Genomic DNA, 56,424 nt, shown 5'->3' with positions numbered 1-56,424 from the left:
CGGGTGCACGCCGGGCTGCTGGCCGACCGGCGCAAGGACAGCCACCTCGCACAGCTGGCCGAACTGGACATCACCCCGTTCGACCTGGTCGTGGTGAACCTGTACCCGTTTCGCGCCACGGTCGCCTCGGGCGCCTCCATCGAGGAGTGCGTCGAGAAGATCGACATCGGCGGCCCGGCGATGATCCGGGCGGCCGCCAAGAACCACGCCAGTGTGGCCGTGGTGGTGGAGCCCTCCGCCTACCACGAGGTGGTCGACGCGGTGCGCGGCGGCGGCTTCGACCTCGACCAGCGCAAGGGTCTGGCCGCGCGTGCCTTCGCGCACACCGCCGCCTATGACGCCGATGTCGCCTCCTGGTTCGCCGGGGTCTACGCGCCCGACGCCACCGCGGCCACCAGCGGCTGGCCGCGCACCCGCGTGTCGGTGGCCCACCGCGCCGCCGTGCTGCGCTACGGCGAGAACCCGCACCAGCGGGCGGCGCTGTACGTGGCCGACACCGACGACGCCGAGGGCGGCGGGCTGGCCGGCGCCGAGCAGCTGCACGGCAAGGAGATGTCCTTCAACAACTACGTCGACGCCGACGCCGCGCGCCGCGCCGCCTACGACTTCGGGGCGCCGTCCGTCGCCGTGGTCAAGCACGCCAATCCGTGCGGGATCGCCAGCGGCGCCGACGTCGCCGAGGCGCACCGCAAGGCGCACGCCTGCGACCCGGTGTCGGCCTACGGCGGGGTGATCGCGGCCAACCGCGCCGTCACGGCCGAGCTGGCCGCGCAGATCGCCGAGGTGTTCACCGAGGTGGTGGTGGCGCCGGGCTTCGACGAGGCGGCGCTGGAGATCCTGACCCAGAAGAAGAACATCCGGCTGCTGCGCGCCGCGCCGCTGGTCGGCGTCGGGCGGGCGGAGGTCAAGGAGGTCAGCGGCGGCGTGCTGGTCCAGGCGGCCGACCTGGTCGACGCGCCCGGCGACCGCCCCTCGGCCTGGCGGCTGGCGGCCGGTCCGGCGGCCGGCGACGCCGTGCTGGCCGACCTGGAGTTCGCCTGGCGGGCGGTGCGCTCGGTGAAGTCCAACGCCATCCTGCTGGCCGCCGACCGCGCCACCGTGGGCGTGGGCATGGGCCAGGTGAACCGGGTCGACTCCGCGCGGCTCGCGGTGAGCCGCGCGGGCGAGCGCGCCCGCGGCTCGGTCGCGGCCAGCGACGCGTTCTTCCCCTTCGCCGACGGCCTGGAGGTGCTGACCGCGGCCGGCGTGCGCGCGGTGGTGCAGCCGGGGGGCTCGGTGCGCGACGAGGAGGTGGTGGCGGCCGCCGAGAAGGCGGGCGTCAGCCTCTACCTGACCGGCACCCGCCACTTCTTCCACTAGCAGTGTTTCCACCGGCGGCGAGCGCGCGGCGTCCGGCCGGACTCCGTACGCTCGCCGCCGGCGAGCCGTCTGGAGCCGTCCCGCCGTGCCCCTCGTCCCCGCCGACCCCACCGTGCTGCACCCGATGCCGGAGCAGCCGCGGGTGGTGCTGCTGAAGCCGCTGGTCACCTCGCCGCTGATCGAGGTCGGCGAGTACTCCTACTACGACGACCCCGACGACCCCACCGCCTTCGAGACCCGCAACGTGCTGTACCACTACGGGCCGGAGAAGCTGGTCATCGGGAAGTTCTGCGCGCTGGGCGAGGGGGTGCGGTTCATCATGAACGGCGCCAACCACCGGATGGACGGGCCCTCGACCTTCCCGTTCCCGATCATGGGCGGTTCCTGGGCCGAGCATGCCGACCTCATCACCGGCCTGCCCGGGCGGGGTGACACCGTGGTCGGGCATGACGTGTGGCTGGGCTACCGGGCCATGGTGATGCCGGGGGTGCGGATCGGCCACGGCGCGGTGGTGGCCTCCGGCTCGGTCGTCGTCGGCGATGTGCCCGACTACGGCATCGTCGGCGGCAATCCGGCCCGGCTCGTCCGCAGCCGCTACGGCGAGGACGACATCGCCCGGCTGCTCGCCGTCGCCTGGTGGGACTGGCCGGTCGAGCACCTGACCCGGCACCTGCGCACCGTCATGGCGGGCAGCGTGGACGAGCTGGCGGCGGCCGCCCCGCGCTGAGGCGGTCCGGCGGAGGACGGGCGGCCGGGTGCCGTCCGGCCGGAATCGGTGGCCGAATTCGCGCGGTGAACTCCTGGTGAACTCTGCCGCGCCGCCCCGGTGGCGAAGATCGCCAATTCCGGTGCGGCGCATTGATCGCCGGAACGGCGGAACGGCCGCGCAATTCACGATCTCCACCCGCCGGAATGGCGGTGCAATTCCGGTCCGCGCGCAGGCGGCGGGGGCGGCCCCGGCGAGCGGGCCCGGCCCGGCCCGGTGCGGTCCGGCCGCGCCGCCGGGTACGTCCCGGTCCGGGGTGGCTTGGGGGGAATCGTCGCCGGGCGTTCCACCGCTGGTCGATCTTGGGCGCTAGCGTCGCCGGCATGACTCCTACCAGCACCGATTCCGAAACCGGCCCGGTCGCGCCGGGTCCCTCGCGCCGCGCGGCGCTGCGGGCCGGACTCGGCGGGGCGCTGGCCGCCGGGCTGGCCGCCCTGGCCGCCGCCCCGGCCGCCGCGTCCGCCGGCCGCCCGCCGGCCCGTCCCGAGATCCTGGTCGCGACCAACGAGCCGTGGGGCACCTACCACGTCCGGCCGCTGCTGGCGGAGGCGGAGCGGCGCGGCTGGCGGCTGCGCCAGCTGGTCCCCGACCTGTCGGAGATCGAGCCGGGCGACCCGGTGCCGGTGCGCACCCTCGATGACGACCTGAGCGGCGCCGACCTGCTGGTGGTGACCGGCGCCGAGGAGTGGCCCGCCGAGTGCGCGGCCGCGCTGCGGCGGCTGCCGCTGGCCGCGAGCTCACTGGCCTACCTGCGGCCCGAGCCCGCGCCGCTGGCGCGGCGACTGCGGCCCAGGCTGCGGCTGGTCACCTCCTCCTCGCCCGCCGAGGGGCGCGCCTTCCGCAGCTACCTGGGCACCGCCAGGCCGGTGCTCGCGGTCGGCTCGCCGCAGACCGACGGCCTGCCGCCGTGGCGGCCCGAGCCGGGCACCGTGCTGGTGCTGACCAGCGTGACGCGGCCCGACCCGACGGGCGGGGCGGCGCCGGGCACCGAGCTGCTGCTGGCCGCGGCCGCGCGGCTGGCCGCCGAGGGGCGCCGGATCGTGGTGGGCATGCACCCGCGCGAGGACCCGTCCCTGTGGGACGACTACGAGATCAGCCCGGTGCCCTCCGTGCGGGCAGCGGCGGCCGCCGAGGTGGCCATCGGCATCCCGGGCACGGTCTTCCCGCTGGTCGCGGCGGTCGGCGCGCCCGTGGTGGGCTGCACAGACCCGGCGCTGGAGGTGCCCGGGTACCTGCTGGACGTCTGCTCGGCCACCATCGCCGACGCCGGCGAGGCCGTGGCCGCCGTCGCGGGCGCCCGCCCGGTGGACCCCGAGGTGCTGCACGACGCCGTCGGCCCCGTGGGCGGCTCCGCCGCCCGGCTGCTCGACGCCTGGCGGGGCGTCGCGCGCTAGGCCCTGTCCGCCCCGCCCCGCCCCGACCGGCAGGTCAGGACGCGGGCGGGGCGATGAGGCGGACCGTCGGGAAGTACTCGCGGTAGCGGCGGACCTCGCGGCTGAGCAGGCGCAGGCCGCTGACGGCCGCGTGCGCGCCGACCAGGAACTCCGACGCCGCCGCCTGGCCGCCGCCCTCGCGGCGGTGCCGTTCGAGGCACTTGCCGGCCAGGAAGGAGGCGGCCCAGGGGATCGGGGAGCGGATGAAGTCGTCCTCCGGCAGCACCTGGTCCAGGTCCTCGATGCGGGTGTAGCGCATCGACACCTCGGCGAAGATCACCGGATTGATCACCAGGGGGCCCTGGTCGGCGGCGTCGCCGAGCGCCTGCGCGGACCAGTCGCCCCACTCGGGGTCGTCGGTGATCAGATCGAGCAGGACGCTGGAGTCGACCAGGGTCGCGCCGGTCGAGCCGCCGTCAGCCATTCCGGGTCAGCGCCATGATCTCGTCGGTGCTGAGGTCGACATCGCCGGTGCCGCGCAGCCGCTTCACGATCCGGCGGCCCCGGGGCGGAGTGGAGGCGGCGCGCACGATCCGGGCGCGATTCCCCTCGATGATGAATTCCACCTCGTCGCCCGGTTGCAATCCCAGGCGCCTGCGGACTTCGACCGGAATGGTGACCTGACCCTTTTCGGTGATTCTCATGTCTGCAAGCGTAATACCCGCCATTTCTTACCGCTGAGGCCGGGTCCGCCTCCGCCCCCGGCGCTGCGGGCGGTGCGGCACCGGTGCCACAATGGGCGCGTGACTGCTCAGATACTGGACGGTAAGACGACCGCGGCGTCCATTCGCGGAGATCTCAAGGTGCGATTGGCCGCCCTCCGCGATCGCGGGGCGATGCCGGGCCTGGGCACGGTCCTGGTCGGCGACGACCCCGGCAGCCACGCCTACGTGCGCGGCAAGCATCGCGACTGCGCGGAGGTCGGGATCGCCAGCATCCGGCGCGACCTCCCGGCCGACATCAACCAGGCGCGGCTCGACAGCGTCATCGACGAGCTGAACGCCGACCCCCGGTGCACCGGCTACATCGTGCAGCTGCCGCTGCCCGGCCACCTGGACGAGTCGCGGGTGCTGGAGCGGATGGACCCGGAGAAGGACGCCGACGGCCTGCACCCCGCCAATCTCGGCCGGCTGGTGCTGATGCGGCCCGGCCCGCTGCCGTGCACCCCGCGCGGCATCGTGGAGCTGCTCGGCCGCTACGGCGTGATGCTCAACGGCGCCGACGTGGTGGTGATCGGCCGCGGCATCACGGTCGGCCGCCCGCTGGGGCTGCTGCTGTCGCGCCGCAGCGAGAACGCCACCGTGACGCTGTGCCACACCGGCACCCGCGACCTCGCCGCCCACGTGCGGCGGGCCGACGTGGTCGTCGCCGCGGCGGGCGTGCCCGGGCTGATCACCCCCGACCTGGTCAAGCCGGGCGCGGCCGTGCTCGATGTCGGCATCACCCGCACCGAGGCGGGGCTGGTCGGCGACGTCTCGCCCGGCGTGGCCGAGGTGGCCGGCTTCCTCGCCCCGATGCCCGGCGGCGTCGGCCCGATGACCCGCGCGATGCTGCTGGCCAACGTGGTGGAGGCCGCCGAGCGCCGCGCTGGGCTGGTCAGCGGCTGAGCCGCCGCCGGGCGCGGCTCAGCTGGCCTGGCGGTCCCGGTGCTGCATCGGCGGCACCGGGCGGACCAGGCCGAGGGCGACGATCTCATTGGCCAGCCGGGTGCGCCGGTTGGTGCCCTCGGGCACCCGGAACTTCTGGTACAGCCGCAGCAGGTGCTGCTTGACGGCGGCCTCGGTGACGACCAGGTCCTCGGCGATGTCGCGGGCGGTGGCGGGCGAGACGAAGGCCTCGTCCGACAGCGCCGGGCGGCACAGCGAGGTGAGCACGTCCAGCTCGCGGCGGGTCAGCTCGGGCGCGGTGGCCCGGCGCATCTCCGTCTCGGGGCTCAGCTCCTCGCGCGGCAGCCCGCCCATGCGGCAGCGGGCCGCGCCGAAGCTGACGACGTCGTCGTCCTCCAGCACCCGGCGCGCCACCGGGCGGCCGTTCACCCGGGTGCCGTTCTTGGACAGGCCGAGGTCGACCACGTACAGGTACGGGCCGCGCCGGACCAGCTCGGCGTGTAAGAGCGAGACGCTGGGGTCGGTGAGCCGGATGTCGACGCCGCGGCCGCGGCCCACCGTGGTGACCTCGGCGGTCACCGGCACCATCTCGCCGGTCTCCTCGATCCGGACGAAGGGCCCGTCGAGGGAGCCGCCCCAGCCCGGACGGGGCCGCGGGGGGCGCTCGGTGCGGCGCGCGCCGGAGGTGGCAGCTGTGCGGGTCGAGTCCTGGCCACCGGTCGGCGTCGCTTGCATCGGCCCCTCGCCCTCGCCACTGAAGCATTTGTCTCCGACAACCGGGTTACCCGTACCGCAAGGGTTCTACGCCCTTACTCGGGGGTAAGACCTGTCGATCATGGCCTGCGGAAATCGATCAAGGCACTGCCGGCTGATCGAATTCGTGATAACGCGGTTTCGTGATCATGAGGCGGCCGCTTCCGCCGCCGTGACCCGGCCACGGCGTCCGCCGAGACCTGCGGTGCGTCCGGGCGCTGTTCCCTTAGACTCGTCCAGCGGAGGCCCGGCCGCATGAGCCGGGCGCCGCCGACCCGCCGGCGGGCGCGGGCGGAGCCGGGCCGGCGAGCCCTCATCCGAGCGAACGAGAGCGGCACTGTGAGCCAGAACACGGTAGGTGTGATGCACACGGCGCGCCGGTCCGACACCGGTGCGCCCGACACGGGCGCGGGCGCGCGGGGCCAGGACCCCGGCGACGGCGGTCCCGCCGGACCCAGGGTGCCGGACTGGATCACCCAGATCCCCTACCTGCTGGTGCTGCTCGGCGTCGGCACCGGCCTGATCATCGTCGCCATGGCGCACTTCCGCCGCGGCCCCGCGCTGGTCGCCGCCGCCCTCTTCCTCGGCGCCGGCCTGCGCGCGCTGCTGCCGGAGCGGATGGTCGGCATGCTGGCCGTGCGCAAGCGCTGGGTCGACGTCGCCACCCTGGTCGCGCTCGCGGTCGGCCTGGTCGTCTTCGCGCTCGTCGCCCCGCAGATGTACGGCGCCTCCGTGCCGCTGTGGGAGTTCCTGAACGAGTAGCCGCGCAGGTCGGCGCGGTGCGCGCGCCGGACGCGGCCCCCTTCCGCGGGGCGGGCCCCGGACCGGCGGCCGCTCGGCTTCGGTAATCTCGACATCGAGACAGTCACGACCGGCGCCGCCGCACGTCCTTTCCACGGCGCCGCGAGAAGGGACAGCCACGCACCCATGCCAAAGATCAAGGTAGCCGGGCCCGTCGTCGAGCTCGACGGCGACGAGATGACGCGCATCATCTGGGCCTTCATCAAGGACAAGCTGATCCTGCCGTACCTCGACGTCGACCTGAGGTACTTCGACCTCGGCATCGAGCACCGCGACGCCACCGACGACCAGGTGACGGTCGACGCGGCCAACGCGATCAAGGAGCACGGCGTCGGCGTCAAGTGCGCCACCATCACCCCCGACGAGGCGCGGGTCGAGGAGTTCGGCCTCAAGAAGATGTGGCGCTCGCCCAACGGCACCATCCGCAACATCCTGGGCGGCGTGGTCTTCCGCGAGCCGATCATCGTCTCCAACATCCCCCGGCTGGTGCCCGGCTGGACCAAGCCGATCATCATCGGCCGCCACGCCCACGGCGACCAGTACCGCGCCAGCGACTTCAAGGTGCCCGGCCCCGGCACGGTCACCATCAGCTACACTCCCGACGAGGGCGGCGAGCCGATCGAGATCGAGGTGGCGCGCTTCCCCGAGGGCGGCGGCGTCGCGCTGGGCATGTACAACTACCGCAAGTCCATCGAGGACTTCGCCCGCGCCAGCCTCAGCTACGGCCTGGACCGCGGCTACCCGGTGTACATGTCCACCAAGAACACGATCCTCAAGGCCTACGACGGCATGTTCAAGGACGTGTTCGCCGAGATCTACGAGGCGGAGTACAAGGCCGACTTCGAGGCCAAGGGCCTCAGCTACGAGCACCGCCTGATCGACGACATGGTCGCCGCCGCGATGAAGTGGGAGGGCGGCTACGTCTGGGCCTGCAAGAACTACGACGGCGACGTGCAGTCCGACACCGTGGCGCAGGGCTTCGGCTCGCTGGGCCTGATGACCTCGGTGCTGCGCACCCCCGACGGCCGCACCGTGGAGGCCGAGGCGGCGCATGGCACCGTCACCCGCCACTACCGGCAGCACCAGCAGGGCAAGCCCACCTCCACCAACCCGATCGCGTCCATCTTCGCGTGGACCCGGGGCCTGGAGCACCGCGGCAAGCTCGACAGCAGCCCCGAGGTCATCGGCTTCGCCCGCCAGCTGGAGGACGTCGTCGTCAAGACCGTCGAGAGCGGCAAGATGACCAAGGACCTCGCACTGCTGGTGGAGGGCGAGCAGAGCTGGCTCACCACCGAGGAGTTCCTGGCCGCCCTGGACGAGAACCTGCGCAAGGCCCGGGCCTGAGCCCCGCTTGACAGGGGCGTAACGTAGCGGCAACCAAACCGCGCATTTCCAGTTCACACGTGAGGGGACCCGCCGACCATGGCTCGTCAGGGCAAGGTGACCGTTGTAGGAGCCGGATTCTACGGTTCGACGACCGCGCAGCGGCTGGCCGAGTACGACATCTTCGAAGAGGTCGTGCTGACCGACATCATCGAGGGCAAGCCCGAGGGCCTGGCGCTGGACATGAACCAGTCCCGGCCCATCGAGGGCTTCGAGACCAAGGTCACCGGCGTCACCACCACCCCGGCGGGTGAGGGCTACGAGGCGATCGCCGGATCCGAGATCGTCATCATCACCGCCGGCCTGCCCCGCAAGCCGGGGATGAGCCGGATGGACCTGCTGGAGGTGAACGCCAAGATCGTGCGCGGCGTGGCGGAGAACGTCGCCAAGCACGCCCCCTCGGCGGTCATCCTGGTGGTGTCCAACCCGCTGGACGAGATGACGGCGCTGGCCCAGCTCGCCTCGGGCTTCCCCCGGGAGCGGGTGATCGGCCAGGCCGGTGTGCTGGACTCCGCCCGCTTCACCGACAACCTCGCCCAGGCGGCCGGGGTGGAGGTGGCGCAGGTCAGCGCGCTCACCCTCGGCTCGCACGGCGACACCATGGTGCCGGTCCCCTCGCAGTCGACGATCGGCGGCCGCCCGATCGCCGAGGTGCTGCCCGCGGAGAAGGTCGACGAGCTGGTCACCCGCACCCGCAACGGCGGCGCCGAGGTCGTGGCGCTGCTGAAGACCGGCTCGGCGTACTACGCCCCGTCGGCGGCGGTGGCCCGGATGGCCAAGGCCGTGCACGAGGACTCCGGCGCGGTCTTCCCGGTCTGCGCCTGGGTCGACGGCCAGTTCGGCATCTCCGGCGTGTACCTGGGCGTGCAGGCCAGCCTCGGCGCGGGCGGGATCAAGGAGGTCGTGGAGACCCCGCTCACCGACACCGAGCTGGCGGGCCTGCGCGAGGCCGCCGAGGCGGTCCGCGCCAAGCAGGCCGACGTGCAGAACCTCTGAGTCCGCGAGGACGGTCCGGCGGCGGCGCGCCCTGACGGGTGCGCCGCCGCCGTCGTCGTGCGCGGGGGGCCGGAGCGGACCGCCGCCAGGCTCAGGACTCCTCGTCCCCGGTCAGCCGCCAGATCTGGACCCCACCCTCTTCCACGCCCGCGGCCAGGCCGGTGCCGTCGGGGGAGAAGGACAGCGCCGTGACGCGGCTGCCGGAGCGCAGGCCGAGGAAGCCGCGCTGCTCGGCGTCCAGGACGTGCAGCTGCTCCCAGGTGTCGGTGGACCACAGCCGGACGGTCTCGTCGTCGCTGCCGGTGGCGAGCAGGGTGCCGTCCGGCGAGAAGGCCGACGCCTCCACCATCGCGGTGTGGCCCGACAGCAGGGCGACGCGCTCCCGGGTGGCGGCGTCGTGGACCAGCACGGCGCCGTCGTTGTCGGTGGAGACCAGCAGCGAGCCGTCAGGGGAGAAGGCGACGGTCTCGACGGTGGCCGGATGGTCGTCGATCACGGCCAGCTGCTCGCCGCTGCCGGCGTCCCACAGCCGGACGGTGTCGTCGCTCGAACCGGTGGCGACCGTGCGGCCGTCGGGGGAGAAGGCGACCGACCGGACGGTGTCGGTGTGGCCGTCGAGCCGGGCGGCGCGCTCGCCGGACTCCAGACCCCACACGGCGGCGCCCGCACCCGCTCCGTCGTCGTTCTCGGCGAGGCCGGTGGCGATCCGGTCGCCGTCCGGGGAGAAGGCGAGCGCGTACACGGCGCTGTCGTGGCGCAGCTCGCCGGTCTGCGTCCAGTCCCCGGTGTCCCACAGCCGGACCCGGCCGTCCCGGCCGCCGGTGGCCAGCAGCTCGCCGTTTGGGGAGAAGCGGGCGGTGTGCACCCAGTCGCCGTGCGCGGTCAGCTCCGCCTCCTCCTCCCATGAGCCGGTCCGCCACACCCGCACCACTCCGTCCGTACCGCCGGTGGCGAGCAGGTCCCCATCGGGTGAGGAAGCGATCGTGTAGGTGGTCAGGTGGCCCTCGTGCGCGTCGAAGTGCGCGGCCTCGACCGGATCGGGGGCGCCGTCCGGGGCGCCGGCGCCGAAGGGCGACCACACCACGAGCACCGCCGCGGCCAGCGCCAGCACGGCGGCGCCCGCCGCAACGGTGCGCCACGGCGCGCGGCGCGGCGGCAGCGGCGGCGGCACCCGGCCGTCCGCGCCGCCTGGGCGGTCGGCCGGGCCGGGGCCGGTGTCCGGCGGCGCGGCTCCCGGCCGGACGGGCCGTCCGGATACACCGGCCTCGGGCCCGGTCGGTCGACCGGGCGCACCGCCCTCGGGCCCGGCCGTCCGGCCGGGGGCGGCCGTCTCCGCGCGGGTCGCCGGCGCCGTCCGGGTGGACTCGGCCAGGGTCGGCGCCGCCCGGGTGCCCGGGGCGGTGGGCTCCGCGAGGGTGCGGGCGTCCGCATCGTCCGCCGTGGACGGCACGGTGGCGGACGCGGACTGCGCGGGATCCGGCGCGGCCGGGTCCGGCGGCGCCGCCGTCGGCTCCGGGTCCGCCCGCACCGGCGGCCGGGGTGCTCCCGCGCTGCGCTCGCGCAGCTCGCGGCGGGCCGCCTCGGCCAGCTCGCGCACCGGCGCGGGCAGCCAGTCGGCCGTTCCGGCCAGGTCGACGTCACCGATCAGGTCGAGCAACTCGCCGGTGCCCGGCCGACCCTCGGGCTCCTTGGCCAGGCAGGCGGCGACCGGCTCGCGCAGTGCGCCGGGCAGGCCGTCGTAGGACGGCTGCTGCTCCAGGATGCGGTGGAAGACGGCGCGGAAGTCGCCGGTGCCGAAGGGCGGCCGCCCGGTGGCCGCGTAGTACAGCACGCCGCCCAGCGCGAACACGTCGGAGCGCTCGGTCAGCTCGTGGCCGAGGATCTGCTCGGGCGACATGTAGCCGGGGGTGCCGATCAGGCCGCCGGTGGGGGTCAGCGGAGTGGCGGTGGACTCGTGGGCGGCCTTGGCGATGCCGAAGTCGATCACCCGGGGCGCGTCGGCGGCCAGCAGCACGTTCGGCGGCTTGAGGTCGCGGTGGATGATCCCGGCGCGGTGGACCGAGCGCAGTGCCTCGGCCAGCCCGGCCGCCAGCACCCGCAGCGCCGGCTCGGGCAGCGGCCCGGCCTCGGCCACCGCGTCGTGCAGCGACGGACCCGGCACGTACTCGGTGGCCAGCCAGGGCCGCCCGGCGTGCGGGTCGGCATCGATGACGGCGGCGGTGTAGGGGCCGCGCACCCGCTCGGCCAGCGCGATCTCGCGGGCGAAGCGGTCGCGGAAGGAGGGGTCGCGCAGGACCTCGCCGAGGATGACCTTGACGGCGACCGCGCGGGTGGGCGTGCGGGCCAGGTAGACCAGCCCCATGCCGCCCTGCCCCAGCCGGGCCAGCAGGCGGTGCCCGCCGATGTGCTCGGGGTCGTCGGCGGTGAGGGGCTGCACGGGCGGTCCTCCTGCGCGGCGCGGTGTCGCCGTGAGCGTAGCGCCGCCGGTGCCTCCCGTGCGCCGAACGGCCGGACCAGGCCGCCCGGACCCGGCTTTCACGCGGCGGACGGCCGGACGGGCCGCCCGCCGCGCGGGCGGGCTAGTTGAAGTTCTCCAGCGCCTCCTCGGGGACCGGGCGGTCCTCGATGATCGCGTTGAACAGCTCCGAGGACCTGGTCTCGTCCCAGATGACGACGCTGCCCAGTGAGCCGTAGTTCGGGGTGGAGGCGATCGGCACCGTGGTGGTGACCAGCTCGCCCTGGTCGCGCATTGCCATCGCGAGCCACATCAGGTCCCACAGGCCGTCGCCGTCGTCCACCTCGAAGGTGCTGGTGCCGGCGCTCATCAGCGGGATGGCGCGGATCGGGTTGAACAGCACCGCCGGGGAGCTGGCCCGGCTCATCAGCGCGCCGAAGAACTCGCGCTGGCGCTCCACCCGGTCCAGGTCGGCGCGGACGGTGGCGCGGGTGCGCACGTAGCCCAGCGCCTCGGCGCCGGTGAGGGTCTGGCAGCCCGCGTCGATGTCGAGCGCGGCCTTGGGGTCCTCGATGGGCTCCTCGGGGCACAGCTCGACGCCGCCGATGGCGTCCACGATGCCGACGAAGCCGGCGAAGCCGATGTCGGCGTAGTGGTCGATGCGGATGCCGGTGGACTGCTCGACGGTGCGCGCCAGCAGCTGCGGGCCGCCGTCCTCGAAGGCGTAGGCGGCGTTCAGCCGGTTCTCGCCGTAGCCGTCGATGGTGACCAGGGAGTCGCGGGGCAGGCTGATCAGCACCGGCGGGTCCTCGCCCGCGGGGATGTGGAACAGCATCATCGTGTCGGTGCGGCGGCCCTCGGCGGAGCCGGTGCCCAGTTCGGCGCGCTCCGCGCGGTCCAGGCCCTCGCGGCTGTCGGAGCCGACGATGAGCCAGGTGGTGCCGGGCTGGTTGTCGGGGCGGCCCTCGTAGTCGGCGAGCGCGTCGACGCGCTGGAGCTGGGAGTTGCCCCAGACGTAGAGGGCGAGCGGGGCGCCGACCAGCAGGATCAACAGGATGATGAAGGTGTTGCGCACCGGGTGGCCCCGCTTCCTGCGCGGCCGCGGGCTCCGGGCGGTGGAGGGGCGCCGGGGCGGGCCGGGCGGCTCGTCGTCATGGCCGGGATACCCCGACTGGGCCGAGCGGTAATCGTCCTGGCTCGAACGGCGGCCGCCGCGCGGGCGGTAGAGGTCTTCGAAGGCGTCGTCTCCCGCGGCCTGCGGCACCCCGCCCCCGGAGGGGCGGCGGAAGACCTGGGTGCGTTCGTGGCGGGATTCGCCGTCGCCGCCGCGCCGCTCTCGGGGCCATTCAGTCATCGTCTCAACTCGCAGCTTCGATCGCTCGGTCGCTCCGGTGGAGCCTCTGTGGTAGTGGGACTCCCCGGGAGCGCCGGCGGTTGCGTGCCGGTGGGGTGCGCGCGCCCTGGTTCGTCCCCTAGGGGGCCGTCAAGGACCCGGCGCGGGGCGCGCGGAGTCCGCGACCGTGCCGAGGTGGGCCTCACCCTACCCGCAGACGCGGCGTGCGCCCGGCTAAGCGTCCACCCGGCGCGCGCCGGGCGAGGGCAGCGCGGTGATCAGGCCGGGTTCGGTCCAGCCCTGGCGCCGGAAGGCGGCCGTGACGGCCTCGCGCACCTTGTCCAGCCGGTCGGCGGCGACCAGCGCGATGGCGCTGCCGCCGAAGCCGCCGCCGGTCATCCGGGCGCCCCGGGCGCCGGCGGCCACCGCCGTCTCCACCGCCAGGTCCAGCTCGGGGCAGGAGATTCGGAACTGGTCGCGCAGCGACAGATGCGACATGGACAGCAGGGTGCCGATCTCGGCGTAGGCGCCGGCCCGCAGCAGCCCGACGGTGGCGTTCACCCGGTGGATCTCGGTGACGACGTGCTGGACGCGGTCGCGCAGCACCGGGTCGGGCAGCCGGCGCAGCGCGCCCGCCAGGTCCTCGACATCGCGCAGCGCGGGCACACCCAGGATCTTGGCGGCCCGCTCGCACTCGGCCCTGCGGACGCGGTAGCCGCCGTCGGCCTCGGCGTGGCTGTGGTGCACCCGGGTGTCGATCACCAGCAGCCGCAGGCCGGCCGAGGCGAGGTCGAAGGGCACGTTGCGGGCGGCCAGGCTGCGGCAGTCCAGGTACAGGGCGCGGCCCTCGACGCAGCGCAGCGCGGCGCTCTGGTCCAGGATGCCGGTGGGCGCGCCGACGTAGCCGTTCTCGGCGCGCTGCGCCAGCCGGGCCAGCTCGGGCAGGTCGGCGCGCAGCCCGTCGAGCCCGTACAGCTCGGTGACGGCCACCGCCACGGCGGTCTCCAGCGCGGCCGAGGACGACAGGCCGGAGCCGATCGGCAGGTCGGAGGTGAGCGAGATGCGGGCGCCGCCGACCTCGTGCCCGGCCTCGCGCAGCGCCCAGAAAACCCCGGCGACATAGGCGGCCCAGCCGGTGACCGAGCCGGGGGCCAGGTCGGCGAGGCCGAAGCGGGCGGCGGCCGACTCGGTGCGGCCGTGCGAGACGACCTGGACGCTGCGGTCGCCGGTGCGCGACACGGCGGCGGTGATGCCCTGCGGCAGCGCGATCGGCAGCACCAGGCCGTCGTTGTAGTCGGTGTGCTCGCCGATCACGTTGACGCGGCCGGGGCCGTGCCAGACGCCCTCGGGCTCGGCCCCGAAGGCGTCGCGGAAGGCGGCGGCGGGGTCCTGGCCGGGCGCGGGGGCCGGGACGGGGTCGGGGCTCATCGCGCTCACGCCTCCCACCGCCGGCCGGAGCCGTGGACGTGGAAGGTCCAGGCGTCGCCGACGATCGTCGCCAGGTCGGGGTGCTCGGGGCGCCAGCCCAGCTCGGAGCGGATGCGCTCGCTGGAGGCGACCAGGACGGCCGGGTCGCCGGGGCGGCGCTCGGCCCGCTCGGCCGGGATGGCGTGGCCGGTCACCTTCCGGCACACCTCGATCACCTCCAGCACCGAGAAGCCGCTGCCGTTGCCGAGGTTGTAGACGCGGTGGCGGCCCGGCTCGGCCGCCTCCAGGGCGAGCAGGTGCGCGCGGGCCAGGTCGTCGACGTGGATGTAGTCGCGCACGCAGCTGCCGTCGGGGGTGGGGTAGTCGTCGCCGAAGACCTTGACGGAGTCGCGCTCGCCCAGCGCGACGCCCAGCACGATCGGGATCAGGTGGGTCTCGGTGGTGTGCCGCTCGCCGTAGCGGCCGTAGGCGCCGGCCACGTTGAAGTAGCGCAGGCTGGTGGCTGCGAAGCCGTGCATGCGGGCGTACTCGGCTAGGCAGCTGTCCACGGCCGCCTTGGAGGCGCCGTAGGGGTTGGTGGGGCGCACCGGGTCGTCCTCGGTGATGGGGGTGCGCTCGGGCTCGCCGTAGACGGCGGCGGTGGAGGAGAACACGATCCGGCCGACCCCGTTGGCGCGCATCGCCTCCAGCAGGGCGAGTGTGCCGCCGACGTTGTTGTCCCAGTAGCGCTCGGGGTGCGCGACGGACTCGGGCACCACGGAGCGGGCCGCGAAGTGCAGCACCGCCTCCACGCCGCCGGCCAGCAGCCGGGCGGCGTCGTCGCGCAGTGTGCCGCGCACGAAGGCGGCGGCCTTGGGCACGGCGTCGGCGTGGCCGGTGGACAGGTCGTCCAGCACCACCACCTCGTGGCCGGCCGCGGCCAGCCGCGCCGCCACCACGCTGCCGATGTATCCGGCCCCGCCGGTGACCAGAACCTTCACCCCGTACCCGCCTTCCTGTCGCGGCCGCGCGGCCGCGCCGCGATCGGTTCCGGTCTTATTGGATCAGATCCGATCGGGCGCCGGCACCGGGCCCCGGGGACCCGGCGGGCGCCGGCGCCCCGGGGCACTGCGCCTACCATGGCAGTCAGCGGGTCCCGGCGCACCGCGGCCGGGCGCCCCGCCGCGCCGAAGCCGAAAAAGCGGATTCCGCACCGCCGCGATCCTGAGAGAATGCGCCCGTGAACGCTGAACGCCCCCGCGTACTGTCCGGTATGCAGCCCTCCGCCGACTCCCTGCACCTCGGCAACTACATCGGAGCGCTGCGCCAGTGGGTGGCGATGCAGGAGACCCACGAGACCTTCTACTTCGTGGCCGACCGCCACTCCATCACGGTCGACTTCGATCCCGCGCAGCTGCGCCACCGCACCCGGGCCACCGCCGCGCAGTTCATCGCGGCCGGCGTCGACCCCGAGCGCTCCACCCTGTTCGTGCAGAGCCAGGTGCCCGAGCACAGCGAGCTGACCTGGGTGCTGGGCTGCATCACCGGCTTCGGCGAGGCGAGCCGGATGACCCAGTTCAAGGACAAGTCCGCCAAGGGCGGCGCCGAGCGCGCCAGCGTGGGGCTGTTCACCTACCCGGTGCTGATGGCCGCCGACATCCTGATCTACCAGGCCCACCAGGTCCCCGTCGGCGACGACCAGCGCCAGCACCTCGAACTCACCCGCGACCTCGCCGAGCGCTTCAACCAGCGCTTCGGCCGCACCTTCCGGCTGCCGGAGGGCTTCATCCCGCCGCAGGCCGCCCGCATCTACGACCTGCAGGACCCCGCCGCGAAGATGAGCAAGTCCGGCTCCCACCCGCAGGGCATCGTGGAGCTGCTGGACGAGCCGGGCCCGCTGCGCAAGAAGATCATGCGCGCCGTCACCGACACCGGATCCGAGATCCGCGCCGACAAGGAGAACAAGCCGGGCGTCACCAACCTGCTGAACATCCACTCCGCGCTGTCGGGCGAGCCGGTGCCCGAGCTGGAGAAGCGCTTCGACGGCGCCGGGTACGGCACCTTCAAGAAGGAGCTGGCCGAGGTCGTCATCGACACCCTCGCGCCGATCAGGGAGCGCGCCAAGGAACTGCTGGCCGACCCCGCGGAGCTGGACCGGCTGCTGGCCGCGGGCGCGGCCCGCGCCCGCGCGCAGGCGTCGGCCACCCTGGCGCAGGTGCGGGAGCGCATCGGGTTCCTGGCACCCCCCGACGAAGGCTGATGGTCGGTTGCCGGCCCGGGCTGATCCCGGCCGGCCGGCGCCTCCCGAGCCCACGCCGGCCGGCGGCAGCCGCACGATCGGGGTGGCCATCCCCGTCCCCGAGCCGTACGGCAGCGAACTCCAGCTGTGGCGGGCGCTGCTCGGCGACCCGCTCGGCTTGAGGGTGCCGGCCCACATCACCCTGCTGCCGCCCACCCGGGTCAGCCGGCTCGCCCTCGGCGAGTTGGAGGCGCACCTGTACCGGACCGGTGCCGCGCATCCGCCGTTCACGGTCGTGCTGCGCGGCACGGCCAGCTTCCGGCCGGTGTCGGCGGTGGTCTTCGTCGCGGTCCGCCAGGGCGCCGCCGAATGCGAGCGCCTGCAGCGCTACGTGCGCAGCGGCCCGCTGGAGCGCCCGCTCGCCTTCCCGTACCACCCGCACGTCACCGTCGCGCACGGCCTGGACGACGAGCGCCTGGACGCGGCCGGCCGGCGGCTGGCCGACTACGAGGTGAAGTTCACCGCCGACAGCTTCGGCCTCTACGAGCACGGCGCCGACGGCTTCTGGCGGCTCCGCCGCCGCTACGCCCTGGACGGCGGCTGAGCCCGCGCCGCACGCGGCCGCGGCCAGGAGGCGGCGAGCGTGGCGGCGACCGTGCCGAGCAGGCACAGCCCCGAGCCGATCCCCGACACCAGGTCGACGGCGGCCGGCGGGCCGCCCAGCGCGTGCACCGCGAAGCCGGCCAGTCCGAGCAGGGTCATCGCGGTGGCGAGCACGTGGAAGACGGGCAGCCGCCACAGCGCGCCGAGCGCGTAGAAGTGGGTGCCGACGACCAGCGCGATCCAGGCGATGTTCACGCCCGTCAGGCCGAGCACGCTGTTGAGTACGAACAGCCCGCCGAACAGCGCCGCCGCCTCGATCCCGACGACCGCCAGGTAGCCGCGGCCGGTGAACGGGTTGCGCCCGGGCGGGCCGCCGGGCCCGGCCGGGTGGGCGTCGAGGGCGGCGCGGCGGAAGCGCAGTACCGCGGCGGCCAGCGCCGCCGCGGCGAGCAGGCCGGCCGCCTGCACCGGGACCGACGCGGCGCCCAGGCGGCCGGAGTTGGCGAGGAAGAACACCGCGGCGAACACGAGCGAGACCAGCGAGCCGGCCACCTGGCCCTCCGCTCGCTGCCGGGCGGTCGGCACGGGTGAGGTCATGTCCAGATCGTCCCACTTCCGCGGCCCTGACCGGTAAGCGGACGCCGGACGGGGCGCCGTCCGGCCCGCCCGGAGGCCGCAAGGTACCGGCATGTCGCGCGCACAGCGGGTATGGGAGCCGGTGTGACTGGGTGGCTGAGCGGACTGAGGGAACGGGCCGAGGCGGCCAGGCGGGCCGGGAACGACGCGCTGTGGCGGGTCCGGCAGCGCCGCCGCGGCCTGGACCACCTGCTGCGCGCCTACGCCCGCTACCAGGACGTCCACGGCGACCGGCTGGCCGCCGCCGTCACCTACTTCGGCTTCCTGTCCTTCTTCCCGCTGCTCGCGCTGGCCTTCTCCGTCGTCGGCTACCTGGCCGAGTTCGACCCGTCCGTGCGCGCCTACCTGGACGCCGCCGTGCGCGACGCCCTGCCGGGCCTGGCCGACCAGCTGCCCATCCAGGACGTGGCCGACGCGCGGGTCGGGGCCGGGATCATCGGCCTGGTCGGGCTGGTGGTGGCGGGCCTGGGCTGGATCGCGGCGCTGTCGGAGGCGCTGCACACCGTCTGGCTCAGGGAGGCCGACGGCGGCCCGCTGGCCCGGCTGGTGAACGCGCCGGTCGTGGTGGTGCTCGGCGTCGCCATGCTCGGCAGCGTGGCGCTGTCGGGCGTGGTCACCTCGGCGGCGCGCACGGTGGCCGGCGCCGTCGGGCTGTCGGGCAGCCCGGTGACGGTGGCCGCCGTGTGGGTGCTCGGCCTGGCCGCCTCCGTCGCGGTCGACACGGTGATCTTCCTGGTGCTGTTCTGGCGGCTGTCGGGCGCGCCGCCGCGCTGGCCGGCGCTGTGGCGCGGCGCGCTCATCGCCGGGACCGGCTTCGAGGCGCTCAAGCTGCTGGCCACCCTGCTGATCGGCGGCACCCTGTCCAACCCGGTCTACGCGTCCTTCGCGGTGCTGGTGGGACTACTCGTCTGGATCAACATCGTGATGCGGTTCACGTTGTACGCCGCCGCCTGGACCGCCACCGCGCTGGACGTCCCACCGCCCTACCTGGGCACTCTGCCGGTGGCCGGGAACGTACCGGAGCCCCGGCGGGACCGGGAGCAGGGCGGGGCGGTGGCCGGGACCGACTAGCCCGATACGGCCGGAGGAGCCGGGTGAGGTGGTCATTTCGGAGGATGCTGATCCTATTTCCGCGGCCGGTCCGCCAACTCCTCATGATCTCTGGCCTAACCTGGAGGAAGTGACCAGTGTCCAGACATCGGCCACGGGCGCACCGCGGACATGGGGGTGGCGGACCGCGTTGAACGGGGGGCGGTCTACTCCAGTAGGTAATGACGCGCCAGGGAGCCAAGCGGGTTACACCGAGGTCCCGCCGCCGGCCGGGCATACCGGGGAGAGACGGCCGGACGGCGCCGGGCGCGCATTGATCGATTCGCCCCCCATCCGCGATGTCAGCCTGGAAGGATCGAGAGCGGAGGTTGGTCGTGTCCATCGAGTTCAACGCTTCGGGCCACGCGACGCTGGGCGTCGAATGGGAACTGCAGCTCATCGACAGCACCACCCTGCGGCTGCGCCAGGAGGCCCACGAGATCCTGGCCGAACTGCCCGACCTGAGCGAGGCCGGCGCCATGCCGCCGCTGCGCCACGAACTGATGGAGAGCACGCTAGAGGTCGTCACCGGCATCTGCGAGACCGTCTCCGAGGCGAAGGCCGACCTGGCCGGCACCATCGGCAAGCTCACCCCGGTCCTGGAGCGGCGCGGCATCTCCGCGCTGTGCGCCGGCACCCACCCCATCGACGACTGGCGCGAGCAGTCCACCTCGCCGATGGTGCGCTACGGCGAGCTGATCGAGCAGATGCAGTGGCTGGCCCGGCGCATCCTCACCTTCGGCGTGCACGTCCACGTCGGCGTCCGCTCGGCCGACAAGGCCATCCCGATCGTGAACGCGCTCAGCCAGTACCTGCCGCACTTCCTCGCGCTCACCGCCTCCAGCCCGTACTGGAGCGGCAGCGACACCGGGCTGGCCTCCAGCCGCGCCGTGGTCTTCGGCGCGCTGCCCACCGCCGGGGTGCCGCACCGGCTTGAGGACTGGCCCGCCTTCGAGGAGTACATGGAGACCCTGCTGCGGGCCGGCACCATCAAGAGCATCAAAGAGGTGTGGTGGGACATCCGGCCGCACCCCGAGTACGGCACGGTCGAGGTGCGGATGTTCGACGGCATCCCCACCCTGCGCGAGATCGGCATGGCCGCGGCGCTCTCCCAGTGCCTGGTCACCCTCTTCGACCAGCAGCTCGACCGCGGCTACGGCCTGCCGAGCCCGCCGACCTGGGTGGTCAACGACAACAAGTGGCGCGCCACCCGCTACGGACTCGACGCCCGCGTCATCACCGACGAGAAGGGCACCACCGTCCCGCTCAGAGACGACCTGTACGAGCTGGTCAGACAGCTGGCGCCCATCGCGGAGCGGCTGGGCTGCGCGGACGAGCTCGACGTCGTCTCCGACGTCCTGGAGTACGGCGCCTCCTATGAGCGCCAGCGGGCGATCGTGGCGGCGGGCGGAACGCTGAACGACGTGGTCGAGGCACTTGCCACCGAGTTCCGGGAGGACAAGTTCGGCCAGGCCAAGGAGGTCACGCATGCGGCGCCCTGACGGACGGGCGGCGGATCCCGTGGGAGTGGATCTGCGGCGGCAGCTCAGCGCGTTCCTGCGCGAGCACGAGTCCGAGCTGATCGAGTTCCGGCGGGATCTGCACATGCATCCCGAGCTGGGCTTCGCCGAGCACCGCACCACCCAGCGGCTGATGGACCGGCTGTCGGCGGCCCGGCTGCGCCCGGTGCGGCTGCCCAAGGGCACCGGCCTGATCTGCGACGTCGGGGCCGACGACGGCCCCACCGTCGCGCTGCGCGCCGACATCGACGCGCTGCCGCTCACCGACGAGAAGACGGTGCCCTACCGCTCCAAGGTCCCCGGCGTCTGCCACGCCTGCGGCCATGACGTGCACACCACCGTGCTGCTGGCCACCGGGATGTTCCTGGCGCAGCAGGCGCGGGCCGGGGCGCTGCCCGGCCGGGTGCGGCTGATCTTCCAGCCCGCCGAGGAGCTGCCCGGCGGCGCGCTGGAGGTGGTCGCGGCCGACGGCATCGCCGGGGTCGACCGCATCTTCGCGCTGCACTGCGACCCGCGGCTGAACACCGGCCAGGTCGGCCTGCGCACCGGCCCGATCACCGCCGCCTGCGACCGGCTGATCGTGCGGCTGTCGGGCCCCGGCGGCCACACCGCCCGCCCGCACCTCACCGCCGACCTCGTCTACGCGCTGGGCAAGGTCGTCACCGAGCTGCCCGCCCTGCTGTCGCGCCGGGTCGACCCCCGCGCCAGCCTCAGCCTGGTGTGGGGCCGCATCAGCGCCGGCTCGGCCGCCAACGCCATCCCCGACGACGGCGTCGCCGAGGGCACGGTGCGCTGCCTGGACGACGACGCCTGGCACAAGGCGCCCGAGTTGCTCAAGGAGCTGCTGGACGGGGTCGCGGCCAGCTACGGCGCCACGGCCGAGATGGAGTACATCCGCGGCGTGCCGCCCACCGTGAACGAGGCCGCCAGCGTCGAGATGCTGCGCGACGCCGTCGAGCAGGTGCTGGGCGCCGAGGCCATCTCCGCCACTCCGCAGAGCCTCGGCGGCGAGGACTTCGCCTGGTACCTGGAGACCGTGCCCGGCGCGCTGCTGCGGCTGGGCACCCGCAGCCCCGCGCCGGACACACCCCAGCTCGACCTGCACCGGGGCACCTTCGACGTGGACGAGCGGGCGATCGGGGTGGGCGTGCGCACGATGGCCGCCACCGCGCTCACCGCGCTGTGGGAGGGCCAGCGCCCGACCACCGCCGAGCCGCTGCACGGCACCGCACTCGCCTGACCTGGCGCGACGTCACTCTCCGTGAGTCGCGCTCACGCCGGCCGGGTACGCGGTCCCGGCCCGAACGGGGTAGATTACGGGGCCGCGTGCGTTCTGGTAACGACATGGTTCAAACCGGACGCGGCAGATTGGTGTGCTCGCGCGGAACAGCTATCGTCCGCTGCATGACGGCGCGCTCCACGGTGTGCCGGTTTGTCTGGACCGGAAGGGAGACACCTTGCGCCGGGTTCGAATGACCAAGTTGGCCAGCGTCGCCATGGCGGGCGCCCTGGTGATGGCGGCCGCGGCCTGCGGCGGCGGCGAGGGCGGCGGCACCGAGGGCGGCGGCGACGGCGCGGCCCGGGTCGGCCTGGCCTACGACATCGGCGGCCGCGGCGACCGGTCCTTCAACGACGCCGCGTACCGCGGCCTGGAGCAGGTGGCCGAGGAACTCGACCTGGAGGTGCAGGACCTCGCGGCCGAGGCCGATGAAACCGACGCCGACAAGGTGGCCCGGCTGCAGCTGATGGCCGAGGAGGGCTACAACCCGATCATCGCCGTCGGCTTCGCCTACAGCGGCGCGGTGGCGCAGGTGGCCGCCGAGTACCCCGACGTGCAGTTCGCCATCGTCGACGACGAGGCCAACGACCTCCCCAACCTCACCAACCTGGTCTTCGCCGAGGAGCAGGCGTCCTTCCTGGCCGGAGCCGCGGCGGCGCTGGCCACCGAGGAGGACCACATCGGCTTCGTCGGCGGCGTGGAGAACCCGCTGATCCAGAAGTTCGAGGCCGGGTACGTCGCGGGCGCCCAGCACATCAACCCCGACATCCAGATCGACATCGCCTACATCACCCAGCCGCCGGACTTCACCGGCTTCACCGACCCCGCACGCGGCCAGGCCGCCGCGCAGGGCCAGTACGACGCCGGAGCCGACGTCGTCTACCACGCGGCCGGCGCGTCGGGCAACGGCGTGATCGACGCCGCCGTGGCCAATGAGCAGCTGGTCATCGGCGTCGACAGCGACCAGTACCTGACGGCCGACCCCGAGGAGCAGCCCTACATCCTCACCTCCGCCGTCAAGCTCGTCGACACCGCGGTGTTCGAGTTCGTGCAGGGCGCGGTGAACGGCACGGCCGAGGGCGGCACCGTCCGCTTCGACCTGGCCAACGAGGGCGTGGGCTACTCCCGCTCCAACACCGAGCTGATCGGCGAGTACGAGGAGCAGCTGGACGAGTTGCAGCAGCAGATCATCGACGGCGAGATCGAGGTTCCGACCGAGCCGTGACGCCGTCGCCCCCGGTCCGGGCCGAGCCCGGGGCGCGCGCCCGAGCGGGTGGCGCGTCCCGGGCTCGCTGCCGGTCCGGGGCGGCCGGCGACGCCCAGCAGCAGCCACGAGGGAGTAGGTCCGGATGACCACGACCCCCGCGCCGGAGCCCGAGGCGGCCCCCGCCGCGGTCGAACTGCACGGGATCACCAAGCGCTTCCCCGGTGTGGTGGCCAACCACGACATCGACATCACGGTGCGGCGCGGCACGGTGCACGCCATCGTCGGCGAGAACGGCGCGGGCAAGTCCACCCTGATGAAGATCCTCTACGGCATGCAGCGGCCGGACGAGGGCACCATCACGGTCGACGGGACCCCCGTCCAGCTCACCTCGCCGGCCGAGGCCATCAAGCGCGGCATCGGCATGGTGCACCAGCACTTCATGCTGGCCGACAACCTCACCGTGCTGGAGAACGTCGTCCTGGGCGCCGAGCGGCTGCACGGCATCGGCGCGAAGGCACGGGCCCGCATCACCGAGCTGTCCGACCAGTACGGCCTGGGCGTCAAACCCGACCGGCTGATGGAGGAGCTGGGCGTCGGCGACCGGCAGCGGGTGGAGATCCTGAAGGTCCTCTACCGGGGCGCCCACATCCTGATCCTGGACGAGCCCACCACCGTGCTGGTGCCCCAGGAGGTCGACGAGCTCTTCGGCAACCTGCGGCTGCTCAAGCGCGAGGGCCTGACCGTCATCTTCATCTCCCACAAGCTGGACGAGGTGCTTTCGGTCGCCGACACCATCACGGTGATCCGGCGCGGCACCACCGTCGGCACCGTCGAACCGGCCGAGACCACCGCCCGGCAGCTGGCCGCGCTGATGGTCGGCGGCGAGCTGCCGGTGCCGGGGCTGCGCGACACCGTCGCCGGCGAGCGGGTCATGCTCCGGCTGGAGGAGGTGCGCTCGCTCTCGCCCGACGGGCGCCCGGTGGTCGACGGCGTCTCGCTGGACATCCGCGCCGGCGAGATCGTCGGCATCGCCGGGGTGGAGGGCAACGGCCAGGCCGAGCTGATCGAGACCATCATGGGCATGCGGCCGATCGCGTCCGGCGCCGTCCTGCTGGACTCCGTGCCGATCACCTCCTGGCACACCCGCCGCATCCGCGAGGCCGGCGTCGGCTACATCCCCGAGGACCGCCACCGCCACGGCCTGCTGCTGGAGTCCCCGCTGTGGGAGAACCGCATCCTGGGCCACCAGACCGAGCGGCCCAACGCACGCGGCCCCTTCGTGGACATCCGCGGCGCCCGCGCCGACACCCAGCGCATCGTGGACGCCTACGACGTGCGCACCCCCGGTATCGACGTGGAGATCAACGCGCTGTCCGGCGGCAACCAGCAGAAGCTGATCGTGGGCCGCGAGATGAGCGGCGAGCCCAAGGTGCTGATCGCCGCGCACCCCACCCGGGGCGTGGACGTCGGCGCCCAGTCGGCCATCTGGGACCACCTGCGCGCGGCCCGCGCCCGCGGGCTGGCGGTGCTGCTCATCTCCGCCGACCTCGACGAGCTGATCGGCATGTCCGACACCCTGCACGTCATCCTGCGCGGGCGCATCGTCGGCACCGCCGACCCGCACACCGTGACCCCCGAGCAGCTGGGCTCCGCCATGACCGGCGCGGGCCTGGACCCCGACGCCGCGGCCGGCCCGGCCCCGGACGCGCCCGACGAAGGCGAGGACGCGACGTGAACGACCGGCTGTCGCCCCGGGTGCGCGACCGGCTGAGCTCCCTCGGCCTGCTCGCCGCCGCGCTGGCCGCCTCGGCCGTCATCGCCGGCGCGATCACCTCGGCGGTGCTGCTCGCCACCGGTGTCGACCCCGGTTACGCCTTCGCCGAGATGTTCTCCTACGGCTTCCGGCCCAACAGCGTGGTCGCCATCATCAACCAGGGCACCACCTACTACATCGCCGCCATCGCGGTCGCGATCGGCTTCAAGATGAAGCTGTTCAACATCGGCGTCGACGGCCAGTACCGGCTGGCCGCGCTGCTCGGCGCGGCGGTGGGCGGCGCGTGGGTGCTGCCGCCGGTGATCCACCAGGTGGTGATCATCCTGGTGGCGGTGATGGTCGGCGGCTTCTGGGCCGGCATCGCCGGCTACCTGAAGGTGGCCAGGGGCATCTCCGAGGTCATCTCGACCATCATGCTGAACTCGATCGCCACCGGGATCACCGCCTACCTGCTGACCGAGGACCGCCTCGCCGTCCAGGTGCAGGGCAGCAACAACATCGGCACCCGGCCCATCGCGGAGTCCGGGTGGGTGCCCGGCATCCCGGCCGGGTTCCTGGGCGCCAACAACGAGATCTACGGCCTGGTGCTGCTGGCCGCGGCGGTGGGCGTGGGCTACTGGCTGCTGGTGAACCGCACCCGCTACGGCTTCGACCTGCGCGCCACCGGCCAGTCGGCGACCGCGGCCGCCGCCAGCGGCGTCGAGGTCAAGCGCATGGTGGTGTACTCGATGGTCATCTCCGGCATGGTCGCCGGGCTGATCGGCATGCCGCAGCTGCTCGGCGCCTCGCACCACTACGCGCTGGACTTCCCGGTCGGGCTCGGCTTCACCGGGATCGCGATCGCGCTGCTGGGCCGCAACCATCCGGTCGGCATCGTCTTCGCCGCGCTGCTGTGGGCGTTCCTGGAGCAGTCCTCGCTCGCCCTCACCATCCACGACATCCCCCGCGAGATCGTGGTCATCACCCAGGCGGCGATCGTGCTGACCGTGGTGGTGGTCTACGAGGTGGTGCACCGGATCGGGCGGCGGATGCAGCAGCAGCGCGTGGGCGCCCAGCTCGGAACGGCGGAGGTGGCCTGATGGCCGTAGTGAGCACCGACGTCACCACGCCGGACACCGCGCCCCCGGTGCGGCGCGGCCCGTGGCGGGTCCTCAGCCTGGTGCTGGCCGGCTTCGTCGCCCTGTCGGGGGTGCGCTTCTTCACCGGCGAGGCGACCCTCACCGCGAGCGGCACCGTGTCGGCGGCCCTGCTGCTCGCGGTGCCGATCGCGATGGCCGCGCTGGGCGGCCTGTGGGCCGAGCGGGCCGGCGTCATCAACATCGGCCTCGAAGGCATGATGATCTTCGGGACCTGGTTCGGCGCGGCCGGCGCCTACTTCACCGGCAACCCCTGGGTCGGGCTGCTCACCGGCATCCTCGGCGGCGTCTTCGGCGGCGCGCTGCACGCGCTGGCCACGGTCACCTTCGGCGTCGACCACATCGTCTCCGGCGTGGCCATCAACATCCTGGCGCTGGGCTCGATGCGCTACCTGGCGATCAGCTTCTTCGAGACCGAGCCCGGCGGCGGCGCGGCCACCTCCCCGCCGCTGCCCGGCTTCCCGCGCATCACCGTGCCGGGGCTGTCGGAGCTGTTCGTCTCGATCGAGTCGCGGGGCTGGCTGATCGTCTCGGACCTGGCCGGGGTGCTGGCCGGGCTCACCACCCAGGTGTCGGTGGTCACCGTGCTGGCGGTGCTGCTGATTTCGCTCTCCTTCTACATCCTGTGGCGCACCCCGTTCGGGCTGCGGCTGCGCTCGGTGGGGGAGAACCCCTCCGCCGCGGAGTCGCTGGGCGTCAAGGTCTACACCTTCAAGTACGCCGCGCTGCTGGTGTCGGGCGGCCTGGCCGGGCTCGGAGGCGTCTTCCTGGCGATGGTCGCCTCCAGCGCCTACCAGGAGGGGCAGACCGGCGGCCGCGGCTACATTGGCCTGGCCGCGATGATCTTCGGCAACTGGCGGCCCGGCGGGCTGGCCATGGGCGCCGGCCTGTTCGGCTACACCGACGCCCTCCAGCTGCGCGGCACCGGCACCGGCGTGCACGCCCTGCTGCTGCTGGTGACGCTCGGCCTGCTGCTCGCCACCGTCTGGCAGACGGTGCGCGGCCGCTACGCGCTGGCCGGGGTGCTGCTGGTGGCGGCCGTGCTGGTCGCGCTCTGGTACATCAACACCGACTCGCTGCCGCGCCAGTTCGTCACCTACACCCCGCACATCACCACCCTGCTGGTGCTCTCCCTGGCGTCCCAGCGGCTGCGGCCGCCCGCCGCCGTGGGCGTGCAGTGGCGGCGCGGGCAGGCGACATGACCGGCGGCCCCGCCGCCGAGGTCGACTGGCCCGCGCTGCGCGCGGCCGCCACCGAGGCCATGCGGCTCGCCTACGCGCCCTACTCCGGCTTCCCGGTCGGCGCCGCCGCCCTCGTCGACGACGGCCGCACCGTGCGCGGCTGCAATGTCGAGAACGCCTCCTACGGCGTCGGCCTGTGCGCCGAGTGCGGCCTCGTCTCGGCCCTGCACGCCTCCGGCGGCGGCCGCCTGGTCGCCTTCGCCTGCGTCGACTCCCACGGCGCCCCCCTCATGCCCTGCGGCCGCTGCCGCCAACTCCTCTACGAACACGGCGGCCCCGACCTCCTGGTCGACACCCCCCAGGGCGTGCTGCCCATGTCGGCCGTCCTCCCGCAGCCCTTCGGGCCGGCGGACCTGGAGCGGTAGGCGGTTCGCCTTACGGGCGGCACCGGACGCCCGCGCCGGCGCGTCCGTGCCGTCGTCACCTCGTATCGAGGGGGGCACCGCCAAGGGGGCGGAGCGAGACCCGGCCGCGCGGGTTTGCGGCGGTATACCTGCGTGCCACCGATGAGATCGGTGCGGCTCGCGGAGGAACTGAGCACGCTCCAGGCGTACGGCCGTGACCGGCTCGCCGAAGGCTCCATCGCGCTCGGCGACATTCCCGCGATCACCCGGCGTGTGCTGAAGGGCCGGGGCTGAGCACCGTCGCGGCCCATGCGGCGGACGGGTGCGTGCGGATCCCGGCGGGCGATGGGCGGGACGCGGCAGGGCCGCGGAATTCCCGGGCGACCGCCGGGACCGGTGCGCGCTGGTGGCGGCGCTGATCGCCGGGGAGCATCCGGGCGATCCCGGATCGATGATCGCGAATCGGTAGCGGAGAGCGACGGACACTGGTAGCTTCGGTGCGCATCGGGGTGGAAGCACTCCGTAGTCGATAGCGAATGTTGCGTCGAAGGGTTGCCTGCTGTGCGTATCCGTTGGAAGTCGCGCCGAGAGCGCGCTTTCCGGGTGCGCTCGGGCTTCTCCGCGACCGCGGTGCGTACGGCGGTGGTGGCCGGGATCATCGGAGCCGGCTGGCTGCTCGGGGCGGGTGCGGCGCAGGCCGACACCCTGTCCGGGCCGCCGGTCCCGGGTGCCGACGCCCTTGTCGGCGGTGCGTCCGCCTCGGTCGGCGGCGCGGCCGACCGGGCGGACCGGGCCGAGGGCGGTGCTGATTCCGCCGCTGCGGTCTCCGCCTCCGAGGACCCTGCCGTCCAGGTCTCCGTCTCCGCTTCCGCTGCGGCGGACGCGGCCCACGGCACCGGTGCGGAGGGCGCGGCCGAGGCGGGCGCCTACCCGGTGTCCGAGCCCGGCCCCGGCTCCGCCGCGGATGCGGGCGGCGGTGCCGGGGGCGGCCTGCTCGGCGGCGCGGACACCGGTGCCTCGGGCGGTTCCCGGCCGGACGCGGACCCGCGCGCCGGGTCCGGGGACGAGGCGGACTCCGCCGCCCGTCCGGACGTGCTGGGCTCCGCCGCCGACGCGCTGAGCGCGGACGCCTCGCGGGAGCACGGTGCGGCCGCTGAGGGCGGCGCCGTGCCGGACGCCGTCGGCGCGGTCGTACCGGTGCGCACCCCGGATGACGGAGCCGCCGGGCTGGTCGAGCCCGTCGCCGAGGCGGCGGAGGCGGTGCGGACGGTCGCGGAGCAGGCCGGTGACACCGCCGACAGCGTTCAGGACCTGATCACGGAGCCGCCGCTGGTGAGCCCGCCGTCCGGCGGCGCCGGGTCCGCGGTCTCCGGTGAGCGGCCCGGCGCCGCGCGCACCGAGCCCGCGCCCCGGCGCGGCGGCACCGCGGCGGCCGAGCCGCAGGCGGCGCCCGCGGCCGGCGCGGAGTACGGTGCCGCGCCGGCGCACACCGCGCAGCGGCCCGCCGCGCCCGCCGACCCGTCCGGCCCGGCCTCAGACGCCGGACCGCGACCGGAGCGGGTCGCGGCCACGGGCGGCAGTGCCCAGCCGCCGCTGCCGGGCGGCGAACTCGTCGCCGGTGCCTGGCCCGCCGTCGCCCCGCCCGCCGCGGCCGCGACGGCGCCCGCGACCGCCGCGGGGCCGGTCTCCCGGCTGCTCGCCGAGCGGCCGCCCTTCTCCCCGGACTAGCTTCCGCCCGGGCGGTCCGCTGCGCCGCGCCGACGACACCGTCGCGCCGCGCCGCCGCCCGAACCGGTGCTCACGACCACCGTGCCCGGACGCCGCCGACGCGGCGGGCCGAGGGCTGGGGTGGGCCCCGCGAGCGGCACCACCGTGCCGCGAGGCTCTCCCGAGCCATGGTCAAGGACCGGCTCGACCCGTGGGACCAGGGGCGGATCCGCCAGATCCGCCCGGGCCGCCACATCCCCGACCGAAGGCCGCCGCAGCCGGTGGCGGCCGACGGCCAATGACATCCGACCGTCCGGAGGATCCGCGGCCGGGATCGTCCGAGACGCGCTCCATCCACGGCGGTACCCCGCCGCCGAACAGCATCCGACCGAAGCGGACATCCGCTGAAAGGAAGCACCCCCATGCGTACCTGGATCAAGAACTCCGCCAAGCTGGCCGCCGTCACCGCCGGCTTCCTGGCCTTCGGCGCCGGCATCTCCAGCGCCGCGGCCCTCCCGGCCGGCCCCGACCTGGCCGGCACCGTGGGCGGCGCCGTCGCCCCGGCCGCCGTCGCCGTGGCCGGCGCCCAGTCCAGCCTGCCGGTGGACCTGCCCGTCGACCCGATGGTGACCGTCGGCCAGGCGGCAGCGCCGGCCTTCACGCTGATCGGCTCGGTCGACACCTCCGCAGTGCACACCCTGCCGGTGCCGGGCTTCGTGCACACCATGCCGGCCACGGCCGTGCACGACTCCGGTGCCGCGGGCGGCCTGACCGACGTGCTCGGCGGGGCGCTGCCGGCCGAGCTGGGCGGGGCGGCCGACGCCGTCTCCGCGCCGGTCGACACGGCGCGCGGCGCCGCCGGGCAGGCGACCGACGCCGTGGACGTGGACGACGTCGCGGTGCACGTCGAGGACGTGGTCGGGAACGCGCCGGTGGACACCGGTGTGGCCGAGGGCGCGGTGGAGCAGGTCACCGAGACCGCGGGCGGCGCCGCCGGCCTGGACGCGGTCGAGGACCTGGCCGAGGGCGCCGAGGCGCTGCCCGAGGTCGACACCGACCTGGTCGCGGGCGTCACCGAGAGCGCTCCGGCGCTGGGCGGCCTGACCGACTGAGCCGCCGCGTGCTGCTGAGCGGTCGCCGCTGAGCCGCCCGTCTCCGGCCCACTGCCCCCGGGCCGGGGACGGGCGCCGCCGCGTCCGGGGCCGTCCGGTGCGCCGCCGCGCCGCCGGAGTGCGTAACCTACCGGTCGGCAGAGGGACGGACACGGACGCAGGGGGGCCGGCATGGACGCCATCGAGGTCATCGTGGCCAAGCGCGACGGCGGGGAGCTGAGCCGCGAGCAGATCGACTGGGTGATCGACGCCTACACGCGCGGCGAGGTGGCCGACGAGCAGATGGCGGCGCTGAACATGGCGGTGCTGCTGCGCGGGATGACGCGGCGCGAGGTGGTGGCCTGGACCGACGCCATGCTCCGCTCCGGCACCCGGATGGACTTCAGCGAGCTGCCCAGGCCCACCACGGACAAGCACTCCACCGGCGGCGTCGGCGACAAGATCACCCTGCCGCTCTCCCCGGCCGTGGCCGCCTGCGGCGCGGCCGTGCCGCAGCTGTCCGGCCGCGGCCTGGGCCACACCGGCGGCACCCTGGACAAACTGGAGTCGATCCCGGGCTGGCGGGCCGGGCTGAGCCCGGAGCGGATGCGCGCCCAGCTGCTCGACGTGGGCGCGGTGGTGTGCGCGGCAGGCGACGACCTGGCCCCGGCCGACCGCAAGCTCTACGCGCTGCGCGACGTCACCGGCACGGTGGAGTCCATCCCGCTGATCGCCGCCTCGATCATGAGCAAGAAGCTCGCCGAGGGCACCGGGGCGCTGGTGCTGGACGTCAAGGTCGGCTCCGGCGCCTTCATGAAGGACACCGAGCGCGCCCGCGAGCTGGCCGGCACCATGGTGGGCATCGGCACCGACCACGGCGTGCGCACGGTGGCGCTGCTCACCGCGATGGACACCCCGCTCGGTCTGGCGGTGGGCAACGCCCTGGAGGTGGCCGAGTCGGTGGAGGTGCTGGCCGGGGGCGGCCCCGCCGACGTGGTCGAGCTGACGGTCGCGCTGGGCCGGGAGATGCTGCGCGCGGCCGGCCTGGACGGCGGCAAGGACCCCGCGGACGCGCTGCGCGACGGCTCGGCCATGGACGTGTGGCGGCGGATGGTGGCCGCCCAGGGCGGCGACCCCGACGCGCCGCTGCCGACGGCGGCCGAGTCCCACGTGGTGGCGGCCGAGCGCTCCGGCGTACTGGCCCGCCTGGACGCCTACGCCGTCGGCCTGGCCGCCTGGCGGCTGGGCGCGGGCCGGGCCCGCAAGGAGGACGCCGTCGCGCCCGGGGCCGGGATCGTGCTGCACGCCAAGCCGGGCGACCCGATCGAGGCGGGCGCCCCGCTGATGACCCTGCACACCGACGAGCCCGCCCGCTTCGAACGCGCCCTGGCCGCCCTGGCCGGCGGCGTCGAGATCGGCGCGGCCCCGGCCGACCGGCTGCCCCTGCTGATCGACCGGGTCGAGTGAGGCGGGGCTCAGGCCGGTAAGCGGTCGTCGGGGCGGGTGCCGCCGAAGGGGCGCGGCGGGGCGCCGGCGCCCAGGTCGTTCCAGCGCAGCACGGCCGGGACCAGGACGAGCCGGCCTTCGGCGGACGCCGGTGCCATGACGGCCCGCTCCACCGGGGTGCGCGGCAGGTCGCGGTCGAGGGGCCAGGCGGCCGGGTGCTCGTCGGGGTGGGCGTCGACGGCGGCGGCGAGGCGGGGGGCGTGCCGGCGCAGCAGTTCGGCGAAGTCGGCGGCCTGCCAGGCCAGCAGCCGGGTGTGCCAGAAGTAGTTGCGGGCCCGCAGGTAGCGCCGGGCGCTGGTCCGGTCGGGGTGCTCGTCCAGGGAGTGCGCGGTGCGCAGCCCGGCCGAGCCGCGCCCGGGCGGGGCGTAGACGTAGCAGTAGCCGGTCTGCGGCTCCTGCGGGGCGACCCCGGCGCAGACGACGGCGGCCACCCGGGTCGCCTTCACCATCCGGCGCACGGTCAGCTGCCAGTGGCCGTCGGCCGCGACGAGCTGGTCGGCGGGCAGGCACAGCACGGTGGCGGCGGAGTCGTCGGCGGCGGCCGCGGCGGTGCCCAGGGCGAAGGCCGCGGCGCTGCCGGGCGGCCTGGGCACCAGCAGCAGGCCGGCCACCTCGAAGGCGTCGGCCGCGGCGGCGACGCGGACGCTGTCGGCGGCCGTCGCCACGAGGTGGATGCGGTCGGCGCTGGTGACCTGGCGGGCGCGGCGGAGGGCGTCGGAGACCCCGGGCTCGCCGCCCATGGCGCGGAAGGGGTTCTGCCGTCCGGGGCGGCCGCAGACCTCGGTGGCGTCGATGACGACGTGCGGATCGTTGGCGTGTGTCGGTGTCAGGGACATCGGGCGGTCCTCGATTCCTCCGCGGCGGCGCGGCTTGCCCGCCGCAATACGCGTCAATGTGACGATAAGGATCCGCTCCGTTAATCGTCAAGTTGACGATTTCGGGGAAGTGTGCTGTGGCCGAGATCACCTCTCCGCCGTCCCGGGCGGCGCGCCCGCCGCGTACCGGGCGGGCCGGACCGGCCCGACCGGCCGTTACCGTTGGGTCATGACGGACAAGCCCTCCCACGAGCGGATCCGTACCGCGCCCAAGGTGCTCCTGCACGACCACCTGGACGGCGGGCTGCGGCCGCAGACGATCCTCGAACTGGCCGACGAGACCGGCTACCGCGGGCTGCCGGCCGCCGACGCCGCCGCGCTCGGCGCCTGGTTCGCCGAGGCCGCCGACTCCGGGTCGCTGGAGCGCTACCTGGAGACCTTCGGCCACACCGTCGGCGTCATGCAGACGGCCGCCGCGCTGGCGCGGGTGGCCGCCGAGTGCGCCGAGGACCTGGCCGCCGACGGCGTCGTCTACGCCGAGGTGCGCTTCGCGCCGGAGAACCACCTGGAGGCGGGCCTCAGCCTCGAACAGGTGGTGGAGGCGGTGCTCGACGGCTTCCGCGCCGGCGAGCGCCGCGCGGCCGAGGCCGGCCGCCCGATCCGGGTCGGCACCCTGCTCACCGCGATGCGGCACGCCGCCAGGTCCAGCGAGATCGCCGAACTGGCGGTCCGCTACCGCGACGTCGGCGTGGTCGGCTTCGACATCGCCGGGGCGGAGGCCGGGCACCCGCCCACCCGCCACCTCGCCGCCTTCGAGTACCTCCAGCGCGAGAACGCGCACTTCACCATCCACGCGGGCGAGGCCTTCGGGCTGCCGTCCATCTGGCAGGCGCTCCAGTGGTGCGGCGCCGACCGGCTCGGCCACGGCGTGCGCATCGTCGACGACATCGCCGTCCCCGAGGGCGCCGAGGGCGCGGGCGACGGTGCCAAGCTGGGCCGGCTGGCCGCCTACGTGCGCGACAAGCGGGTGCCGCTGGAGATGTGCCCCAGCTCCAATGTGCAGACGGGCGCGGCCCCGTCCATCGCCGAGCACCCCATCGGGCTGCTGCGGCGGCTGCGCTTCCGGGTCACCGTGAACACCGACAACCGGCTGATGAGCGGCACCAGCCTGTCGCGGGAGTTCGCCGAGCTGGTCGACGCCTTCGGCTACGGCTGGGACGACATCGAGTGGTTCACCGTGAACGCGATGAAGTCGGCCTTCATCCCCTTCGACGAGCGGCTGGCGCTGATCAACGGCGTCATCAAGCCCGGCTTCGCCCGGCTGAAGTGGGCCGTGGGCGGGGCGGAGCGGTGACCTCCACCGAGCAGGGCCGCCCCGAGGTGTTCCGCTCGGTCCCGGCGGTGCTGATGAGCTGGATCTGGGTGCTGATCGCCGCGCTGAACCTGGTCGACCTCGCGGTGCGCGGCGACGACCACCTGGCGCTGCTGGCGGCGGCGCTGATCCTGGCCAGCGTGGGCGTGGTCTACGTGCTGTTCCTGCGCCCCCGCGTGCGGGTGGAGCCCGGCGGGCTGCGGGTGGTGAACCCGCTGCGCACCGCGTACGTGCCCTGGGCCGCGCTGGACTCCGTCGACGTCACCGACGTGCTGCGGGTGCGCACCGACGACGGGCGGACCATCCGCGCCTGGGCGCTGCGCGAGCGGATGCGCTCCCGGCGGCCGCGCCCCGGCGCGCGGCCGACCGTGCCGGCCGCGGCCGAGCGGCGCATCGCCGAGGCGGCGGCCCAGGGCCGCGCGGCCGGTGCCGGCGACGCCGCCACCGCTGTCAGCTGGTCGGTCCCGGCGCTGGCCGCGCTGGGCGGACCGGTGCTGGCCCTGCTGGTGGTGCTCGCGCTCGGCTGACGAGCCCTTGACCCGGCGCGGCGGGCGTGATTAGGTATGCCTTGCCTAAGTTGACGGTGGAGCCGTCAGCCGGCCGGCCTCCGGGGATCATGCGGGAGACCCGGCGGCCGCACGGGACGCCTCGGCCCCGGCACGCCACCGCCCGCTCGCGGGCGCTGCTCGCCACGGCGGTGCCGGCGCCGGAACGCGCCCCGCTCCGGGGCGGCCCCGGTCCTGCTGCGCGGAGGGACCGGGCCCGCCCCGGAATCGTTTTGTGCCCGGCGCCGTCCTCGGTGAGGATGGCCGGTATGACACTTCAGGACCGGCCCGCGTTCGCGGCCGAGCGGCGCAAGCGCATCGTGGAGCTGGTGCGCGCCACCGGCGCCGTCTCCGTGCGCGAGCTGGCCGCCCAGGTGCAGGCGTCGGAGGTCACCGTCCGCCGCGACGTGCGGGCCTTGGAGGCCGAGGGCCTGCTCGACCGCAGGCGCGGCGGCGCGGCGCTGCCCGGCCGGCTCGCCCACGAGCCCAGCTACTCGCAGAAGACCCGCCAGGCCGCCGAGGAGAAGGCCGCCATCGCGCAGGCCGCCGCCGCCATGGTCGCCGAGGACGACGCCGTCGTGCTGGGCGCCGGCACCACCACCGAGGCGCTGGCCCGGCGGCTGGTCGCGGTGCGCGGCCTCACCGTGGTCACCAACTCGCTGCTGGTCGCCCAGGTGCTGGCCGCCGCCCCCGCCGCCGAGGTGGTGCTCACCGGCGGCACCCTGCGCGGCTCCATCCTCGCCCTGGTCGGCAGCGCCGCCGAGCAGTCCCTGGCCGGGCTGCGGGTCCGGCTGGCCTTCGTCTCCGGCAACGGCCTCACCGCCGAGCGCGGCCTGAGCACCCCCAACCCCCTGGTGGCCAGCGTCGACCGCGCCCTCGCCTCGGCCGCCCAGGAGGTGGTGGTCCTCGCCGACCACACCAAGGTCGGCGTCGACACCATGGTCCAGACGGTGCCGCCCGAGCGGCTGCACCACCTGGTCACCGACTCCCGCGCCGACGAAGGCGTGCTCGCCGACCTCACTGCGCAGGGCACCCGCGTCCACGTCGCGCCCGGCCCGGCATGACGCCGCCCTCCGGGCCGCCCGGGCTCACCATCGCCCCCGCCACCCCGGCCGACGCCGCCGCCGTCGGCACCGTGCACGCCGACGCCTGGGCCGCCGCCTTCGGTCGGTTGTTTCCCGCCGACCGGCTGGCCGCCCTGGCCGCCGAGCGCCGCGGCAGGTGGGGCGCGGTGCTGGCCCAGCCAGGGCCGGCCACCGTGCTGCTGGCCCGGCTGCACGGCCGGCCCGCCGCCTTCGTCATGACGGCCCCCTCGCCCGACCGGCCCGGCGCCGCCGAGATCAAGGGCTGTTACGCCCACCCCGACGCCTGGGGCACCGGCGCGGCCGCCGCGCTGCTGCGCCACTCGCTGGCCCGGCTGACCGCCGCCGGCCACCCCCTCGCGCAGCTGTGGACCATGCGCGACACCCCGCAGTCGCACCGCTTCTACACCAAGCACGGCTTTACCGCCTCCGGCCGCGCCCGCGAGCGCGACTTCGGCGGCGGCGCGGTGCAGACGGAGGTGGAGTTCCTGCTCGCCCTGCCGGCGGCCGACCGGTCGGCCGGGGGCTGACCGGGGACGGCCCGGTCCGGCCCGCCGCCGTCCGGCTCAGCCCGGCGCGGCCGCCCGCGCCAGTTCGAGCGCCTCGTCGGCGTCCAGCGAACGGCCCCGCTCGTACTCGGCGGCGTACGCCTCGGCGCCCAGCGCGGTGCGCACCCCGGCCGCGATGCGGTCCACGTCGGCCTGCTCGGCGGGGGAGCACGGTGTGGCGGCCGCGGCGCGGCCGGCGGCGGCCGCGCCCAGCAGCCGTGCCGCCGGACCAGGCCGCCCGGCCAGGGCCAGCGCCCCGGCCAGCCCTTCCAGCGCCAGCGAGCCGTCGCGGCGCGGCGCCACCTCCCGGGCGATCATGAGGGCCTCCAGGTGCAGCGCGTACGCGGCGGCCGCGTCACCGCGCAGCTCGGCGACGAAGCCCAGCTCGGTCAGGATCAGCGTCAGGTGCAGCGGCAGCCCCTCGCCGGTGTCCTGCCTGGGGGAGTTCGCCAGGATGGGCTCCAGGTGCCGCGCCGCGGTGTCGAGCTCGCCGGTCTTGCGGGCGGTGTGGCCGAGCACGAGGTCGGCGAAGATCGTGCCGAAGGTCGAGCCCTGCTCGGCGTACAGCCGCCGCGCCCGCTCACCGTAGGCGCGGGCCGTGCCGAAGTCGCGGGTCTGCAGCGCGGTCCAGCTCAGCCAGGCCAGCTGGCCCGCCACGACGGGCCACAGCTCCAGCAGCTCGGCGGTGCGCAGGCCGTCCCGGTGCAGCCGGGCCGCCTCGCCGTAGTCGCCGGCCAGCTCGGCCCGCGCGGCCAGCCACTCCGTCGACTGGAGCAGGCCCCAGCCGTCGCCCAGCCGCTCGAACAGGCGGGCGCTCGCCTCCGCCGCGGCGGTCAGGGCGGCGGTGTCGCCCCTGGCGTGGGCGTGCTTGGCGCGCACCGTCAGCGCGGCGGCGGTGCCCCAGTCGTCGCCGTGGGCGGCGAAGACCGCCTCGGCCCGGTCGAGCAGCGCGTCGCCCGCCGCGAGGTCGCTGGAGTCGCTGCCGCTGAGGGCCAGCCACCACTCGGCCATGGCGCGGCCGAGCGGGTCGTCGACCCCCTCGAAGCGGGCCAGCGCGGCGTCGCGGCGCCGCCCCCAGTCGGCGCCGTCGCCCAGCTGGACGGCGAAGCCCGCGCTCCACGCCGCCGCCCTGGCGGCCAGCTCGGGGCGGCTGCCGTCGTCGGCGGCCAGCACCGCCTGCACGGTGCGGCGGGCCTCGCCCAGCCGCCCGCGCAGGAACCAGAACCACAGCAGCGCGCAGGTGATCCGCAAGGCCGTCTCCGGCCGCCCGTCGGCGAGCGCGCCGTCGACGGCGGCGCGCAGGTTCGCCGCCTCCGCGGTGAGCCGCCGCAGCCGCGCCCGCTGGCCCGAGCCGTGCAGCAGCGGCGCCGAGACCTCGGCCAGCCGGGCGTAGTGGTGCTGGTGGCGGGCGCGGACCTCGGCGGTCTCCCCGGCCTCGGCCAGCCGGTCCAGGCCGTAGGCCGAGACGGACTCCAGCAGCCGGTAGCGGGTGCCGTCGGCGCTGTGCACCGCCACCACCAGCGAGCGGTCCACCAGCCGGGACAGCACGTCGAGCACCTCGCCGGCCGGGAGTTCGGCGTCGGCGCAGACCGCTTCGGCCGCCTCGATCGTGCAGCCGTCGGCGTGCACGGCCAGCCGGCGCAGCACCGCCCGCTCCGGGCCGGTCAGCAGCTCCCAGCTCCAGTCGATCATCGCCGTCAGGGTGCGCTGCCGCGGCGGACGGCCCCGGTGGCCGGTGGCCAGCAGTCGGAAGCGGTCGTCCAGCCGCTCCACCAGGCCGTGCACCCCCAGCGCCCGCACCCGGTTGGCGGCCAGCTCCAGCGCGAGTGGGATGCCGTCGAGGCGGCGGCAGAGCACCGCCACCGCCGGGGCGGTACCGGCGTCCAGAGTGAAGCCGCGGTCGGCCGAGCGGGCGAGGGAGACGAACAGCCGCACCGCGCCGCACCGCTCCAGCAGCTCGGGCTCGGCCGCCGCGGCCCGGTCGGGCACGTCCAGCGGCGGCACATTCCACACCGACTCGCCGTGCACCGCCAGCGGCTCCCGGCTGGTGGCCAGCACCCGCAGCCCCGGGGCGGCCCGCAGCAGCCGCTCGGCCAGCTCCGCGACCTCCTCCACCACGTGCTCGCAGTTGTCCAGCACCAGCAGCAGCTCGCGGGCGCCGATCGCGGTGGCCAGCCGGTCGACGGCGGTGAGCGGGCCGGCGGCATCGCTGACGTCCAGCGCCGCCAGCACCACATCGGTCAGCGCCTCCCCCGAGCCGCCCGGCAGCGCGGCCAGCTCGACCAGCCGGACCCCGTCGGGGAAGCCGCCGGCCCGGCGCGCCGCGACCTCCAGGGCCAGCCGGGTCTTGCCCACCCCGCCCGGGCCGGTGAGGGTGACCAGCCGCTCCACGGCCAGCCGCTCCCCGATCTCGGCGACGGCCTCCTCGCGGCCGACCAGCTCGGTCAGCGGCACCGGCAGCGCCTGCGCCGCCACCAGTGGCGGCCGCCGCTCGGGCGGCCGCAGCGCGGGATCGGAGTTGAGCATCGCCAGGTGCAGGGCCGCCAGCTCCGGCCCCGGGTCCAGGCCCAGCTCCTCGGCCAGGCGCTCCCGCAGCTCGCGGTAGCCGTCCAGCGCCTCCGTGCGCCGGCCCGCGCCGTACAGCGCCCGCAGCTGCGCGGCGCGCAGCCGCTCGCGCAGCGGGTGCGCCGCGACCAGCTCGGTCAACTCCCCGGCCAGCCGGACGTGCTCGCCCAGCTCCAGCCGGGCCTCGGCCCGGTCCTCGTGCGCGGTGAGCCGGCGCTCCTCCAGCCGCGCGGTGTAGGTGCGGGCGAAGGCGTCGTCGGCGAAGTCGGCCAGCGCGGGCCCGCGCCACAGCGCCAGCGCGTCGGCCAGCAGCGCCGCCCGCGCGTGCGGCTCGCCGGCCTTGTCGGCCCGGTCGGCCAGCGCCTCGAAGCGCTGCGCGTCCAGCAGGTCGGGCGAGATGTCGAGCAGGTAGCCGCCCGGACGCGACACCACCAGCGCGCGGGCCCCCGGCTCGGCGTCCTCCAGCGCCCTGCGCAGCTGCGACACCTTGGCCGACAGCGCGCCGGCCGGGTTGCCCGGCGGATCGGCCGGCCACAGGTCGTCGATCAGCCGGTCGGCCGGCACCGGGCGGCCCGCGCTGATCAACAGGTCGGCCAGCAGCGCGCGCACCTTCAGGCCCGGCACGGCGACCGGCTCGCCGCGCTCGGTCCACACGGCCAGCGGCCCCAGCACCCCGAAACGCACGCACCGACGATATCGGCGCGGCACCCGGTTGGGGCCGACCGCATCCGGCCGCAGGTCACAGCCTTACGGCCGGACCGGAGCCGGCCGGAAGGCGACCGTCAACTTCCGGTAAAGCCGTTCCGGCAGAGTGATCCATGTCGGACCGGAGAACGGGAGGAGGGCGGACGATGCCGAAGCGAACCGGTGAGGAGCGGCTGCGACTGGCCGTCATCATCGCCAGCACCCGGCGCGGCCGGTTCGGCCCGACCGTGGCCGACTGGTTCGCCGGCCGGGCCCGCAGGCGCGGGAACCTGGACGTCGACCTGGTCGACCTGGCGGAGGCGCGGCTGCCCGACATCCTCGGCGACGAGGACGACCCGGCACCGCCCGAGGTGGCCGCCCTCGCCCCGCGGCTGGCCGCCGCGGACGCGTTCGCGGTGGTCACCCCGGAGTACAACCGCAGCTTCCCCGCGCCGCTGAAGACGGCCATCGACTGGTACGTCGCCGAATGGGCGGCCAAGCCGGTGGCCTTCGTCTCCTACGGCCGGGAGTCCGGCGGTCTGCACGCCGTCGCCCAGCTGCGGCAGGTCTTCACCGAGCTGCACGCGGTCGCCGTCCGCGACGGGGTGAGCATCCCGCACTTCTGGGACCGCTTCACCGCCGACGGCGGCTGGCCCCGCGCCGACGCCGACCTCGACGCGGCCGCGGCGGCCACCCTGGACCAGCTGTCCTGGTGGGGCCGCACCCTCCAGCAGGCACGGGCCGCAGGCCCCTGCCCCTGGTAGCACCGACCGTCCGGGGCGATCGCCCCGGTACGCGACATCCACCGCATCACACAGAGAGAACCGAGGAGAAGACGATGAGAGTTGTCGCCACCGCCCTGATGACCCTGGACGGCCTGATCGACAATCCGCACCTGTGGTCCTTCGACTACATGGACGAGGGCACCGAGGGCCGCAACCGCGGCCAGCTGTTCGACGCCGACGCGCTGCTGCTGGGCCGCGAGACCTACGTCGGCTTCGCCGAGGCGTGGCCCACCATGACCGACGAGGCCGGCTTCGCCGAGCGGATGAACAGCATCACCACCTACGTCGTCTCCACCACCCTGGAGAAGGCCGAATGGAACAACGCCACCATCATCAGCGAGAACGTGGTCGAGCGGGTCGCCGAGCTGCGCAAGCAGCCGGGCAGGGACCTCCTCATCTACGGCGTCGGCCGGCTGGCCCGCGAGCTGATCGCGCACGGCCTGCTGGACGAGGTGCGGCTGTCCATGCACCCTGTGGTCACCGGCGCGGAGACGAACACCCGCGTCTTCGACCGCGGCGACCAGGCCAAGCTGGAGCTGGTCTCGGCCACCACGCACTCCACCGGCGTCATCGACCTGGTGTACCGGCCGCTGAGCGCCAAGGCCGACTGAGTCCCCGCCGGCTCCGCCGGAGCCGGCGGATCCGCGGGCACCGTCCCGGCCCCGCGGAAACCCCGTCCGCCCGCCCTGCTGAGGAGGGCGGGCGGGGGCGGCGGCCGGGCAGCGGGGGAACCTCGGCCGCCCGGCCCGGCAAGGAGAGCTAGGCCCCTGCGGCGCCCAGGCCGAGCAGCGCGGTCACCGCCGCGCGCAGCGCGGCCAGCTCATCGGCGGCGCGGGCGCGGGCCGCCGCGACGCCCTCGGCCGGGTCCACCGGCCTGACCACCTCCAGGTAGCACTTGAGCTTCGGCTCGGTGCCGGAGGGGCGGACGATGACGCGGGCGGTGGAGCCCGGCCCGTTGAGCCGGTAGCGGAGCACGTCGGAGGGCGGCAGCCCGTCGACGCCGCCCTCGCCGAAGTCCTCGGCGCGTACCACCGCGCGCTCGGCCAGCTCCGCGGGCGGCTCGGCGCGCAGCCGCCGCATCGCGGCGGCGATCTCCGCCAGCCGCTCCACCCGCACCGACAGCTGCTCGGTGGCGTGCACCCCGTACGCCGCCGCCTGCTCGTCCAGCAGATCGCGCAGGGTGCGCCCGCCGCGCCTGGCCTCGGCGGCCAGCCCGGCCACGGCCAGCGCCGCGCTGATGCCGTCCTTGTCGTGCACCGGCCGCCCGCCGTCGGAGCCGACGCAGTAGCCCAGCGCCTCCTCGTAGCCGTAGATGTTGCGCTCGCCGGGGCCGCCCGCGCGGGCCAGCCACTTGAAGCCGGTCAGGGTCTCGGCGTGGTGCACCCCGTGCGCGGCGGCGATCCTGGCCAGGATCGACGAGGACACGATCGAGGTGACCACCAGCCGGTCCGCCCCCGCGGTGTTGCGCAGCACGTGCTCGGCCAGCAGCGCGCCGACCTCGTCGCCGGTGAGGTGGCGGCCCTCCGCGGGCAGCGCCACCGCGCAGCGGTCGGCGTCGGGGTCGTTGGCGATGATCAGGTCCGCCCCGGTGCGGGTCCCCTGGGCCAGCGCCAGGTCCAGCGCGCCCGGCTCCTCGGGGTTGGGGAAGGCGACGGTCGGGAAGTCGGGGTCGGGCTCGGCCTGCTCGGCCACCACGGCGGGCGGCGGGAAGCCGGCCCGGGCGAAGGCGGCCAGCAGGGTCTCGCCGCCCACCCCGTGCATCGGGGTGTACACCACGCCCACCGCCCGCGCGGGGCCCAGCGGCAGCGCGGTGACGGCGTCGAGGTAGCGCTCCAGCACCCCCTCGTCCAGCAGTTCGCCGCCGTCGCCCAGCGGCAGGGAGCCCACCGGGCCCACCGCGTCGATGGCGGCCGAGATCTCGGCGTCCACCGGCGGCACGATCTGGCTGCCGTCATAGCGGCCGCCGTCGTACTCGCCGCGCAGGTACACCTTGTACCCGTTGTCCTGCGGCGGGTTGTGGCTGGCCGTCACCATCACGCCCGCGTCGGCGCCGGTGTCGCGCACCGCGAAGGCCAGCAGCGGGGTGGGCATCGGCCGCGGCAGCAGCAGCGCGCGCAGGCCCGCCCCGGTCAGCACCTCGGCGGTGTCGCGGGCGAACACGTCGGACTTGTGCCGGGCGTCGTAGCCGATCACCACGGTGCGGCCCGGGCCGAGCCAGCTCGCCAGCCCGGCCGCGGCCCGCATCACGGTGACCCGGTTCATCCGGTTGGGGCCCGCCCCCATCGCGCCGCGCAGCCCGGCCGTGCCGAACTCCAGCCTGCTGCCGAAGCGGTCGGCCAGCTCGGCGCGGGCCGCGGCGGCGTCGCCGTCGACCGAGCCGTCCTTGCCCGCCCGCTCCAGCAGCGCCGTGAGTTCGGCCCTGGTGTCGGGGTCGGGGTCCTGCGCCAACCACTCCTCGGCCTGGCTGCGGTGACTGTCCGCCATGGTGCCATCGCTCCTGTCACTGGGGTGCTCAGCCCCCAGTGTCGTATGCGCGGGCGCCGGGAGGGTGACCGGCCCGGCCCGTGGCGCGCCGTGTCGGCGCTAGGGCTCCAGGTCGACCGCCGAGCGCAGCGAGCCGTCCATGTAGAACGGGGTCGAGGTGTGCTCGTGCGCGATCCGCCAGCCTTCGGCGGTGCGGCGCAGCCCGAGCGTCTGGCGGTACCACATCGCGAAGGGCTCGGCGGCGCCGCGCGGCACCGCCGACAGGCGGGTGAGGCTGCGGCAGAAGGCGACATCGCCCCCGGCCTCCACCTCCAGGTCCCGGATCTCGTAGGAGACCGGGCCGTCGAAGCCGGCCAGCCACTCCCGCACCCCGTCGGCGCTCACCGACTCCGGAGCGCTGACGGCCAGCGGCGGGGCGAGGTTGAAGGAGACGAAGTCCGGGGTGTACCAGGCGACGGTGCGGTCGGCGTCGCCCTCGTGCAGGGCGTCGGCCTGCGCCTGGACCAGGTGGCGGATCTCGGCCTCGTCGCGGCCGCGAGCGGTCTCGGTCATCGTGGATCATCCCTTTCCGACTGTGCTTTGCTTGGCCGGGCGCGGCCCGGGGTTCCCGGGCGGGCGCCTTCGCGGAGACGTCGGAGCCGCGGGCGCGCTCTCGACATCCCGGCCGCGAAAGATCGCAAAAAGTCGAGCGGGGGACGGGCGATGAAGTACATGATCCTGATCTACGGCAACGACACCACCCAGGAGCAGTGGCTGCGGCGCGGCGCCGCCGAGCGGGCCGAGGGCTTGCGCGCCTACACCGACCTGGACCGCGAGCTCGCCGCGTCGGGGGAGCTGATCGTGTCGGAGTCGCTGGCGCCCGACACCACCCGGGTGGGCGTGCGCGGCGGGCGGGCGCGCACACTGCCCGCGCTGCCCGCCACGGACGGGCCCTTCGCCGAGGCCAAGGAGTACCTGGCCGGCTTCTACCTGGTGGAGGTCGCCGATCTCGACCGCGCCGTGCAGATCGCCGGCCGCATCCCCGAGGCCGCCTTCGACATGGTGGCGGTCCGCCCGGTGCAGGACCTGAGCGCCTTCCTGTGACCGGCCGCCGCTACAGCCGGGCCGCGACCCGGGCCAGCAGGTCGCCCACCCGGGTGGCCGAGGCGCGCCCGGCCTCCAGCACCTCCTGGTGGTTCAGCGGCTGCCCGGACAGGCCGGCCGCGACATTGGTGACCAGCGAGATCGCCAGCACCCGTGCCCCGTACTCGCGGGCCGCGATCGCCTCCAGGGCGGTGGACATGCCGACCAGGTCGGCGCCGAGGGTGCGCAGCATCCGAATCTCGGCCGGCGTCTCGAAGTGCGGACCGGGCAGCGCCGCGTAGACGCCCTGGGCCAGCGTGGGCTCCACCTCGGTGGCCAGCGCCCGCAGTTCGGCGCTGTAGGCGTCGGTGAGGTCGACGAAGTTCGCGCCGACCAGCGGCGACTTGCCGGTCAGGTTGATGTGGTCGCTGATCAGCACCGGCTGGCCCACCTGGAGGTCGGGGCGGAGCGCCCCGGCCGCGTTGGTCAGCACGACCGTCTCCGCGCCCGCCGAGACCGCGGTGCGCACACCGTGGGCGACGGCGGCCTCGCCGTGGCCCTCGTACAGGTGGGTGCGGCCCAGGAAGACCAGCGCCTTCTTGGCGCCGACGGTGAGGCTGAGCACCCGCCCGCCGTGCCCGAGCGCGGTCGGCGCCCGGAAGCCCGGCAGCCGCGCCGTCTCGATCTCCTGGTCGGGCACGCCCAGCGCCTCGGCCATCGCGCCCCAGCCGGAGCCCATCACGGCGGCGAAGTCGTAGCGGTCCACACCGGTCTGCGAGCGGAGTTCGTCGGCGGCCTCGGCCGCGGCCCGCGAAGCGTCGTTGTCCACGGTCCGGCAGCATACCGGCGGCCAATCCGGGGCGAACCGCCGAGCGCGCCGACCGACGAGGAGGCCAGTGCTCCCCGGGGACACCCCGGACCCCGAACACGAGCCAAGAGCGCGCCCGCTCCCGACCGACCGCGAGGCCCATGGAGTTGGTGCGGCGCCCCGGAGACCCGTGAGGCGCGCGCTCGTGCCTGGACCGACGAGGACGGAAGGCATGAGCTAACAGCGCGCCGAACAGCCGAGCGGAGCGAGGCAGGTAAACACGGCGCTACTCGCCCAGTGAGCGGCAGGGGCGGGCGCGCAGCTCGTAGACGTACTCGGCCGGCGCCCCCGCCTTCTCGGCGGCGTCGGCGATCAGCCCCAGGTAGTGGGCGTGCGGCAGCCCGCCCTCGTAGCCGTTGAGCACGTACACCCAGGCGGCGACCTCGCCCTCGTCGTGGCGCACCCGCAGCCGGATCTTGTCGTACACGCCCAGGTCGGTGCCCTCCCAGGCGTCGATCTGTGCCTCGTCCCAGCTCGCGACGTCGTACAGCGCAACGAAGACCCGCGAGGCGGGGTCCTCGACCACGGTGACCAGCGGGCCCTCCCAGCTGATGTTCTCGCCGCCGAAGGTGAGCCGCCAGCCGTCCAGCCACCCGGTGGTGAACAGCGGTGAGTGCGGCGCCCGCGCGGCCATCAGCTCCGGGTCCAGGTTGCTTCCGTATGCGGCGTACAACGGCACGGCTCACCACCCTAGACGCGTAGGGCCCGCGGAGCGCGGAAGAACGCGGATAACACCGGCGGCGCGCACGCGCGTGCGTGGTCCGCGGGTCGGCGGGCATGCACGAGAATGGGAGGGACGACGGCCGGCGCGGCCGGCAGAGCCGACACCGCCGGTACCACGCGCACGGCCGGCGGCGCGGATGCAGAGCACGACAGCTACGACGAGATGGCACGGTCCGCCGGAACCCCGGGCGGCCGCGGCGCCGCGCCCACACGACGCGGCCGGCGCGTGCCATCGGGGAGGGAAGCGGCGTGACCAAGGTCGTGATCATCGGAGGCGGGCCCGGCGGCTACGAGCCCGCCCTGGTCGCCGCCCAGCTGGGCGCGGAAACCATCATCGTCGACCGCGACGGCCTGGGCGGGGCCTGCGTGCTCACCGACTGCGTGCCGTCCAAGACCCTCATCGCCACCTCGGTGCGGATGAACTACCTCACCGAGGCGCCACGCCTCGGCATCCGCTTCGACGGCGGACCCGACGGCGAGGCGGGCTCCGCCGCCGTCGACCTGCCCACCGTCAACGCCCGGGTGAAGCGGCTGGCCAAGGCGCAGTCCGCCGACACCGCGCGGCGGATGCGGATGGAGGGCATCGCGGTCATCGAGGGCGAGGGGCGGCTGGTCGACCCGCACACCGTCGCCGTCGGCGACGAGCGCATCAGCGCCGACGTCGTGCTGATCAGCACCGGCGCGCACCCCCGGGTGCTGCGCGGCGCCGAGCCCGACGGCGAGCGCATCCTCACCTGGCGGCAGCTGTACGACCTCAAGGAGCTGCCCGAGGACCTCATCGTGGTCGGCTCCGGCGTCACCGGCGCCGAGCTGGCCAGCGCCTACCTCTCGCTGGGCTCCCGCGTCACCCTGGTCTCCTCCCGGGAGCGGATGCTGCCCACCCAGGACCAGGACGCCGCCGCCGTGGTCGAGGAGGTCTTCCGCCGCCGCGGCATGAAGGTGCTGCCCAACGCCCGCGCCACCTCGGTCAAGCGGCTCGGTGACGGCGTGGTCGTGCAGCTGCAGGACGGCCGCACCGTCGAGGGCAGCCACTGCCTGATGACCGTCGGCATGATCCCCAACACCGCCGGGCTCGGCCTGGAGGAGGTCGGGGTGAAGACCGACGCGGGCGGCTTCGTGCAGGTCGACCGGGTCTCGCGCACCTCCGTGCCCGGGGTGTACGCCGCGGGCGACTGCACCGGCGTGAACATGCTGGCCTCGGTGGCGGGCATGCAGGGCCGCATCGCCATGTGGCACGCCCTCGGCGAGGCGGTCGCGCCGCTGAAGCTGTCCAGCGTCGCCGCCACCACCTTCACCAATCCCGAGATCGCCGCCGTGGGCGTCTCCCAGCGTGACATCGACGAGCACCGGGTCGAGGCCCGCACCGTCACCCTGTCACTGGCCACCAATCCGCGCGCCAAGATGAACGAGGTGCAGGACGGCTTCGTGAAGCTCTTCTGCCGCCGGCAGACCGGCATCGTGATCGGCGGCGTCATCGTCGGGCCGCGCGCCAGCGAGCTGATCCTGGCCCTGTCGGTGGCGGTCAGCAACCACCTCACCGTCGACGACCTCGCGCACACCTTCGCGGTGTACCCCTCGCTGTCGGGCAGCGTCACCGAGGCGGCGCGCAGCCTGATGACCGTCTCGCCCGACTGAGCCGGGCCGCCGGGCTCAGATTCGGGCCAGCAGCTCGGCCTTCTTGGCGCTGAACTCCTCGTCGGTGAGGATGCCCTGGGCGTGCAGCCGGCCCAGCCGCTCGATCTGCTGGTAGACCCACTCGTTGTCCTGGCCGGCGGGGGCGGCGGTGATCGCGGCCGGCTCGGCCGGGGCGGCGGCCTCGATCTCCGGGCGCGGCTCCGCCTCGGCCGCCCACAGGTGCGCGGTGACGGTGGCCGCCATCAGCAGCGCGGCCGCGCCCTCCTCGCCCTCGTCGCAGAGCAGGCAGGAGAAGTCGTGCTTGGGCTTGGTCGGCGCCTCGGCCGCCTCGCCGCGCGCCACCACGCGCAGGTAGCCGTACTCCCAGCCGTCGGAGGGCACCCACTCGACGTTCGCGATATCGGCCAGCGGGAACTCGGCGCGCTGCCGCTTGCGCTTGCGCGCCGAGGCGTCGGAGCCCGACCAGACCAGCCGGACGGCGGTGCCGTCGAAGGCGGCGGCGCCCTCGGAGGTCTGGATGTGCAGCGGCAGCGGCGGCACCAGCCGGGTGGCCACCGCGGGCGGGGCACCCGGGCCGATGTCGGCCGCCTGGCCCGCGGCGAAGCCGATCTGGTCGGCGTGGTACTCCGCCAGCAGCTCGGTCTTGGCCGGACCGGTCAGCCGGAAGGGCTGCGAGCGCTTGGCCAGCATCGCGCCGGCGGCGGCGAAGGGGTCGGTGCGCTCCCGCAGCCGCAGGGTGAGGCTCCAGCCCTTGCCGCGGCCGCCGCCGACCAGGAAGTCGGCCGAGGCGACCGCCGCGACCGGCACCTCGCAGCGGCCCAGCTTCTTCAGCAGCGGGTCCTTGAAGGCGCCCGTGTGGTAGTGGATGGCGATCGACTCCCCGTCGAAGCGCCATACGGCCTGATCCCCGCGCAATTCGTCCATCGCCGTCATTTTATGGAGCGGCCGGCGGTCCGCGGGCCCGATGCGCGGGACACGGGCGCGGCGGCCGGTACCGGACCGGCCGCCGCGGCCGCTAGCCGCCGAGGACCCGCTGGAGGAAGGCGAGGCGGCGCAGGTGCTGGTGGGTCTCGCCGCCCTCGTGGCCGTTGAACTCCCACAGCCGGATGTCCTTGGGGCCGGCGTAGGCGTGGTAGGCGGCGTACACGGTGGAGGGCGGGCAGACGGCGTCCATCGCGGCGGCGCTGAACTCCGCCGGGGCGGCGGCGCGCGGCGCGAAGCTCAGCGTGTCGAAGTAGCGCAGCGTGCTGAAGACCCGGTCGACCTGGTCGCGGTGCACCCGGCAGTAGCGCGAGATCTCCAGGTAGGGGCCCTCGGCGGCGAGCTCCGCGCCGCGCCGGAAGTGGGTCAGGAAGGGCACGTCGGTGATGACGGCGGCGAGGTCGCCGCGCAGGCCGCCGACTGCCAGCGCCAGCCCGCCGCCCTGGCTGGCCCCCATCACCGCGATCCGGTCGGCGTCCACCCCGGGGTGGGCGGCGGCCGCCGACACCGCGCGCACCGCGTCGGTCATCAGCCGCCGGTAGTAGTAGCGCTCGGGGTCCAGCACGCCCTGCGTCATGAAGCCGGGGTGGTGGGTCTCGCCGCTCGCCGACGGGTCGGGGGTGTGCCCGGTGCGCCAGCCGCCCCCCTGGCCGCGCACGTCCATCACCAGGTGCGCGTAGCCGGCCGAGGCGTAGACGAGCGAGTCCAGCGGCACACCCCGCCCGCCGCCGTAGCCGGGGTACTCCACCACGCACGGCAGCGGGCCGCCGCGCTCCCTGGGCAGCAGCAGCCAGGCGCGGACCGGGTCGCCGGCGTAGCCGGAGAAGACCGCGTCGAAGGCGTCGATCGTGCGCAGCGGGGTCTCGACCGGGGTGAAGACGGGGGCGCGGCCCAGCTCCTCGGCCTCGGCGAGGGTGGCGGACCAGAAGGAGTCGAAGTCGGCGGGCGGGGTGTGTTCGGCCCGGTAGCCGCGCAGGGCTTCGGCCGGCAGGTCGGTGAGCGGCATGGCGTCCCTTCTGACGGGGCGGCGGGCGCGGGGGGAGGCGCCCGGAGCCGGTCCGCGCCGTCGCCGGGCCGGCACCGGGAGGCTACCGAGACCGTCCGCCGAGGGCGAGGGGCGGAGGCCGACAGGCGAAAGCCGGGCCCGGCGGAGGGAGTCCGCCGGGCCCGGCCCTGTCAGCGGCCGGTCGGGACCGGCCGGGGCGCATCAGAAGTCGAAGCCGCCGAAGTCGCCTCCGCCGAAGTCTCCGCCACCGAAGTCGCCACCGCCCCAGTCGCCGCCGCCCATGTCGCCACCGGCGTCGCCGGCACCGGCGTCCACGGCCCCGGGGTCGGCATAGCCCATGCCGCCGAAGCCGCCCATCATGGAGCCGAGCATCATGCCCATGAACATGCCGCTCATCATGTCCATGCCGTAGTAGCCGCTGGCGTAGGGCGCGTACTGCGGGCCCGCGTCGTAGTAGGGGACGCGGCGGCCGTCCACCTCGACCAGCCGGGCGTCAGGGTCGCCGCCCTGCTCGACCGCGAGCGCGTCGGCGGCGCAGGCCGGCACCTCGCGCGGCGAGCCGCCGGGGGGCGCCCACATGACCTTGCGGTCGGAGGGGCCGTGCTGCGGGTTGAAGAAGCACGGCTTGTTGCGCTCCGGCACCGGGTCGCCGTTCAGCCGGGCGCGGGTGGCCACCATGTAGTAGCGGCCGTCCTCCAGCGCGTTGGTGACATTGCGGACGTCCTCGGGCTGCCGCATGGAGTCCAGGGCGGACTTGGAGCGGTCGTAGGAGTCCATCGCGTGGGTGTAGTCGTCGCGGGTGGCGTCGTCGAGCGCCGGGTCGGTGAGGTTGATGTCCAGGCCGGCGATGTCCTCGCCGAGCCGGGTGACGTCCTCGGCCGCGATCTGCTTCACCTGCGCCAGCTGCTCGGCCGCCGCCCGCTCGCGCTTCCTGCGCGAGTTGTAGACGAAGAAGCCGCCGCCGACCAGGCCGAGCACCAGGATGCCGGCCAGCACCGCGCCGAAGACGCCGCCCGCGGCGCCCGCCTCCTCGGCCTCGTTCATCTCGGCCGCGAAGCGCACCAGCGCGTCGGTCTGGTTGGCCTCGCCGCCCGCCGCGGCCGACATGTCGGCCAGCTGGGAGTCCGACATGGTGTCGGACACCGGGACGAAGGAGCCGCCGACGAGGGCGGCGTAGGTGCCCTCGCCGACGTCGGCCCGGACGTCGTCGAGGAAGGTGATGGTCTCGGCCCGGGTGGTCAGCGACCCCTCGGGCAGGATCACGTAGTACAGCGGCGACCCGGCGTTCTGGGCCGCGCTGCGGATCGCGTCGGCCTGGGAGCCGGAGAGCCCCTCCACGGCCGGGTCGACGAACAGGGGGTCGCTGCGCAGCGCACTCGCGACCTCGCTCGGGCTGGGCGCGGTGGCGGTGTCGGCCTGCTCGGCCTGGGCCGCGCCCGCGAAGACGAACGTGAACGCTGCTGCCAGCAGCGTCGGAATGACCATGCGGCGCATCATGATGACAGTGTGCCTCCCTCACCGAGCAATACGAACGGCACCGGCGAATTAGTTCCGTGAAAACGGGTGACCCCCGCTCTGCCGCCTGCGGCGCGGGAGGCGCCATTCGGCGCGGCGAGTCCTGCAGGCGCGCCTGCGGCGCGGTGACCCCCGCTCTACCGCCTTCGGCGCGGGAGGCGCCATTCGGCGCGGCGAGTCCTGCAGGCGCGCCTGCGGCGCGGTGACCCCCGCTCTGCCGCCTTCGGCGCGGGAGGCGCCATTCGGCGCGGCGAGTCCTGCAGGCGCGCCTGCGGCGCGGTGACCCCCGCTCTGCCGCCTGCGGTGGACCCCCGCTCTGCCGCCTTCGGCGCGGCGAGTCCTGCAGGCGCCTTCGGCGGACCCCCGCTCTGCGCCTTTGGCGCGGTGAGTTCTGTAGGGGCCTTGGTGGATGCCGTTGATGGCGGCGGCCCGCCGCCCCTGTGGGTCGGGGTGGCGGGCCGCTCGCGGCTTGGGCGGGTCAGTCCTTGCGCTCGGCGGTGGCGTCGCCGGGCGCCGGCTCGGCGGGGCCGCCGGGCGCGTCCCCGGAGCCGCCGCCCACGGTGGCGAGCACCCGGTCGCCCTCAGGCTCGGTGCCCTCGGCCGGCTCGTCGTCGAGGGTGTCGGCGCCCCGCTCCGCGTTGTAGCGGTCGAGGTCCAGGATGCCCTCGCGCTTGGCCACGATGACCGGCACCAGGGCCTGCCCGGCCACGTTCACGGCGGTGCGGCCCATGTCCAGGATCGGGCCGACGGCGGCCAGCAGGCCGACGCCCTCGAGCGGCAGGCCCAGGGTGGACAGGGTCAGGGTCAGCATCACCGTCGCGCCGGTGATGCCGGCGGTGGCCGCCGAACCGATCACCGAGACGAACACGATCAGCAGGTAGTCGGTGATGCCCAGCTGGATGCCGTAGAACTGCGCGATGAAGATGGCCGACAGGGCGGGGAAGACCGCGGCGCAGCCGTCCATCTTGGTGGTGGCGCCGAAGGGCACCGCGAACGAGGCGTACTCGCGCGGCACGCCCAGGCCCCGCTCGGTGACCCGCTGGGTGATCGGCAGGGTGCCCACCGACGACTGCGAGACGAAGGCCACCTGGATCGCGGGCCACGCCTTGGCGAAGTAGCGCAGCGGCGACAGGCCGTGCAGCCGCAGCAGCGCCGGGTAGAGCCCGAACAGCACCAGCGCCAGGCCCACGTACAGGGTCAGCGTGAACACGCCGAGCGCGCTGATGGCGTCCCAGCCGTAGTCGGCGACCCGGTAGCCGAGCAGGCCGAGGGTGCCGACGGGGATCAGCAGGATGACCCACCACAGGATCTTCTGCACGATCTCCAGCGCCGACTCGGTGAAGGCGAGGAAGGGCTCGGCCTTGGCGCCGACCTTGAGCGCGGCGATGCCGACCACGATCGCCAGGATCACGATCTGGAGCACGTTGAACTCCAGGCCGGTGCTGACGGTGTTCGTGCCGTCGGGGGCCACTTCGAGCGAGGAGTCGGCCGACAGGCCCAGCACGTTGGCCGGCACCAGGTTGTTCAGGAAGTCCAGCCACGAGCCGCTGCTGGACGGCGCCGCCGCCTGCTCCTCGGTGACCGAGGTGTGCAGGCCGGGGTTGGTGAGCAGACCGAGGCCCAGCGCCAGGCCCACGGAGATCAGCGCCGTGATGCAGAACCACAGCAGGGTCTGCCAGGCCAGCCGGGCGGCGTTGGTGACCTTGCGCAGGTTGGCGATGCTGGTGACGATCGCCAGGAAGACCAGCGGCGGGACGGCCACCTGCAGCAGGGTGACGAAGGTGTCGCCGATGGTCTGCAGGGTGAAGACGAGCCAGTTCGGCCCCTCCTCGGTGGGCCCCATGGCCCGGCCGATCAGGCCGAGCGGGATGGCCAGCGCGATCGCGATGAGGATCTGCCAGCCGAAGGAGATACGGAAGCGTCTCTTCGGGGGCTGCGACACTTCGGTGGCGGTGACGGACACGGTGCCTCCAGGAACCAGGAACACAGACGGGTGATCGGGACGGTCCGGCCGGCGCGGCCGGAGGGACGGGCGGGGTCAGCCCGTACAGACCGCGCTGGCCTGCCTGCGCAGGTCCAGGTAGCGGCGTTCCACCAGAAGGAGTGTTCGCGGTGTTCGTGTCACGACGTCGAAGCTATCCCGTGAGAGTTCTTTTACCTACTCAACCAGTAGGTTTGTTACCAATCTGTCGGCAACGACGTGCGCACCCGTTGTATTCCCGTTCTGCCGAGATCATCCCGTCCGAAGTGGCGCGCGTGTGCGCGCTCAGTCGCGCGAGCGCTCGGCGGCGCGGCGGAAGCCGCCGCCCAGGACCCGCTGCACCAGGTCGTCGCGGAGCGCGCCGTATCCGGTGGCCGCCCACAGGCTGCGCTCGGCGTCCACCTCGAAGTACGGCACCTGGGCGCCGTCGACCTCGTCGGCCAGCGCGTTCGGCGGCCGGCGCCCGCGCACCGCGGCGGCGCACTCCGGGCAGGCCGGCACCCGCAGGCTGCGCCGCTGGCCGATCGGGCGCCAGTCCAGCTCCTTGGTGCGGCCCTCGTGCAGCGGGTGGAAGAAGCACGGCGCCGGGAAGCGGCCGGGTTCGCGGCCGGCCGCGATCGCGTCGGCGCGTTCGTGCTCCTCCCGGGCGGTGCGGATCAGCACCAGGGCGCCGGCCCAGTCGGCCGGGGTGCGGGCGGCGTCCACCACCTTCCCGGCCGCGTGGTAGGCGTCCAGCGCCCGGCGCAGCTCGGCGTGGCCGGCGGAGTCGTCGGCGGCGGGCTCGTCCGGCTCGACCAACTCCTCGCCGACCTCGACCAGTTCGCGCCTGGCCCGCTCGGCCAGCCGCTCGGTGTAGCCCTCCGCGGCGGTCGCGAAGGCCGCGCTGGGCAGCGCGGGCGGCCGGCGGCGCCGCCGGACCAGCAGCACCAGGGAGCCGGCCGCGGCGAGCAGCGCCGCCGCCGCTGCGGCGGCCACCAGGGCGGTGCCCGCGCCGCCCTGGTCCGCCTCGCCCTGGCCGCCGCCGGAGCCGCCCTCGGAGGCCGACGGGCCGCCCAGGTCGGCGGTCAGCTCGTCGTACTCCTGCTCGCCGCGGCCCTCCTCGACCAGGGTGATCACGTGCTGGAGCTGGTCGTACACCGGCGCGTCGGCCAGTTCGTCATTGTGGAAGACCGAGGCGGCGGCCCAGAACACGTCGCCGTTCTCCTGCGGCGTGGTGCGCCCGTACAGGCCGCCGTAGGCGTCGGCGGTGAGGTAGGAGGCGCTGTCGCCCAGGCGGGCGTCCAGCGCGGCCATCAGCGCCTCGGGCTCGCCCTGCCAGGGGTCGCCGTTCACCAGCGGGACCAGGACGACGTACAGGGTCAGGCCGGCGTCGTCGATCCGCTCGGCCAGGTCGTCGCGCTGCTCCTCGGTCAGCACGGAGTCCCACACCGGGTCCACGTAGACCGGCGACTCCGCCAGCGCCTCGGCGATCTCGTCGCTGCGGTCGGACGCCTCGTCGGCGGCGGCCGCCGGTGCGGAGGCGACGGCCGCGGCCGCGCCCAGTGCCAGGACGGCCGCGCGGACCGGCAGGCTGCTCCTCATCGTCACTCCACGCCCAGGTGTCGGAGGGTCAGATCGGCCAGTCCGGACAGCCGCCGCCCGAAGCGCTGCTCCGTCCAGAACCGGTGCGCGGCCGCGTTCGCCTCCGCGTCCAGGCCGCTTGGGGCCGGCGGCAGCGCCAGCCCGCGCCGGTTCCGGCCGGCCGGGCCGGCCTGGGCGCAGGCGGCGCAGACGGTCTCGCGCTCTCTGCCCCGTCGCAGCCGCACCGGCCTGGCGTCGGACTCGGGGAACAGGTGCAGCGGGTTGACGGCGCAGCTGCCCGGCGGCATCCCCTGCCCCTGGCGCAGCAGCGCGTACTGGCCGTCGCGGGCCAGCACGACGGCGCCGACGACATTGCTCGGCGGGGTGCGGTCCGGCGGCGTCTCCAGCAGCAGCGCCGCGGCGTCGTAGTCGGCGCGGGCCCGGTCCGCGCCCGGGTCGGCGCCGGCCGACCGCAGCGCGTCGACCAGCCGGGCCACCTCGCTCTCGGCCAGCCGCCGCAGCGCCCTGGCCGTCGGCACGACCGGTTGCAGGGCGCCGCCGGCCAGGTGGGCCGGGACACGGTATCCGGCGCTGACGGCCGGTCCGGTCCGGGCCGCGCGCAGCGGGCCGCGGCGGTACGCCGCCCGGCGCAGCCCGGCCCGGCCGAGCAGCGCCAGCCCGTAGCCGGTCCCGCCCAGCAGCGGACCGACGACGGCGAGGCCGCCCCAGAAGTCGTCGGAGGTCTCGGAACCGGTTTCGGTGCCGGGCTCGTCGGGGAACCAGCGGGGGGACTGCGGCTCGGCGGCGGGCGCGGCCGCGATCCCGTCGATCACCTCGGCGAGCTGCGGCGCGAGCCGGCGCCCGTCGTCGTACCCGGCCGGGATGGACAGGTCCAGCGGCACCTCGTAGGCCAGGTGGCTGATGGAGGCGGAGCCGTCCGGGTCCACCAGCAGGTACAGGCCGTCGGTGCCGCGCTGGGCGCGCAGCGCGAACAGGAAGTCGTGGGGGTCGCCCCCGGTCTCGTCCTCCAGCAGGCTCGGCATCACCACCACGGCGACCGGCACCGGCAGCTCCGCCAGCCGCCCGCTCAGCTCGTCCCGCTCCTCCTCGGTGAGGAGGTGGGCGGCGACGGGGTCCACGAACAGCGGCGAGTCCGCCAGCCCCGCGGCCACCCGCTCGACCCTCGCCGTCTCAGCGACGATGTCGGCCGGGGCGGGGTCCTCGTGGGCCGGCAGCGCGGCGGCGCACAGCGGCGCGACGGCCAGGGCGGCACCGAGCGCGGCCCAGCGCGCCCGTGCGCGGGGCGTCATGAGTGCCGCTCCGCGGCGCGCCGCGACCTGGCCCGGTACGCGATCCGGGCCGCGAGGACCAGGGCGACCGTGGCGGCGGCGCCGATCGCGGTTCCGGCCAGGAAGGCCTGGTTCTCCGGTCGGTCCAGCCCCGCCCGCTCCGTCCACGGCTCGGGCGCCTCCGCCGCCTCCCGCGCCTGCTCCAGCCGCTGCTCGGCCTGCCCGGAGGCGGCGATCTCGGCGAAGTCCTCCAGCAGTTCGACCGCGCTCTCGCCGTCCTCGGCCCCGTACCAGGCGGCGAGCGCCGCGGTCTCGGCCTCGGGCGGAGCGCCGTAGGCGCGGGCGGTCAGGCCGATGCCCCGGGCGTCGGTGACGACGTACACCCCGTCGGCGCCGATCCGCCCGTGCAGCGCCGCGGCCAGCTCCTCGCCGTCCAGGCCGTCCGTCCCCGCCGGGCGCGAACTCGCTGTCGGCACCACCGCCACGTAGACCGGGAAGTCGAGCCCGGCGACGGCCGCAGCGATCCGCCGCTCCCCGGCCGCCGGGATGTGGCCGAGCAGGTGGTCGCTGACGTGGACGGGGTCGGCGGCCAGCTCCTCGGCCAGCTGGTCCACCCAGGCGCGCTCCACCTCGGCGGCCGCGGCCGGCGGTGCGACCAGGCCGGCCGTGAGCGTCCCGAGGACGGCTGCGATCCGCCACATGACCGGCATCCTATTGATCCGCGTTCGCCGCGACGCTCCGGGCACGGGCCTGAGCTCACCGCCCGGCTAGTCCTTGATGTCGCAGATGGCGGCGCCGTTGCCCACCGACTGGCCGGGCTGGGCGCTCAGGCCGGTGACGGTGCCGGCCTTGTGCGCGGTCAGCGGCTGCTCCATCTTCATCGCCTCCAGCACCACGATGGTGTCGCCCGCCCGCACCTCCTGGCCGTCCTCGGCCACGACCTTCACGATCGTGCCCTGCATCGGGCTGACCAGTGTGTCGCCGCCCACCGCGGCGGCCTTGGCGCCGCCGCGCCGCGCCGGACGCCGGCCGGGGGCGCGCGGTGCCGAGGCGCCCGCGCCGAGACCGGCCGGGAGCACCACCTCGATCCGCTTGCCGCCCACCTCCACCGTGACCCGCTCGCGCTCGGCCGCCTCAGGGGCGCCCTCGGGGGCGATGTCGTAAGGGGTGATGGTGTTGTGGAATTCGGTTTCGATCCAGCGGGTGTGGATGGTGAAGGGGGTGTGGTCGGTGGGGGCGAAGGCGGGGTGGTTGACGAT

Annotated in this window: 50 protein-coding genes and 1 pseudogene (1 of these 51 only partly in view); 29 read left to right on the top strand and 22 right to left on the bottom strand. The window is 74.9% G+C overall.

The window, feature by feature from the left end:
- The 3 genes from purH to CLV72_RS30425 form a co-directional block, all read left to right on the top strand.
- Positions 1 to 1,359: the 3' portion of a bifunctional phosphoribosylaminoimidazolecarboxamide formyltransferase/IMP cyclohydrolase gene (gene purH / locus CLV72_RS30435; RefSeq protein ID WP_106253593.1), read on the top strand. The gene continues 216 nt to the left of window position 1, outside the view; the window shows 1,359 of its 1,575 coding nt (coding positions 217-1,575); its start codon lies off the left edge, out of view; it ends in the stop codon at positions 1,357 to 1,359.
- Between the two features lie 124 nt (positions 1,360 to 1,483).
- Positions 1,484 to 2,086 carry a CatB-related O-acetyltransferase gene (locus tag CLV72_RS30430; protein ID WP_211303181.1) on the top strand — a complete coding sequence of 201 codons (603 nt, stop codon included), beginning with the start codon at positions 1,484 to 1,486 and terminating at the stop codon, positions 2,084 to 2,086.
- Positions 2,087 to 2,448: 362 nt separating this feature from the next.
- Positions 2,449 to 3,519 (top strand): hypothetical protein, encoded by a 1,071-nt coding sequence (locus tag CLV72_RS30425; protein WP_106253588.1) that lies wholly within the window; start codon positions 2,449 to 2,451, stop codon positions 3,517 to 3,519.
- Positions 3,520 to 3,553: 34 nt separating this feature from the next.
- On the opposite strand, the gene CLV72_RS30420 is transcribed toward CLV72_RS30425, so the two are convergent.
- Positions 3,554 to 3,982, bottom strand: a complete 429-nt coding sequence (locus tag CLV72_RS30420) for a type II toxin-antitoxin system VapC family toxin (RefSeq protein ID WP_106253586.1) — start codon at positions 3,980 to 3,982, stop codon at positions 3,554 to 3,556.
- Positions 3,975 to 4,202: an AbrB/MazE/SpoVT family DNA-binding domain-containing protein gene (locus CLV72_RS30415; RefSeq protein ID WP_106253613.1), complete on the bottom strand. Its 228-nt coding sequence runs from the start codon at positions 4,200 to 4,202 to the stop codon at positions 3,975 to 3,977. The genes CLV72_RS30420 and CLV72_RS30415 overlap by 8 nt, the downstream gene beginning before the upstream one ends.
- 99 nt (positions 4,203 to 4,301) lie before the next feature.
- On the opposite strand from CLV72_RS30415, the gene CLV72_RS30410 reads away from it, so the two are divergent.
- Positions 4,302 to 5,165 carry a bifunctional methylenetetrahydrofolate dehydrogenase/methenyltetrahydrofolate cyclohydrolase gene (locus tag CLV72_RS30410; RefSeq protein WP_106253584.1) on the top strand — a complete coding sequence of 288 codons (864 nt, stop codon included), beginning with the start codon at positions 4,302 to 4,304 and terminating at the stop codon, positions 5,163 to 5,165.
- A gap of 18 nt (positions 5,166 to 5,183) precedes the next feature.
- On the opposite strand, the gene CLV72_RS30405 is transcribed toward CLV72_RS30410, so the two are convergent.
- Positions 5,184 to 5,753: an FHA domain-containing protein gene (locus CLV72_RS30405; RefSeq protein ID WP_245930534.1), complete on the bottom strand. Its 570-nt coding sequence runs from the start codon at positions 5,751 to 5,753 to the stop codon at positions 5,184 to 5,186.
- 528 nt (positions 5,754 to 6,281) lie between these two features.
- Between CLV72_RS30405 and CLV72_RS30400 the strand changes: the two genes are divergently transcribed.
- The 3 genes from CLV72_RS30400 (at position 6,282) to mdh (ending at position 9,098) form a co-directional block, all read left to right on the top strand.
- A complete protein-coding gene (locus tag CLV72_RS30400) occupies positions 6,282 to 6,680 on the top strand; it encodes a DUF3017 domain-containing protein (RefSeq protein ID WP_106253580.1) in 399 nt (132 codons plus the stop codon).
- A 165-nt stretch (positions 6,681 to 6,845) separates the two neighbouring features.
- Complete coding sequence (locus tag CLV72_RS30395; protein WP_106253578.1) at positions 6,846 to 8,063, top strand: NADP-dependent isocitrate dehydrogenase; 1,218 nt, start codon at positions 6,846 to 6,848, stop codon at positions 8,061 to 8,063.
- Between the two features lie 96 nt (positions 8,064 to 8,159).
- Complete coding sequence (gene mdh, locus CLV72_RS30390) at positions 8,160 to 9,098, top strand: malate dehydrogenase (protein WP_211303179.1); 939 nt, start codon at positions 8,160 to 8,162, stop codon at positions 9,096 to 9,098.
- A 91-nt stretch (positions 9,099 to 9,189) separates the two neighbouring features.
- Here the strand turns inward: mdh and CLV72_RS30385 are convergent, their stop codons facing one another.
- The 4 genes from CLV72_RS30385 to galE form a co-directional block, all read right to left on the bottom strand.
- Positions 9,190 to 11,535, bottom strand: a complete 2,346-nt coding sequence (locus tag CLV72_RS30385) for a serine/threonine-protein kinase (RefSeq protein ID WP_106253572.1) — start codon at positions 11,533 to 11,535, stop codon at positions 9,190 to 9,192.
- Positions 11,536 to 11,677: 142 nt separating this feature from the next.
- The gene (locus CLV72_RS30380) at positions 11,678 to 12,907 is read right to left on the bottom strand and encodes an LCP family protein (RefSeq protein ID WP_106253570.1); all 1,230 of its coding nucleotides are present in this window, start codon (positions 12,905 to 12,907) and stop codon (positions 11,678 to 11,680) included.
- A 213-nt stretch (positions 12,908 to 13,120) separates the two neighbouring features.
- Positions 13,121 to 14,314 carry a galactokinase gene (gene galK / locus CLV72_RS30375; RefSeq protein ID WP_106253611.1) on the bottom strand — a complete coding sequence of 398 codons (1,194 nt, stop codon included), beginning with the start codon at positions 14,312 to 14,314 and terminating at the stop codon, positions 13,121 to 13,123.
- A gap of 5 nt (positions 14,315 to 14,319) precedes the next feature.
- Positions 14,320 to 15,294, bottom strand: coding sequence for a UDP-glucose 4-epimerase GalE (gene galE / locus CLV72_RS30370; RefSeq protein WP_106253567.1), 975 nt, complete (start codon positions 15,292 to 15,294; stop codon positions 14,320 to 14,322).
- Positions 15,295 to 15,533: 239 nt separating this feature from the next.
- Between galE and trpS the strand changes: the two genes are divergently transcribed.
- Positions 15,534 to 16,553 carry a tryptophan--tRNA ligase gene (gene trpS, locus CLV72_RS30365; protein ID WP_281262451.1) on the top strand — a complete coding sequence of 340 codons (1,020 nt, stop codon included), beginning with the start codon at positions 15,534 to 15,536 and terminating at the stop codon, positions 16,551 to 16,553.
- Positions 16,554 to 16,635: 82 nt separating this feature from the next.
- Positions 16,636 to 17,136, top strand: a complete 501-nt coding sequence (locus tag CLV72_RS30360; RefSeq protein ID WP_106253609.1) for a 2'-5' RNA ligase family protein — start codon at positions 16,636 to 16,638, stop codon at positions 17,134 to 17,136.
- On the opposite strand, the gene CLV72_RS30355 is transcribed toward CLV72_RS30360, so the two are convergent.
- On the bottom strand, positions 17,115 to 17,732 hold the full coding sequence (locus CLV72_RS30355) for a hypothetical protein (RefSeq protein WP_106253562.1): 618 nt from the start codon (positions 17,730 to 17,732) through the stop codon (positions 17,115 to 17,117). The genes CLV72_RS30360 and CLV72_RS30355 overlap by 22 nt on opposite strands.
- A gap of 123 nt (positions 17,733 to 17,855) precedes the next feature.
- Between CLV72_RS30355 and CLV72_RS30350 the strand changes: the two genes are divergently transcribed.
- The 12 genes and pseudogenes from CLV72_RS30350 to CLV72_RS30300 all read left to right on the top strand — a co-directional run bounded on the left by CLV72_RS30350 (position 17,856) and on the right by CLV72_RS30300 (position 31,626).
- A complete protein-coding gene (locus CLV72_RS30350) occupies positions 17,856 to 18,842 on the top strand; it encodes a YihY/virulence factor BrkB family protein (RefSeq protein ID WP_170141179.1) in 987 nt (328 codons plus the stop codon).
- A 353-nt stretch (positions 18,843 to 19,195) separates the two neighbouring features.
- Complete coding sequence (locus tag CLV72_RS30345; protein ID WP_106253607.1) at positions 19,196 to 20,362, top strand: glutamate--cysteine ligase; 1,167 nt, start codon at positions 19,196 to 19,198, stop codon at positions 20,360 to 20,362.
- Positions 20,349 to 21,620 carry a M20 family metallopeptidase gene (locus CLV72_RS30340; RefSeq protein ID WP_106253557.1) on the top strand — a complete coding sequence of 424 codons (1,272 nt, stop codon included), beginning with the start codon at positions 20,349 to 20,351 and terminating at the stop codon, positions 21,618 to 21,620. Before CLV72_RS30345 ends, CLV72_RS30340 begins: the two co-directional genes overlap by 14 nt.
- A 217-nt stretch (positions 21,621 to 21,837) precedes the next feature.
- The gene (locus tag CLV72_RS30335; protein WP_425428140.1) at positions 21,838 to 22,884 is read left to right on the top strand and encodes a BMP family lipoprotein; all 1,047 of its coding nucleotides are present in this window, start codon (positions 21,838 to 21,840) and stop codon (positions 22,882 to 22,884) included.
- A gap of 124 nt (positions 22,885 to 23,008) precedes the next feature.
- Positions 23,009 to 24,601 carry an ABC transporter ATP-binding protein gene (locus tag CLV72_RS30330; RefSeq protein ID WP_106253552.1) on the top strand — a complete coding sequence of 531 codons (1,593 nt, stop codon included), beginning with the start codon at positions 23,009 to 23,011 and terminating at the stop codon, positions 24,599 to 24,601.
- Positions 24,602 to 24,630: 29 nt separating this feature from the next.
- Positions 24,631 to 25,719, top strand: a pseudogene (locus tag CLV72_RS30325) (ABC transporter permease); the annotation flags it as partial.
- Positions 25,719 to 26,978 (top strand): ABC transporter permease, encoded by a 1,260-nt coding sequence (locus CLV72_RS30320; protein ID WP_106253546.1) that lies wholly within the window; start codon positions 25,719 to 25,721, stop codon positions 26,976 to 26,978. The pseudogene CLV72_RS30325 and the gene CLV72_RS30320, both read left to right, overlap by 1 nt.
- Complete coding sequence (locus tag CLV72_RS30315; protein ID WP_106253605.1) at positions 26,975 to 27,382, top strand: cytidine deaminase; 408 nt, start codon at positions 26,975 to 26,977, stop codon at positions 27,380 to 27,382. The genes CLV72_RS30320 and CLV72_RS30315 overlap by 4 nt, the downstream gene beginning before the upstream one ends.
- A 150-nt stretch (positions 27,383 to 27,532) precedes the next feature.
- Positions 27,533 to 27,655 (top strand): hypothetical protein, encoded by a 123-nt coding sequence (locus tag CLV72_RS33760; protein ID WP_281262450.1) that lies wholly within the window; start codon positions 27,533 to 27,535, stop codon positions 27,653 to 27,655.
- Between the two features lie 267 nt (positions 27,656 to 27,922).
- On the top strand, positions 27,923 to 29,089 hold the full coding sequence (locus CLV72_RS30310) for a hypothetical protein (protein ID WP_146159642.1): 1,167 nt from the start codon (positions 27,923 to 27,925) through the stop codon (positions 29,087 to 29,089).
- A 401-nt stretch (positions 29,090 to 29,490) separates the two neighbouring features.
- A complete protein-coding gene (locus CLV72_RS32535; RefSeq protein WP_106253540.1) occupies positions 29,491 to 30,180 on the top strand; it encodes a hypothetical protein in 690 nt (229 codons plus the stop codon).
- Between the two features lie 171 nt (positions 30,181 to 30,351).
- Positions 30,352 to 31,626: a thymidine phosphorylase gene (locus CLV72_RS30300; RefSeq protein ID WP_106253537.1), complete on the top strand. Its 1,275-nt coding sequence runs from the start codon at positions 30,352 to 30,354 to the stop codon at positions 31,624 to 31,626.
- Between the two features lie 8 nt (positions 31,627 to 31,634).
- On the opposite strand, the gene CLV72_RS30295 is transcribed toward CLV72_RS30300, so the two are convergent.
- Positions 31,635 to 32,501: a sugar phosphate nucleotidyltransferase gene (locus tag CLV72_RS30295; RefSeq protein ID WP_106253534.1), complete on the bottom strand. Its 867-nt coding sequence runs from the start codon at positions 32,499 to 32,501 to the stop codon at positions 31,635 to 31,637.
- A 208-nt stretch (positions 32,502 to 32,709) separates the two neighbouring features.
- Between CLV72_RS30295 and CLV72_RS30290 the strand changes: the two genes are divergently transcribed.
- The 4 genes from CLV72_RS30290 (at position 32,710) to CLV72_RS30275 (ending at position 36,009) form a co-directional block, all read left to right on the top strand.
- Positions 32,710 to 33,834, top strand: coding sequence for an adenosine deaminase (locus CLV72_RS30290; RefSeq protein ID WP_106253531.1), 1,125 nt, complete (start codon positions 32,710 to 32,712; stop codon positions 33,832 to 33,834).
- Complete coding sequence (locus CLV72_RS30285) at positions 33,831 to 34,379, top strand: PH domain-containing protein (RefSeq protein WP_245930531.1); 549 nt, start codon at positions 33,831 to 33,833, stop codon at positions 34,377 to 34,379. The genes CLV72_RS30290 and CLV72_RS30285 overlap by 4 nt, the downstream gene beginning before the upstream one ends.
- 287 nt (positions 34,380 to 34,666) lie before the next feature.
- Positions 34,667 to 35,461: a DeoR/GlpR family DNA-binding transcription regulator gene (locus tag CLV72_RS30280; RefSeq protein ID WP_106253528.1), complete on the top strand. Its 795-nt coding sequence runs from the start codon at positions 34,667 to 34,669 to the stop codon at positions 35,459 to 35,461.
- On the top strand, positions 35,458 to 36,009 hold the full coding sequence (locus tag CLV72_RS30275; RefSeq protein WP_106253526.1) for a GNAT family N-acetyltransferase: 552 nt from the start codon (positions 35,458 to 35,460) through the stop codon (positions 36,007 to 36,009). The genes CLV72_RS30280 and CLV72_RS30275 overlap by 4 nt, the downstream gene beginning before the upstream one ends.
- Positions 36,010 to 36,045: 36 nt before the next feature.
- On the opposite strand, the gene CLV72_RS30270 is transcribed toward CLV72_RS30275, so the two are convergent.
- Positions 36,046 to 39,276, bottom strand: coding sequence for an AfsR/SARP family transcriptional regulator (locus tag CLV72_RS30270; protein WP_106253524.1), 3,231 nt, complete (start codon positions 39,274 to 39,276; stop codon positions 36,046 to 36,048).
- Positions 39,277 to 39,443: 167 nt separating this feature from the next.
- On the opposite strand from CLV72_RS30270, the gene CLV72_RS30265 reads away from it, so the two are divergent.
- Together CLV72_RS30265 and CLV72_RS30260 are read left to right on the top strand one after the other, a co-directional pair.
- Entirely contained in the window at positions 39,444 to 40,040 is a 597-nt protein-coding gene (locus tag CLV72_RS30265; RefSeq protein ID WP_106253522.1) for an NADPH-dependent FMN reductase, read from the top strand.
- Between the two features lie 74 nt (positions 40,041 to 40,114).
- Positions 40,115 to 40,672: a dihydrofolate reductase family protein gene (locus CLV72_RS30260; protein ID WP_106253520.1), complete on the top strand. Its 558-nt coding sequence runs from the start codon at positions 40,115 to 40,117 to the stop codon at positions 40,670 to 40,672.
- A 148-nt stretch (positions 40,673 to 40,820) separates the two neighbouring features.
- On the opposite strand, the gene CLV72_RS30255 is transcribed toward CLV72_RS30260, so the two are convergent.
- Positions 40,821 to 42,545 carry a phospho-sugar mutase gene (locus tag CLV72_RS30255; RefSeq protein ID WP_106253518.1) on the bottom strand — a complete coding sequence of 575 codons (1,725 nt, stop codon included), beginning with the start codon at positions 42,543 to 42,545 and terminating at the stop codon, positions 40,821 to 40,823.
- A 99-nt stretch (positions 42,546 to 42,644) separates the two neighbouring features.
- Positions 42,645 to 43,097: a YybH family protein gene (locus CLV72_RS30250; protein ID WP_106253516.1), complete on the bottom strand. Its 453-nt coding sequence runs from the start codon at positions 43,095 to 43,097 to the stop codon at positions 42,645 to 42,647.
- Positions 43,098 to 43,247: 150 nt separating this feature from the next.
- Between CLV72_RS30250 and CLV72_RS30245 the strand changes: the two genes are divergently transcribed.
- Positions 43,248 to 43,628 (top strand): YciI family protein, encoded by a 381-nt coding sequence (locus CLV72_RS30245; protein ID WP_106253514.1) that lies wholly within the window; start codon positions 43,248 to 43,250, stop codon positions 43,626 to 43,628.
- Between the two features lie 10 nt (positions 43,629 to 43,638).
- Here the strand turns inward: CLV72_RS30245 and CLV72_RS30240 are convergent, their stop codons facing one another.
- Both CLV72_RS30240 and CLV72_RS30235 read right to left on the bottom strand, forming a co-directional pair.
- Positions 43,639 to 44,436, bottom strand: a complete 798-nt coding sequence (locus CLV72_RS30240; RefSeq protein WP_245930530.1) for a purine-nucleoside phosphorylase — start codon at positions 44,434 to 44,436, stop codon at positions 43,639 to 43,641.
- Positions 44,437 to 44,701: 265 nt separating this feature from the next.
- Entirely contained in the window at positions 44,702 to 45,154 is a 453-nt protein-coding gene (locus CLV72_RS30235; protein WP_106253512.1) for a gamma-glutamylcyclotransferase, read from the bottom strand.
- A gap of 293 nt (positions 45,155 to 45,447) precedes the next feature.
- Here CLV72_RS30235 and CLV72_RS30230 point away from each other — a divergent pair, with 293 nt between their 5' ends.
- Complete coding sequence (locus CLV72_RS30230; RefSeq protein WP_106253510.1) at positions 45,448 to 46,833, top strand: NAD(P)H-quinone dehydrogenase; 1,386 nt, start codon at positions 45,448 to 45,450, stop codon at positions 46,831 to 46,833.
- Between the two features lie 15 nt (positions 46,834 to 46,848).
- Here the strand turns inward: CLV72_RS30230 and CLV72_RS30225 are convergent, their stop codons facing one another.
- From CLV72_RS30225 to CLV72_RS30190, 8 genes are all read right to left on the bottom strand, one after another.
- The gene (locus CLV72_RS30225; RefSeq protein ID WP_106253508.1) at positions 46,849 to 47,757 is read right to left on the bottom strand and encodes a DUF4429 domain-containing protein; all 909 of its coding nucleotides are present in this window, start codon (positions 47,755 to 47,757) and stop codon (positions 46,849 to 46,851) included.
- Between the two features lie 91 nt (positions 47,758 to 47,848).
- Positions 47,849 to 48,820, bottom strand: a complete 972-nt coding sequence (locus CLV72_RS30220; RefSeq protein WP_106253505.1) for an acetylxylan esterase — start codon at positions 48,818 to 48,820, stop codon at positions 47,849 to 47,851.
- Between the two features lie 201 nt (positions 48,821 to 49,021).
- Complete coding sequence (locus CLV72_RS30215) at positions 49,022 to 50,305, bottom strand: chemotaxis protein CheA (protein WP_245930529.1); 1,284 nt, start codon at positions 50,303 to 50,305, stop codon at positions 49,022 to 49,024.
- A 508-nt stretch (positions 50,306 to 50,813) separates the two neighbouring features.
- Positions 50,814 to 52,298: a dicarboxylate/amino acid:cation symporter gene (locus CLV72_RS30210; protein ID WP_106253500.1), complete on the bottom strand. Its 1,485-nt coding sequence runs from the start codon at positions 52,296 to 52,298 to the stop codon at positions 50,814 to 50,816.
- Between the two features lie 303 nt (positions 52,299 to 52,601).
- A complete protein-coding gene (locus tag CLV72_RS30205) occupies positions 52,602 to 53,897 on the bottom strand; it encodes a hypothetical protein (RefSeq protein ID WP_106253498.1) in 1,296 nt (431 codons plus the stop codon).
- Positions 53,898 to 53,899: 2 nt separating this feature from the next.
- Positions 53,900 to 55,186: a hypothetical protein gene (locus CLV72_RS30200; RefSeq protein ID WP_106253495.1), complete on the bottom strand. Its 1,287-nt coding sequence runs from the start codon at positions 55,184 to 55,186 to the stop codon at positions 53,900 to 53,902.
- Positions 55,183 to 55,866 (bottom strand): hypothetical protein, encoded by a 684-nt coding sequence (locus CLV72_RS30195; protein ID WP_146159641.1) that lies wholly within the window; start codon positions 55,864 to 55,866, stop codon positions 55,183 to 55,185. Before CLV72_RS30195 ends, CLV72_RS30200 begins: the two co-directional genes overlap by 4 nt.
- A 66-nt stretch (positions 55,867 to 55,932) precedes the next feature.
- The coding region (locus CLV72_RS30190) for an acyl-CoA carboxylase biotin carboxyl carrier protein subunit (protein ID WP_146159640.1) at positions 55,933 to 56,424 on the bottom strand (492 nt) is incomplete at its 5' end.

Source organism: Allonocardiopsis opalescens (assembly GCF_003002095.1).
GTDB lineage: Bacteria > Actinomycetota > Actinomycetes > Streptosporangiales > Streptosporangiaceae > Allonocardiopsis > Allonocardiopsis opalescens.
The sequence above is the reverse complement of the archived record's forward strand: the minus strand, read 5'-3'. Positions and strand labels throughout refer to the sequence as shown.

Bases quoted from the DNA above. Each gene is read 5' to 3' on its own strand.
- CLV72_RS30195 (WP_146159641.1), bottom strand. From the start codon at position 55,866: ATGTGGCGGATCGCAGCCGTCCTCGGGACGCTCACGGCCGGCCTGGTC.
- CLV72_RS30295 (WP_106253534.1), bottom strand. From the start codon at position 32,501: ATGTCCCTGACACCGACACACGCCAACGATCCGCACGTCGTCATCGAC.
- CLV72_RS30275 (WP_106253526.1), top strand. From the start codon at position 35,458: ATGACGCCGCCCTCCGGGCCGCCCGGGCTCACCATCGCCCCCGCCACC.
- CLV72_RS30255 (WP_106253518.1), bottom strand. From the start codon at position 42,545: ATGGCGGACAGTCACCGCAGCCAGGCCGAGGAGTGGTTGGCGCAGGAC.
- CLV72_RS30290 (WP_106253531.1), top strand. From the start codon at position 32,710: ATGACGGACAAGCCCTCCCACGAGCGGATCCGTACCGCGCCCAAGGTG.
- CLV72_RS30380 (WP_106253570.1), bottom strand. From the start codon at position 12,907: ATGACTGAATGGCCCCGAGAGCGGCGCGGCGGCGACGGCGAATCCCGC.
- CLV72_RS30355 (WP_106253562.1), bottom strand. From the start codon at position 17,732: ATGACCTCACCCGTGCCGACCGCCCGGCAGCGAGCGGAGGGCCAGGTG.
- CLV72_RS30200 (WP_106253495.1), bottom strand. From the start codon at position 55,186: ATGACGCCCCGCGCACGGGCGCGCTGGGCCGCGCTCGGTGCCGCCCTG.
- CLV72_RS32535 (WP_106253540.1), top strand. From the start codon at position 29,491: ATGCGTACCTGGATCAAGAACTCCGCCAAGCTGGCCGCCGTCACCGCC.
- CLV72_RS30315 (WP_106253605.1), top strand. From the start codon at position 26,975: ATGACCGGCGGCCCCGCCGCCGAGGTCGACTGGCCCGCGCTGCGCGCG.
- CLV72_RS30415 (WP_106253613.1), bottom strand. From the start codon at position 4,202: ATGAGAATCACCGAAAAGGGTCAGGTCACCATTCCGGTCGAAGTCCGC.
- CLV72_RS30250 (WP_106253516.1), bottom strand. From the start codon at position 43,097: ATGACCGAGACCGCTCGCGGCCGCGACGAGGCCGAGATCCGCCACCTG.
- CLV72_RS30430 (WP_211303181.1), top strand. From the start codon at position 1,484: ATGCCGGAGCAGCCGCGGGTGGTGCTGCTGAAGCCGCTGGTCACCTCG.
- CLV72_RS30225 (WP_106253508.1), bottom strand. From the start codon at position 47,757: ATGGACGAATTGCGCGGGGATCAGGCCGTATGGCGCTTCGACGGGGAG.
- CLV72_RS30205 (WP_106253498.1), bottom strand. From the start codon at position 53,897: ATGAGGAGCAGCCTGCCGGTCCGCGCGGCCGTCCTGGCACTGGGCGCG.
- galK (WP_106253611.1), bottom strand. From the start codon at position 14,314: ATGAGCCCCGACCCCGTCCCGGCCCCCGCGCCCGGCCAGGACCCCGCC.
- CLV72_RS30425 (WP_106253588.1), top strand. From the start codon at position 2,449: ATGACTCCTACCAGCACCGATTCCGAAACCGGCCCGGTCGCGCCGGGT.
- CLV72_RS30245 (WP_106253514.1), top strand. From the start codon at position 43,248: ATGAAGTACATGATCCTGATCTACGGCAACGACACCACCCAGGAGCAG.
- CLV72_RS30300 (WP_106253537.1), top strand. From the start codon at position 30,352: ATGGACGCCATCGAGGTCATCGTGGCCAAGCGCGACGGCGGGGAGCTG.
- CLV72_RS30260 (WP_106253520.1), top strand. From the start codon at position 40,115: ATGAGAGTTGTCGCCACCGCCCTGATGACCCTGGACGGCCTGATCGAC.
- CLV72_RS30280 (WP_106253528.1), top strand. From the start codon at position 34,667: ATGACACTTCAGGACCGGCCCGCGTTCGCGGCCGAGCGGCGCAAGCGC.
- CLV72_RS30405 (WP_245930534.1), bottom strand. From the start codon at position 5,753: ATGGTGCCGGTGACCGCCGAGGTCACCACGGTGGGCCGCGGCCGCGGC.
- CLV72_RS30420 (WP_106253586.1), bottom strand. From the start codon at position 3,982: ATGGCTGACGGCGGCTCGACCGGCGCGACCCTGGTCGACTCCAGCGTC.
- CLV72_RS30330 (WP_106253552.1), top strand. From the start codon at position 23,009: ATGACCACGACCCCCGCGCCGGAGCCCGAGGCGGCCCCCGCCGCGGTC.
- CLV72_RS30265 (WP_106253522.1), top strand. From the start codon at position 39,444: ATGCCGAAGCGAACCGGTGAGGAGCGGCTGCGACTGGCCGTCATCATC.
- CLV72_RS30400 (WP_106253580.1), top strand. From the start codon at position 6,282: ATGCACACGGCGCGCCGGTCCGACACCGGTGCGCCCGACACGGGCGCG.
- CLV72_RS30215 (WP_245930529.1), bottom strand. From the start codon at position 50,305: ATGGTCATTCCGACGCTGCTGGCAGCAGCGTTCACGTTCGTCTTCGCG.
- CLV72_RS30395 (WP_106253578.1), top strand. From the start codon at position 6,846: ATGCCAAAGATCAAGGTAGCCGGGCCCGTCGTCGAGCTCGACGGCGAC.
- CLV72_RS30320 (WP_106253546.1), top strand. From the start codon at position 25,719: ATGGCCGTAGTGAGCACCGACGTCACCACGCCGGACACCGCGCCCCCG.
- CLV72_RS30340 (WP_106253557.1), top strand. From the start codon at position 20,349: ATGCGGCGCCCTGACGGACGGGCGGCGGATCCCGTGGGAGTGGATCTG.
- CLV72_RS30220 (WP_106253505.1), bottom strand. From the start codon at position 48,820: ATGCCGCTCACCGACCTGCCGGCCGAAGCCCTGCGCGGCTACCGGGCC.